Here is a 47542-nt window from a genome sequence, read left to right as displayed (position 1 = left end):
TTGCTGACGACAATAGCGCGATGGCCCCACCTGATCCCTTCCCGAACTCAGAAGTGAAACATCGTTGCGCCAATGGTAGTGTGGTTCGCCCATGTGAGAGTAGGTCATCGTCAGCTCTCTATTCTAAGTAAAAGCCCCCTTCGCTAATGCAGAGGGGGCTTTTCTTTGTCTATAGTTTTGTTTCTGCCCTAGTCAACCTCATTAGTTATCTCTATTAGTTACTTTCTCTATGCATATCCCATGTTATTGCATCTTTTTACTCTTATACTTGCTCTCTGCCTAATTTTCGCTATCTATCATTAAAACTCATCAGACCACACTCTACTTTTACATTTAGATTGTTGCTTACCCTTATTAGTGTTAAATTTACTCAACAATAAGTGATTATTTAACAGAGTAAAAAGATGAGTATTGACAAACTCCCTCCTAATATTGGTGTTTCAGACAAAGTCATTCTATTTGATGGTGTTTGTAAACTCTGCAATGCGTGGAGCAATTTCATTATCAAGCATGATCGACAGCGCGTTTTTAAGTTGTGCAGTGTGCAATCAAAAGAAGGCAAACAGATACTTCTTCATTTCGGTCTACCCTCTGAGTCTTATGAGACTATGCTCTATGTAGAGGGCAATCAGTCCTTTCAAAAAAGTGAAGCATTTTTTCAAATAATGACTCAGCTGGGCTATCCTTGGAAAATAGTTTGCATTTTTAAGGTTATTCCAAAGCCGTTACGTGATTGGATGTATGACCGGATTGCTTTAAATCGTTATAGTCTTTTCGGTAAATATGACTATTGTACTTTACCATCGCCAGACCATGAGGCGCGCTTCTTAGATGCAGAACGATAAGCTTTCTCATATCTCGTTTATTAGTAGATTACTATTAGGATTTTTGTTCATTTATCATGGCTTAGTACCCAAAATATTGTGGTTAAGTGCGGTTGAAGTGGATTTGGTTTCGCTGAGTGGTTTTAGTATCCCCGCTAGTATTGCCTCTCCATTAGCTGGTATTGGTGAAATAATTTTAGGTTGCCTAATCATATTCTTAAAAAAATCGAATCTTCCTGTGTATATAGCAGCGGTAACGCTATGCTTATTATTACTTTTCGTCGGTCTATCAAGCCCAAAATACTTGGTGGGCGCATTCAACCCCGTTACTACTAATATTTTAGGACTAGGTTTTTGTTATTTCATCCTGTTTGCAAGTGAACATGAAAAGTCATAAATGATGGCTTAAACCGATGAAGACTGACTTTGAAGCTTTGTGTAGACAAATAATATAAAGTCAATATTTCACGTTCTAAATGATAATAGAATCCGCTTAACACAGCATTATATAAAGGGAAAAGAATGAACATCGAGCAAGAATTCTCAGAGAAAGTCCAAGAATATCTAAACAGACTCACCGCGAGTATAAAGCCCGTTTTAAAAGAGTTAATCGAATATAACTATCCAAAAGAAGTGGTCAGTCTAGAGTTTGAGATATTTGCCGATGGGTTTACACAAGGGTTTCCAGTTAGGGCTTTTTTTATGGATTCAGATGATTCTGAGCACTTTGTTTATGTCAATGGTGAAGCCCAATACCCTTCGCCTGTTGATCCAGAGTTGTTAGAGATAGAGCATGTCTACCCTTATGAGCTTGAAGAGAAGTATATCAATGAGGATGAAGACTTTGACCTATGGAGTATCGCGATCGACGAGCTTATCCAATGGTTTTCAGTGTGCTGGAAAGAGATGGGTGGAGAGTCGTTTCAGTTAAAGGCAAACATTGCGCCTCATGATAATGATCAGGCGTATAACCTTGTAGAGAGTAAGTGGGAAGAAAGGTAGTCTTTCATAGCACCATATTAAATCCGACTTTGAAAGGATTCGCTCATCTTACTACAAATCAGTCTAAAATATGAGCGTTATGCGTCACTTCGAATTCATGCATAAAATGATAGATCAAGGATAGCGTTATGAGCACTCAAAAAGTGGCACTCATCACAGGTGGTGGTCGAGGCATTGGCGCTGACACAGCGAGGCTATTTGCTAAGCAAGGTTACGCGGTAGCGATCAACTATAAATCTAACTCAGAAGCAGCTAACAAACTGGCTGATACGATCACTGCTGATGGTGGAAAGTGCATTACGGTTCAGGCTGATGTGTCTTCTGAAGAAGACGTCAGCCGCATGTTCTCCACCGTTGATAAAGTACTAGGTACACTATCCGTACTAGTGAACAACGCTGGTATTTTAAAGAAACAATCCCGTTTAGAAGATATGACTGCCGATAGAATAAGCGCCATACTCACAAACAATGTTACCAGCTATTTTTTGTGTTGTAGAGAAGCGGTAAAACGCATGTCTACTCGGCACGGCGGCTTGGGAGGGGTGATTGTGAATGTATCTTCTGGAGCAGCGCGCTCAGGCTCACCGAATGAATACATCGACTATGCCGCATCGAAAGGCGCTATTGATACCTTAACGAAAGGCTTATCATTGGAAGTTGCGGCTGAAGGCATTCGGGTTAATTGTGTCCGTCCAGGACTGATTTACACTGATATGCATGCTGATGGCGGAGAGCCAGAAAGAGTAGCGCGATTACAGACGGTGATCCCACTACAAAGAGGTGGACAGCCTGAAGAGGTCGCCGAAGCAATTTATTGGCTGGCGTCAGATAAATCTTCCTTTTCGACTGGCAATTTCTTAGATATCACAGGTGGTTTGTAGGTGGGGTAAAGGGTTTGAGAGTGAATGCTAGATACATAAAATTTTTTGATTGGTTGATGTGAGATTAGATTGTCTTTAGCCTTTTATATCTGAAAAGTCACTTAACTTATTAGCCAAGTGACTTTTTTGTGCAAGAGTTTTAACTCTAAAAACTTATCTATAGGTTTGAAAAGTTTGTAATGCAGTTCTTATCGTTATATTGTTGATCTGTCACTTTAGCGCTAAACTCATAGGACTATATATTATCAAGCAACTTAGCGACCCACCCTATAATTTGGAATAATAGTTAAATGCTCACAGATATTTTTGCTTATAGATATTTAAATTTTCCCATTTGGCAGACGTTTTCCGAAATTGATCAACGCCTTCTTAATCAGTTATTTGGTGTCGTAAAAGAGGTAATTCCTTACTATGATTCGAATGGAAATCCTATTGAGCTTAACAAAGAAAAATGGAAGAATTTGCATAATACTTTATCTAGAGAGCTTGGAGTAGATGAGCTTTCTAGCAGGTACTATTCATTTACTAAGAAGAATCACCTTGGACAGTCTGTACCTGTAAATGGTTTCTTTGGTTGGGATTATGCCTGCGAAAAATTTATTAAATCTAACTTTTCTTCTGAATTAAATGATCCAGACAGATTCGTAAAGGAGCGCCTCAGTTTTATTGAACTAGCAATGCGTATACGATATGAAGAGTTAGGAGCTGCTAATGCAAGTCTACCTCAATCAATATCAGAAATGAAAATACGTGATGCAACTTCTAGAAGTAGTATGTGGAAGGTGGATAGTAGAGCTGACCGATTAATAGCATTGAATCAGACCTTGAATGATACATATGCAGCTCAAGTTGAGGAAGTTAACGAGCGATTTCGTCGTGCAAAAGCACCACTAACATTACATAATGGCTTTATTCAAATTTCTGCTGATGGAGTTATTGAAAAAAATATAGCTAAACCATTTTGGAGTATTGTATCTGATCCGCTTTGGAGGAATGTTGATATAGATATTAAAGAAGCTTTGGATCGTAGAGATTCAAATCACAAAGATCCAGCGCTATTTGCTGCTAAGGCGCTAGAAAGTGCAATAAAAATAGTGTCAGATCAAAAAGGGTGGACTTTAGGAAATGAAAAAGGAGCTGCAAACTATATAGATAACCTTGTAAGTAAACATAATGGGAGATATATAGATCCTTGGGAAGCTGAGATCCTTAAAGATTATTTTCGTAAGGTAAGAAACACTTTGGGTCATGGGCCTGGTAGTGAGCCAATGCCTATACTTTCTATTCCACAAACTGATTGGGCTATCGAGACAGCAATGTCTTGGATTAGAACATTGGTTAGAAGGTTATGAAAAAATTACGTAGTAAGTTATTTTAGCTTATACTTTATACTTTATACTTTATAGTATTTGTGTTGCCCCTGTTGTATAGAGCTCCTAATCAGAAAGCTTCACTCTTTAACATGTTAAGCCGTAGTACTCTTATTTTTACTAGTAAGCTGCTCGAACGTTCTAAAGAAAAGTAATTTAAAAATAACAACCATTAAAGAGAACACCCATGACCACATCAAAAGTAACCTACCAAGGCGATTTGCGTACCACCGCCATTCACTTGCAATCAAACAATGAAATCATCACCGATGCCCCAACGGACAATCAAGGCAAGGGCGAAGCGTTTTCACCAACTGATTTGCTAGCGACCAGTTTGGCCAGTTGTATGCTCACCATCATGGGCATCAAAGCCCGTGACATGGATATCGACCTTGCAGGCACCACGGCTGAAGTGACTAAAGTTATGGCCGCTGATCCAAGACGCGTGAGTGAGATCCATATCATCGTGACTTTTAATAAGGAACTTGATGATAGAACGCAAACCATCTTTTATAACACCGCATTGACTTGCCCAGTCGCCAACAGCATCCACCCTGATATCACGCAGAACTTAACGTTCCGTACCGCTCGTGGCCTTTAAAACCATGACAAAAACGTTATTGATTGTCGCTCATGCGCCGTCGCCCAACACTGAGAAGTTGGCGCAAGCGGCGTATGCTGGTGCCAATCATCCTGATATAGATATCAATGTCATTTTGAAGTCGCCGCAGGACACGCAGCCTGAAGACGTGTTGGCTGCTAATGCGCTACTGATCGGCACGACTGAAAATCTAGCGTATATGGCAGGGCTGACCAAAGACTTCTTTGATCGCTGTTATTATCCAGTGTTGGAAGAGAAGCAAGGCATGCCATTTGCGTTATATATACGTGCAGGACATGATGGTACGGGTACCAAGCTTGCGATGAAGACGATTACGACAGGGCTGCGGTGGTCATGGATTCAAGAGGCGCTGATCCTACAAGGCGATTGGCAAGACAGCTTTACCGAACAAGTAGAAGAGCTTGCCATGACGTTAGCCGCTGGCGTTGAGGCAGGTATTTATTAGTAGCATATTTTGCCAGTGATTCGCGAAATATACTGCAAACGTAACGGGCAGTCGAAGGAGCGTATCAATGCAAAACGATTATCTAAACAGTGAAGTGGATATCGACGCGTTGCCATTCTCTCAAGCGTGTGAGAACAATAAGCAGCCTATTCTAGAAGTATTGCAAAACGAGCTGCAAGGCTTTACGCACGTGCTAGAGATTGGCTCTGGAACGGGTCAGCACAGTGTTTACTTTGCTCCTCGTTTACCTGAGATACAGTGGCAAACCAGCGATGTCACGAGCAATCACCGTCATATAGCAGCTTGGTATCATGCTTATCCTGCGCCCAATCTATCTCTGCCATTAGCGTTTGATTTGGCTTATGATTCTGTACCTATCAATAGTCAGTTAGCAAATAGCAATATAGCCAAGCCCTATGATGCGATATTTACGGCCAATACGCTACATATCATCAGCTGGGCCTTAGTTGAACGGTTGTTTGTACTGGCTGGTGATGCGTTACCTGTGGACGGCAAGCTCATTGTCTATGGCCCATTTAACGAGCATGGTAACTATACCAGCGCGGGCAACCAGCGATTTGATGCGATGCTAAGGCAAGGTAATTCTGACAGTGGTATCCGTCATAAAGAAGACATTGTAAATTTAGCAAATATTCATCATCTAACGCTTAGCAAAACGTACGCGATGCCTGCCAATAATCAGCTATTGGTTTTTCAGAAGTAGTAAATGATTAAAAACGTAAAAAGACACTTCACTGATGATTCGTTGAGGTGTCTTTTTTTTGCATTGCTTATATGGTGACTGATATTTTTATACGATTAGATTATTTATACTCATCTGATAAGAAGTCTAAATAACGTTTCCAAGAGCGTTCATCGGCACGGGCATCATATCTGTCACTGCCAAATACGCTAAAGGCATGGGGTGCGCCGCTGTAAGTGACCATTTCATGAGGAACTTTTGCCGCTTCTAGCGTTTTGCCCAGAGTCGCAAAGCTCTCTAGAGAGACAGACTGGTCAGCTGATCCGTGGAATACCAATATCTCGCCAGTAGTCTTGTCATAACTTTGACCCGTTGGAATATCAAAGGCTCCATGGAAAGGGACAAAGGCTTTTTGCGGGAAGCCTGAACGTGCTAACTCTAATGTAACCGTACCACCGAAACAATATCCCATGGTCGTGCCGTTACGCACATCATTGCCCTCCAGTCGTCCAGCATTCAATGCACCTTGTAGTATGCGGCGCATTTTGTTGCGATCGTCATACAATTCGCCTGTTAAGCGTTTGTTTTCCTCGACAGAGGTCGGACGAATGCCTTGTCCAAACATGTCTGCGGCCAGTACGTTGTAACCTTCATCCGCTAGCATATCAGCACGTTTGCGCTCATAGTCGGTTAGACCATCCCAGTCATGAATCAATAAGATAAAAGGGGCATTGGGCTTATCTGCTTTGGCGTAATAGCCTTCGTACGCTTGGTCATCCACTGTATAAGTGATGTTCTTGGTCGTGATAGCGGCTGCTGTTTGGCTGACAGTCAATGCCATGAGACCCATTGATGCACCCATCAATAAGGAGTGGTAAGGTTTTTTGGACGAGAAATTCGAAGTTGGTAACATAGTCGATAGCCTTATAGTTATATAAAAAAGAGATAAATATATGGCTAAAAACCATGCCAATGTTATTTATCGATGATCTCTAGTACGCCATAAAAGCATACCTTAAAGAATAACTACATTACAAGACTGGATTGTTAACGTTTAGGCTCGCTAAAAAGTCGTCAAGCGGTTGAGTGACTGCGCACGTAAACTTTAACCAAACATCAACAAGGTTCACTATATACGCAACTATAAGCGACTTAGTTTTTGGGTAAGATAAGCCGTATGCCTTTTATTCCTTTATCTTTTTTAATAATTGGTCATGCAGCAGCACAGACAAATAATCGACAGATGAAGTCAGTATTATCCCAAAGGATACAACACCTGTGTAAGCACATTTTTAATGGTCTTAGAAGAGACTATTTTACTCATTAGCTAGGATGTTTTATGAATAATAATATCGATCATACCGACCCAGCCAAAGACATGAATGCTGAGCGTGGTAATGGTGGTGAAACCCACCAACGCGCAGGCGATGACACCAAAGTATTGACCACCCAACAAGGCGTGCCTATCTCTGACAATCAAAACTCACTAAAAGCAGGCGCACGTGGTCCTACGCTCTTAGAAGATTTTGTACTGCGTGAAAAGATCAATCATTTTGACCATGAGCGTATCCCTGAGCGTATTGTCCATGCTCGCGGTAGTGCAGCACATGGCTATTTTGAGTTGACCGAGTCATTAGAAGAGTATACGACGGCCAAAATTTTGACTGAAACTGGTAAGCAGACGCCACTCTTTACCCGTTTTTCTACGGTTGCTGGTAACAAAGGCTCAAAAGACACGCCACGTGATGTACGCGGGTTTTCTGTAAAAGTCTATACCGAAGAGGGTAACTGGGACATCGTTGGTAACAACATGCCCATCTTCTTTATCCAAGATGCCATCAAATTCCCAGATTTGATTCATGCAGTTAAGCCTGAGCCAGATCGCGGATTTCCGCAAGCCGCGTCTGCCCATGATACGTTCTGGGATTTCGTTTCGCTCAGTCCTGAAACCATGCATAACCTAATTTGGCTCATGAGTGATCGTGGCCTGCCACGTAGCTTGCGTATGATGGAAGGCTTTGGTATTCACAGCTATCGTTTGATTAACAAAGACGGTAAGAGCACCTTTGTACGTTTCCATTGGAAGCCAGTACTTGGCGTACAGTCAACCACATGGGACGAAGCGGTAAAAATCTCTGGCGCAGATCCTGATTATCATCGCCGTGACTTGTTCGAGTCAATCGACAACGAGATGTATCCTGAGTGGGAATTTGGTGTTCAGTTATTCACCGAAGAAGAAGCGGACAACTTCCCGTTTGACCACTTAGATGCCACCAAGCTTATTCCAGAAGAGACAGTACCAGTGAAAATCATTGGTAAAATGGTTTTGAATCGCAATGTAGATAATTTCTTTGCAGAGACAGAACAAGTCGCATTCTGTCCATCACACGTAATTCCTGGTATCGACTACAGTAACGATCCTTTACTTCAAGGTCGTCTATTTAGTTATCTAGATACGCAGTTGTCACGTTTGGGCTCACCAAACTTTGCGCAAATTCCAATCAATGCGCCAAAATGCCCGTTTGCCAACAACCAGCAAGATGGTCACATGCAAATGCAGGTGCCTAAGACGCGCGTGATGTACGAACCACAAAGCCTTGATCCAACACGCCCACGTGAAAGCGCCAAACGCGGGTATGCCTCATTCCAAGAGCAGATGGATGATGGCGTTAAAGGTCGCATCCGTGCCGAAAGCTTTGCCGATCATTACAGTCAGCCGCGCATGTTCTATCGCAGCCAGACAGAGGCAGGACAAGCACATATTGCCTCTGCTTACGCGTTTGAGCTTGGTAAAGTAGATACTGCACATGTACGTACTCGTATGCTCAGCCATCTGCCGCATATCGATGAAGACTTGGCTAATCGTGTGGCGAGTGCGCTTGGTATGGAATTACCAGAGCCTGCTGATGCCGCTGCACCTGTACAGGATCTAGGCACGTCAAAAGCGCTGCAAACTATCGGTATCTCACCGAAGAGCCTAAAAGGCCGCTTAGTCGGTATCTTAGTTGCTGAAGGTTCTAGCCATAGTGAAGTCAAGAAGTTTGAACAAGCCGCTATCGAAGCTGGTGCTAGCGTCAAGATCGTCGCGCCTAATAAAGAAGTGACGTTAGACGATGGCACGCACATTCAAGCGGACGAGCGTCTTGCTGGTGGCCCTTCTGTGCTCTTTGATGCTGTGGTCAGTATCATCATGCATCCACCAGCCAAAAAGCTGGCCATGGACAGCGCAGCACTAGATTGGTTCAATGATGCTTACGCACATTGCAAAGCGATTGCTTATTGCCCTGCGACTGAAGAACACATCTTGAGCAAATTGCCTATCGAAAAAGATGCGTTTGTGACGCCACTTGATGATGTTGCTGGTTTTATCGAAAATGCTAAGACCCGTCTATGGGAGCGCGAGCCAAAGGTACGTGACTTGGCGTAATTGATGGCATAATTAATAGCGTAATTGATGGCATAAGCTTTAAATCTATAAAGTAAATGCTCAATGTAGAAAACCCAGCCTAAGCGCTGGGTTTTTTTGTGAGAAAATCATACAAAACGGTGGTCACAAGCGTTCACTGAAAACGATTTGTTTTGTATTGATTACCGCTATACTAAAAATACAAAGACACTAGGATCAGATGATCAGGGATGACAAATGAGTTCGTGTGAGATTGTACGTTTAGAGGGGTATATTCAGAGCAGCTACCTTGCGGTGTATCCAGATAAAATTATGCTACTAGATGGCTGCTGCCGTGCTGATGTGCCGATGGTACTCGGTTATATCAAATCAACGCTAAAGCGACCCATTACCGACCTAAAAGTCGTGGTAGTCACACACATGCATCCAGATCATGCAGGCGGTGCGCGTAAGTTTCGACAAGAGACAGGTTGTCTCATTGTCTCTGCTGACAAGAAAGATCAGTGGTACGGCGGTATTGGTGGACGAGCGATGCATTTTGTCGATATAAATCTAGGGTATTATGTGGCTAGACGGCAAGGTCGCCCATTTAAAAATCTGTATTATTCGGCAAGCCTTAAGCCAGACATCACTGTCACAGACGGTGAGCTTGTCCCAGAGTTCGATGAGTGGCAAGTATTAGAGACGCCTGGACATACGGATCGTGATTTGTCTTTACTTCATCTACCCAGTCGCCAAGTATATACGGCTGATCTCATCATTAAATTGCGCCATAAGTTTGTTGCGCCGTTCCCTGTTTATGACCCCAAAGCCTATAAGCAATCGTTAAAAAAAATAAGAGATTTAAAACCATCAGTAGTAATGATGGCACATGGTCGAGAGCGTGCGATGAGTAGGGTAGAGTTTGATGAGTTCATTGCTCAAGCACCCAAATATCCGCGCACGATTAAAGATACGATCAGACATAAACTGCTATGGCGTAAGAAAGGCAACTTCCGACTTTTTAAACGGCGACATCATAAGTAGATATGAAAAAAAGAACAGAAAGTGCAGACGAAAAAAAGCCCAGTTACTATGATAGTAACTGGGCTTTTCAAATATGGTGGGCTGTCCGCGACTCGAACGCGGGACCAATTGATTAAAAGTCAACTGCTCTACCAACTGAGCTAACAGCCCTAAGCGAGGATTAAATGAAGTACTACTTCATCTGAGTGCAAGAGAATTTACATTTTCGTAAGTTCTAAAAACACTGTATCCAAACTAGGTTTGCATTTTACTGCAAGAAAAAATTCTAGTTAAAGAACTTTTTAAACTTAACTTCATTAAACAACTACCGGATAGGGCAGAACGATTAACAAAGATCAAACTAAAATATGGTGGGCTGTCCGCGACTCGAACGCGGGACCAATTGATTAAAAGTCAACTGCTCTACCAACTGAGCTAACAGCCCTAACGTTTAAAGTGTTTGTATCCCTAAACGTGAGAGCACATTATATATATAATTCTGACAATTACAACCCCACATCAGAAAAAAAGTGCAAATCTCTCGTAAAATCACATATTTTTTCAGTTTTTTATCATTAAACTATTATTTTGCCCTGAATATTTGCTCAAATAGTACTGGGCGTTGTTTGTTAGTCGCGAGAAAGTGCCTCGACGGGATCAAGTTTTGCTGCATTACGCGCAGGCAAGAAGCCGAAGATAACGCCAATCAGTGTCGAGCAAACAAACGCGGCAATAATAGAAGTCGGTGAGTAGATGACCTTGAAACTGTCACCGCCCACACGATTGATCAATTCACCAATGGCGAAGGCCAGCCCAATCCCAAGTAAACCTCCCAAGATACAAACTAAGACTGCCTCAATCAAGAACTGCTGCATGATATCGCTCTGGCGCGCACCAACGGCCATACGCACGCCAATCTCATTGGTACGCTCAGTGACGGATACTAGCATAATATTCATCACGCCAATACCGCCGACGACTAAGGAGATGATGGCAATGGATGAGATCAGTAAAGTCATGGCAGTCGTCGTTGACTCAATCGTCTGGCGAATAGAGTCTGAATTGCGTATGCGAAAGTCATCAGTACCGTGACGGCTTATCATCAATTGCGAGATAGCAGATTCAGCAGCGGAAGAAGAGATATTGTCATCAATCAGTGCCACAAAGCTTTCGATGTTCGAGCCGCCTTTGATCCGCGACATCATCGTGGTATAGGGCATATAGAGCGTCGGTGTGTCGACACTGGGGCCAAAACCACCATCATTAGGTGCAAGAACACCGATCACACGTCCAGGTACGCTACCGATGAGCAGCACTTCGCCGATGGGGTTGGCATTGTCTGGAAAAAAGGTTCGCTTGGCACTGTCATCAATAATGATGTCCTGCATACGGCGGTCGATACTTTGCGCATCAAAGCCTTGACCTTGTGTTAGCGTCTCACCACTGACGGTCAGGTAGTCTTTACCAACGCCGCTGACACTGGCTGCCTCCTGTATATTGCGGTAGCGCACATTCATGTTGCTATCGAGCTGTGGGCTGACGCTAATGACATAAGGCTGGTTTTCGACGGCCTCAGCGTCTTGCGGGGTTAGGTTATCATCATTGTACTGACGCCTTGGGTCACCGTAAGGATAACCGTCACTAATGGTAATGGTATTGGTGCCAAGCGCACTGATATTTTCTAAAATTTGCGCCTGTGAGCCTTTACCAAGCCCAACCACTGATACGACTGAAGCGATACCGATAATAATACCGAGCATTGTCAGCAGAGTACGCATCTTATGAGCGCGCATCGCGAGTAAGGACATTTTGAATGCTTCGAGCAGGCGATCAATAAAACTACTGAATACACTTTTGCGATTGTTGTCTAAAATAGGATCTGGTTCATTATGGGTCTGCTGATAATGCTCAGTTTTATAATCAGCGATCACGTAACCGTCTTTGAGCTCAATCACGCGCTCAGCTTGCGCCGCAAGTTTGGGGTCATGCGTGACCATGATGATGGTATGACCTTGATCATTAAGGTCATGTAGTATTTTCATCACATCTTCACCAGACTTGCTGTCCAGCGCACCTGTTGGCTCATCCGCAAGGATAATATCGCCACCGTTCATCAGCGCTCGCGCAATAGATACACGCTGCTGCTGCCCACCTGAGAGCTGGTTTGGACGGTTATTGACCTTTTCTGCCAATCCTAAGTCTGCTAGGAGTTTTTCGGCACGATCACTACGAGTTTGACCGTCCATTCCTGCATATACCGCAGGGACGGAGACGTTATCTCTGGCACTAATATCGCCGAGCAGATGATAGCGCTGAAAGATAAAACCAAAATGCTCGCGGCGCAGTTTTGCCAGTTCATCAGCGTCTAAGCGACTGACCGATTGACCATATATTTTATATTCACCAGCCGTTGCTTGATCCAAGCAGCCCAAGATATTCATCAAGGTTGACTTACCGGAGCCTGATTGGCCGATGATAGCGACCATCTCGCCTTGATTGATGGTCAAGTCGATATCATGGAGCACGCGAATGTTTTGTTCACCAGCTTTAAACTCTCTGATCAGCCCTTTGACCTGCATCAATGGAGTGTCTGCTGCGGCATTAGGGTTGGGGCTTTTGGTGTTCATCTACGATGCTGCCTATATCAGTACTGCTTATATAATGACTTATATAAAATTATAAAACGCTTATCTATCATGATTGGACACTGGTTTATCTACTTAGGTATTAAAACGGTCTTCCACCTTTACCGCCTTTTTGTGGTCCTTCTTCACTCAGTATCACCTCATCGCCTTTATTCAAGCCGCTTAAGATCTGTACATCGACGCGGTTGTTGATACCTGTCTTGACCACTTGTTCAGCCACACTGCCATCCGCTTTCAAGACACGAACTTTGGCTGTTTTTGCATTTGGATCATCGTTAGTGGTGACTGATTTTTCGGTTTTGCCGATAGGCTGTAGGGCAGCAGCAGGAATGAGCAAGACGTTTTTTGCTTGATTGATCACGACATAAACCTGTGCCGTCATGTCAATACGAAAGCGGCGATCGGTGTTGGGTACTTCGATATAGCCAACATAATAGATAGCAGAATCGGTTGAGCTGGTGTCACTGATTTGCTCAGGAGCAGGTTCGATGGCTTTGAGAACAGAGTCAAATTTTTGGTCAGGGTTACCGATGATATTGAAATATACGGGCATACCTGCGTTGACGTTGATAACGTCTGCTTCGGAGATTTGCGCATTGATACGCACGGTCGATAGGTCTGCTAATGTGACGATGGTTGGTGCGGTCTGATTTGCATTGACGGTGGTGCCTTGCTCCGTTGTGATCGATACGACTGTACCTGATATTGGGGCACGGATCGTGGTATAGCTCAGATCTTCTTCAGCTGTGCTGACGTTGGTCTGTGACTTACGTAGCGCCGCCTGTTGGCTATTGATATTGGCCTCTGTGGTCGCAATCGCGGCTTTGGCCGTGTCGATGGCAGCACGAGCATTGGCAACGGCTGCTTTTGCAGTCTCAACGCTAGTCGCTTGTGTGTCATATTCCTGCTGGGAGATGGCATCGATAGCGACTAAATCTTGCAAACGCGCAAAATCAGATTGCGCTTGCTTGAGCTCAGATTGACGACTGGCAAGATCGGCATACGCGCTTTTTAGGCTGGCTTGTTTGCTTAACGATTCTGCTTGTGCGCTTTGGATAGCGGCCACACTTTGTTCAAGGCTGGCTTGTTCGTTGCTCAGGTTGTTTTTTTGGGTCACTTGATCAATCTGTGCGATCAAATCACCTTGTTGTACCTCATCACCAACTTCAACGTACAAGCGTTTTACTTCGCCAGATACCTGCGCGCCGACATCAACGGTATTTAAAGCTTTGACCTTACCAGACGCCATGACATTGTTTTCAATATCACCAATCTCAGCTGTCGCGGTCAGATAGTTGGGGGTGGTCTCTTTTGGTTTTAAGAAAGTATAGGCTAAAGCCCCTAGCGCTACGACGACTAAGGCGATAACGCCCCATTTAATAGCAGACTTTTTGCTCATTTTGCGCATGACAACAATCCAATCACAATTAAATCAAGTGTAGATATAGTAGAGACTTCATGTGCAAAAGGGAATGATAATTAGTTTACGAAAGGTTAAGGCTTGTTTAGAACAAATAACACGACAGAAAATAAGTGGCTACTAATGGTTGGAAATAGGGGGAGGGTTTATATGATAAGAGGTAGGAAGGGAAAGGGCTTTAAAATACTGCTTAATAAAAAAAATCATAGGAAGTGATGGTGAATGACGATTGGCTATAACGAAGGACTATCGCATCGCAAACAAGCGCTTACCTGCTAACTCTAATGCTGCTTGCAATAACAGCTCCCATGCTGGCTGGCGGATTAGGCCTTTAATGGCTTGGTCACAGCGATAGAGCAGGGCAGGCCACTCGGCGGTTTGAGACTTGGACTGACGACGGCAAGCTTGCTGGTATAATCCTTGTTTACTACGCCAAATGCCTAATGCTTGTGGGTCTTGTCCATCCATCAGTTGTATAATTTGTCGCATGTCTTTACTGATTGCCCATAAAACTAAAGTCGTTGGCTCATCGGTCGACTTTAGCTGAAACATGATTTTGGCAACCTGCGTGCTATTACCCGCGAGCATCGCATCAGACAAATCAAACACACTAAATTGAGCGTCACTGACCAAAGCGGCTTGCAAGTCTTTGATGTCCAGTGCCACGTTGTTTACTGGCTGCGTAAAGTTAGTGGATTGGTCGTTATCTTCATCACTATGACTAGCGGCTAATTGCGGTGCAAACAGATAAGACAGTCGCCATAGCGTTTGATAAGCACTGAGTAGATGGTGCTCAGTGTGTGACATTAGTAGCTGCCACGCTTCTTGTGACAGTCGTAATCCAAACTTCTGAGCCTGTATCTGCAACAACTGCTGGCGCTGCTGCTCATTGTATAAATTGCAATCAATGACATTGCCATATTGAGCAAAAGGGGCAAACCATTTACTGCTCTGACTGCGTTTGTCTTGCTTGGGTGTTAGCCATAGGACACTATGACTGTGCGCACCTGTTTGTGCGTCGACCGCAAAGCGCTCAAGCTCAGCAATAACCGCTTTATCAGGTTTATGATTGCCAGTCACGATTACCGCACTGGCATCATCGAACAAAGACTGGCTACCAAGCTCTGACAATACTTCTTGCCAACTCTTCACTGATATTAGCTCTATGCGCTTGATGGCGTAGTTTTGCGCGCGCCAATGCGGACGCAGCGCATCAATCAGCCATTGACTGAGTAATGGCTCATCACCATGCGCCAGCCACAAGCCCGCTACCGAAACCGAAGGCTGCAGTAGTTTTGGATAAGCTTGTATAAAGGTATTTTGCATAGCGTGGTAAGACACAGGTTGGTAAGCAGGTGATAGTATTTGCAAAAATGTGACGAGCGCTGTCGAACTTGCTTAGCTAACTAAGTTAGTGCGTACACTCGTTGTTCTTCATACTTAAATAACTGCAAATGGTAGAGCTTCATAACAGTATTTGTTAAAAGTTACTTCTCGGGTACGACAACAACCGTTGGCGTTGCGCCTTTATTCATCAGTACAGACTGCTTGGCAGCAGGTGCAACTTTCGGTAGAGAAATCGCCACATATTGATCCGTGATACGGCGTGCTAAGCTGTCATAGAGCCAATCACGAATCTGGTCGCCTTGCTGATCGTCAGTACTGACGGAGGCTTCATTGTACTGATAGCTACGCTCGACTTGAATGGGATTGGTAAGCGTGACGGGCTTGCCATTCTCGATCGTTTGGTAGCTGACATCGGCGGAGAGTACCAAGCGAATCTCTGTCAATACGCCCACCAACTCATAACGTTTAAAGCGTACGTTACTGATATCGATTGCTGAGATATTTTGGGCGTCAGCTTGTTGGTTACTGCGAATTACATCATCTACTGTCATGTTATCAATGACATCGACACCTAACGTGGTTAGGCGACGTGTCAATGGTAGTTTCAGCGGAAATGAGGTGCGATTGTCTTCGATAATGACGGCTGTCTTGCTGTCATTGAGGAGCATAGGGGTGTCATAACCGCGCAGCTGAAAACCGCAGCCACTCAGGCCTGCGGTCGCCCCTATGATTGCAAACATGGGTAATGCTGCGAGCATTGCGGTTACAAGCTTACGCCCACCAGATTGCTTTGCACCAGCGTACCGCGTGCTTGGTATTTGTGACTGTCCAGCTCGATGCTTGTATGACATAAACGCTATCCTCATATGATAAAAAGGCTTAGAGCACTAAGCCTAGGCGACTAGCCTGCAACCACAATATTAACCAGTTTGTTAGGAACGACGATTTCTTTTTTGATCTCGCCAGTGATGAATTTTGCCACGCTCTCCATAGTACGAGCTTGCTCTTTTAGCTGCTCAGGATCGCTGTTTGGTGCGACATCCATCTTACCACGCATCTTACCATTGACCTGAACGACCATCGTGATCATGTCCTGTACCAGCGCACTTTCATCCACGGTTGGGTAGTCTAAGGTCAAGGTGTCAAGACCCAACTGCTCAAGCAGATGCTCGCCAACGTGCGGCGCGTATACAGATAGCATAATTAGCAGATTGGTCAACGCTTCGTGTTTAACGTGTAGCTCTTGCTCGCTACTGGCATTAAAGGCAGTCAACTCGTTGGCAAGTTCCATCAGGCTTGATACAGGTGTGTTCAATGCCAAACGATCACCCAAATCACTGTCAATCTTAGCAATCGTTTCGTGCGTTTTACGGCGTAAGTTTTTGGCTTCTTTGCTTAAACCGTCTGTGTTCAAGGTCGCACTGTTAAGCGTATCAATGCTGATATTGGCGGCCGTTAGCGCTTGCATATGGTCGGTAGCAATGCGCCATACTTTTTTCACAAAGTTATAAGGGCCTTTTAGCGCGTCATCTGACCATTCAAGTGTCTGATCGGCAGGTGCGGTAAATAGTGTATATAGACGAACCGTGTCCGCACCATATTTATCAATGGTTAGCTGTGGATCGACGCCATTGTTCTTTGATTTAGACATTTTTTCGATTTTGCCGATCGTGACTGGCTGGCCGTCAGATTTTAAGATAGCTTTGATTGGTTGACCACGTTCGTTAAAGTCAATATCGATGTCTTCTGCAAAGTAGTAGGTCGTACTGCCATCCGCATTGACACGGTAGAACGTACCAGCAAGCACCATGCCTTGGGTCATTAGATTGGCAAATGGCTCGTCGCCAGTGACCAAGTTTTCATCACGCATTAGCTTGTGGAAGAAACGCGCATACAATAGATGCATCACCGCATGCTCGACACCGCCCACGTATTGATCGACTGGCAACCATTTATTAGCAGCAGACTTGTTGACCATGTTTTGTGCATCATTTGGACTAGCAAAGCGTGCATAGTACCAGCTTGATTCTACGAATGTGTCAAAGGTATCCGTCTCACGCTCAGCAGGGTTACCGCATTTAGGACAAGTGGTATTGACAAACTCTGGTATATTTTTAAGTGGATTACCGCGACCATCAGGTACGACGTCGGTTGGCAATACAACTGGTAAGTCTTGCTCTTCAACAGGTACCGTACCACAATGCTCACAGTTGATCATTGGGATAGGGCAACCCCAATAACGCTGGCGAGAGACACCCCAATCCCGCAAGCGATATTGGATTTTTTTCTTAGCCAACTCTTGTGGCTCAAGCTTGACCAGCATCGCTTCAAACGCTTGCTCAAAATCTAACCCGTCAAATTCACCTGAATTGACCAGTGTATTGCGTTCGGTATAGGCAAGATTGACCTCAGTATTAACATCACTATCGTTTGCTTTAGCATCCGCTTTTAGCTCGTCAAAATAGCCATCAGGCGTATTGATAACTTGCTTAATCGGTAGGTTATACTTCACCGCAAACTCGTAATCGCGCTCATCATGAGCAGGTACCGCCATGACCGCACCTGAGCCGTAGCTCATCAGCACATAGTTAGCGACCCAAACAGGTACTTCTTCCCCAGTCAGCGGATGCGTGACGGTCAGGCCGGTATCCATACCGATTTTTTCGGCTTTGGCGAGATCGGCTTCAGCCACTGAGCCTTTTTTGCACAATGCGCAGAATTGAGCGATCATGTCATCATTTTCAGCAGCGTATTGGGCAAGTGGATGCTCTGCGGCAACAGCAACATAAGTCACACCCATCAAGGTATCAGGACGAGTCGTGAACACATCTAAGGTGTTTTCTTCGCCAGCAAGCTCATAAGGGAAATGTACTTCCATACCGGCACTACGACCAATCCAGTTGCGCTGCATGGTCAATACTTCAGATGGCCAATGACCTTCTAGCTGATCCAAATCATCCAATAGCTCATCAGCATAGTCAGTGATGTTGAAGTAGTACATAGGGATATCGCGTTTTTCGACGGCAGCTCCACTACGCCAGCCTTTGCCATCAATGACTTGCTCGTTTGCCAAGACAGTGTTGTCAACTGGATCCCAGTTAACTGTTGAGAGCTTTTTATAAACCAAGCCTTTTTTGTACAACTGTAAGAATAGCCACTGCTCCCACTGATAATACTCAGGGCTACAAGTGGCAAACTCGCGTGACCAGTCAATCGATAGACCAAGTAGTTTTAGCTGCGCGCGCATGTTGTCGATGTTGGCAAACGTCCATGCAGCAGGCGGGGTCTGATTGGCAATCGCCGCATTTTCAGCTGGCAGGCCAAAACCATCCCAGCCCATTGGCTGCATGACTTCATACCCTTTTAGGCGATAATAACGGCTTAATACGTCAGAAATCGTATAGTTACGTACGTGGCCCATGTGCAGCTTGCCGCTTGGATAAGGGAACATCGATAGCATGTAACGACTTGGCTTGTCGCTTGGCTCATTGCTGACTTCAAAGCGCTTGTCAGTATCCCATTTGGTCTGCTGCGCGGCTTCTATCGCCTGTGGGTTATAATAGTTGTTTTCTGCTTGGTCTGCTGTCACGGCATTGCTCATAGTCGGCTCGAAATTGGTTGATACTGATTTATTTAATACGGATCAAAATAGGTGGAATTTGACAATGCCATAGCATAGCGTAATTTGGCGAAAATTGCGACGATATGATGTAGTTGCTTATTAGGTTTGACGATTAAAAGTGAGGTATTTTCTATATCCAGTCAGCCTTAGGTATAATAGACAAATTAATGAATATTTATGAGGAGTCACCATGACCATCACCATTTATGGTATCAAGTCTTGTAGCACAATGAAAAAAGCGTTTACTAAGCTAGACGAGCTGGGCGTCAGCTATGAATTTCATGATTATAAAAAACAAGGTATCGATAAAGAAACAGTACAGCGCTGGGTAAATGAGCTAGGGATTGATAAAGTGCTCAATAAGCGTGGAACGACATGGCGCAAGTTAGAGGAGAGCCAAAAGCAAGCAGCCGATGACAGCGTAGACGCTGCGATAGCGTTACTAATAGAAAACACTAGTATGATTAAACGTCCGATTGTAGAAGGTCAGTTGGCAGATAAAGATCAGCCGATATTATTATGCGGGTTTGATGAAGCAGAGTTTGAGCGTGTGTTTGGTTAAAAACGGGCATAAAGAGCCCGAGCTAATAATTAAATCTTAGCTCGGGCTTAATAACGCCAACAATAAACCAAATCACACCAAAGCCCCAAATAATGAGCACATAGAGGCGGATTTGCTCCGCTGTCCAATCAAGGGCAAACCAGTCAATCATAAAAAAGGACTTCCAGCCTTCTACCTATTTTGCGCCGCCATAGCCAATGATCCACCAACAATAGACACTTTCTAATATAAATAGTAAAGACCATAGCGGAAGAGACATGACTGATTCCTGTTTTTAGGTCAATTAGGCCTCTATCTCACGGCTAATCAGTGTACCGACCCCTTCGTTGGTGAAAATCTCTAGCAACGTGGCATGAGGAACGCGGCCATCGACGATAACGGCACTTTTAACACCGCTACGTACCGCATCAAGCGCACACTGAATTTTGGGAATCATACCGCCTGATATCGTGCCATCTTCGATTAAAGCATCGACTTTCTTGGGTGTTAGCCCAGTCACTACCTCGCCGTCACGGCCCAGTACGCCTTTAATATTGGTCAATAGCATCAGTTTCTCTGCTTGCAAGAATTCAGCCACTTTACCAGCGACTAGATCTGCATTGATATTGTAAGTATTGCCTTCTTTATCGACACCAAGCGGTGCGATAACGGGAATAAAATCAGAGGCAATGAGCATATTGATGACGTCTTTATTGACACTTACTACGTCGCCGACGAACCCTAAATCGACAGGAACAGCGATACCATCTGCGCCGATTTTTTCCATCATTAGTTTTTTAGCTTGAATCAAGTTGGCGTCTTTACCCGTGAGGCCAATTGCGCGACCGCCGTGCTTGTTAATTAGGCTAACAATCGATTTGTTGACACTGCCGCCCAACACCATTTCTACGATATCCATCGTGCTTTTGTCAGTCACACGCATCCCATCGATACGGTCAGACTGACGACCCAGCTCTTTTAGTAAGTTATCAACTTGTGGACCACCACCATGTACAACGACTGGATGCATACCGACCGTTTTTAGCAAGACAATATCGCGAGCAAATGAGCTCTCAAGCTCAGGATCGGTCATAGCATTGCCGCCGTATTTCACTACGATGAGTTTATCAACAAAGCGCTGAATATAGGGCAGTGCGGTGGTTAATACCTCGGCGGTGTTTTTGGCGTCATCTAAATTAAGCGTCATTCCTAACTCCTAAAGGGCGGGTTTTAAAGGGGTTGTTCTTTTTAGCATATTTAATCGATACAGGTTTAATGCCGTTATTCAGCAGGCATGGCGACAATCTGTGTTGCCAGCTCTGCATTAAATGGGCGACACAGCGCGGCAAAGGTCGCTTGAATGTCTTTCAGGTCATCCATGCTGTCACCAGCAAAGCGTGCAGTCAGGCTATTACTGGTATTTGATTGACGCAATACGCCAAATCCGTGTGCAAAATCCAAGCGGACGCCATCAATGCAGCTCAGTTTGGTTCCGGCTGGCAATAAAGATTTGGCTTGTTCGACGGCTATATGTGATCTGACAGTGGAGCAAGTACAGACTGGTGACTCACATATAGCAGCTGGTAGATTAACGGCGTCTAGTCGGGAATCAGAAATGTCAAACAAATCAGCATGAGTAGTTACGCTCGCTAGGTCTTGCAAGTAGGTACAAACCCTCGTTAATTGCTCCATGATTGAGCAATCTGTCCTAGCAGTCTGCGGCATCGGCAAATAATGATCAGCCGTACTGACCATGGCTGGCAAGCGTTGAAGAATATCTGATAGCGCATTTTTATCATCTGAGATATTACGAGACTTAGCAAACCAATGCAGTAAGCGTAATGCGGCATATATGGCATCATCATAAGGGATAAAGCGGCCATCATTAAAAATAAAATGCCCTGATAGCTCACCTGCAAAGACAATTTGACTATCAGGATGCTGTACCTGTTGGCGCATAAAGCTGCTACCAGTCTTACTAATCACTGGCATCGCGCCAAGATCCGCCAGTAGCTTTGGCAGATGATGCGCGCATTTAATATCAAATAGCACCTCAGACGCTAAGGAGCTGGTCAAAGAATCAGGACGCTCTATGATGGCAATGCGTGCTAACAAGTAGAGTAGGTGATCAGGCATGACCACTTTGCCGTTATTATCAACGATCATCAAACGATCACCATCACCATCAAATGCCAAACCAATATCGGCATGATGAGAAACGACAGCTTGCTGCAACGCTGTTAGACGGTTGGGCTCGGCTGGATCAGGATTACCAAGAGGAAAACTGCCATCTGGCGTGTCATTGAGCACAATGACGCGCTGGCAAAAACGGTCAAATAAGCGCTGAGTGATGTTGCCAGTGGCACCATGCATACAGTCAATGACCACAACCAAATCAAGCTTAGATGCTGTTTTTTGGTTGTTTGTAGGTGCTGTCTGATTATCCTGAGGCAACTGACAAAAGACTTGCTCGATAGCCGCGATATAGACGTCTGCCACTTGCTTGGCAGGTAGTTCTTTAAGCAAGGTTCTAGATAATTCAGTATTGCTGCTAATATTTATATGGTGTAAGTCTGATTTTGAGAAGGTTGCTTGCTCGACCTGTTTTTTAGATGAGTAATGAGTATGAGAGATTAATTGTTGATACAGGGTTCGTATCTCTACATTACTGGGAGATTTATGATTGACCAACCACTTGATACCCAATATGTCTTTGGCAGAGTGGCTGGCGGTTACAATAATGCCATGACCTTGATACCGCTTTGCCCAAAATGCCATCATGGGTGTGGTAACAAGACCAAGCTGAATAACACATAAACCTTGCTGATTCAATACAGTAGCGAGTGTACGTGCAATCGATTCGCTGCCATGACGCATGTCATAGCCAATAACGACGATATTTTTAACACTAACATCGTCAACGCCAGTATTTTGCGTAGTGTCTATGGGCGTATCGGCATTGCTATCGATAGCGGTAATCACATTGGTATCAATACTGGTACTGGTATCGCTATTTCTTGTTAATTGGCTGCGTTGAGAGCCATAGAGCTGAGCAAAACGATGGCCGAGCGCTTGTACAAACTCATCGGTGAAATGCGTGTTTGTACCACGGATGTCATAAGCACGAAATAAGGATTGCTGCGCCGCAAAAGATGGCATGGCTTATTCTCCTTATTGACGTGATAAATAGGTGATTATGAATAGAAAATGGACAGCGCAATATTCTATTAATGTAAACAGATAAATCCTAGTCGCTATCTTGGTGACGATTTAGCTTAGTGACGATCTAAGTCGCTGTCTGAAACTTACTTGCCAATGAATGGTTACTGACGACCCGAATGCCCGAATCCGCCAGCACCGCGCACGCTTTCATCACTGAATTCTGCAACCACCTCGAACTCAGGACGAGCAACAGGCACCACGATATACTGTGCCATGCGATCGCTTGGATTGAGAATAAAATCATTCTCGCTACGGTTCCAGATGCTAACCATCAGCTCACCCTGATAATCGGCATCAATCAGCCCAATCAAGTTACCCAAGACGATGCCATGCTTATGGCCAAGTCCCGAGCGCGGCAGAATCATACCGGCATAATTAGGGTCTTGAATATAAACGGCGAGGCCCGTACCTATCAAGTGAGTTTCGCCGGCTTTGATCGTTAAGGGCTCATCAATACAAGCACGTAAGTCGATACCCGCACTGCCATCGGTGGCACGAGTTGGCAAAGAAAATGCTTCATCTTCAGTAATTTTAGGGTTGACCACTTTCACTTGTACAGCTTGCATAACACACTCACTTAACGATTTAGAAGTTTTATAAATTAAGACCATTCAACAAAATTGTATAAACAACAATGCTATATAAATAGCAATGCTATATTTCTATTGGATACTTTATCATCCAGCAATTCACTAGAGTATTAACACACTCGCCAAGCCTAAAAATGACATAAAACCGACAATATCTGTAACAGTGGTTAGAATCACTGAGGCTGATAACGCAGGATCGATATTCATACGTTTTAGCATCAGCGGTATACTAATTCCCGAGACATTAGCCGCAGTCATGTTGATCGCAATGGCAAAGCCAATGACAGCACTAATTTTGATGTCATGAAACCATAATTGGGCAATAAATGCCATTATTATCGCCCAAATGATACCGTTTATCGCTCCAACCCACAGCTCTTTATTAAGGAGCCAGACTCGGTTAGAACCACCGATTTGACCCATTGCCATACCGCGGATAACGACTGTCAAGGTTTGCGAGCCTGCAATACCGCCCATACTGGCGACCACTGGCATCAATATCGCTAGCGCCACCACTTCTGCCAACACTTCCTCGAACTGTCCAATCACTGCTGCTGCTAAAAGCGCGGTGCAGAGGTTAATGCCCAACCAGACACTACGGCTTTTAGCACTGGTTAGAATAGGCGCGAATAACTCTTCATCTTGGCTAACACCAGCAAGGTTTTTCATAGTGCTGTCGACATCATCTTGGATAATCTCCATGATGTCTTCGCCATTTAACTGCCCAACCAGCTCGCCATAGCTGTTCGTCACGGGGGCAAAGCGGATATCTTCTGAGCGAAAAATCGCCGCGGCATCTTGGATATCCAGGCGATCATTAATCGTGATAGCCGTATCAATCAGTTCTGACACTAACGTTTTTTGGTCATGTTTAATCAGATCCACCAGACTCAATAGCCCAAGTAATTGCTGGCTTTGATCGACCACGAGCAGCTCTTGGCTTTCGTCATCGAGTAGATCCTCGTTTTCGCGTAGCCAATCCTGTACGTCCGCCAGATAGATATCATCCCGTATTTGGATAATATCAGGATCCATGTAGCTCCCAACTTCCCAGTCATCATACGTATCAAGTTTATTGACTTGGACGCGTGTTTCTTCATCGAGCGTTGCCATGACTGAGGTACGTACGCTCTCAGTGACAGTATCCAAAATCTCAGAGATGTCTTGGGCATCAAGATCTTGAGTAAATAGTGAGATTTCTTGAGAAGAAATATTCTCTAATAATGGCTGGCGGGTATCGTACTCGAGCTCAGCAAGTACTTCACCTTTAATGCTCTCTGGCACTTGCTCCCAGATGAGTAGGCGGTTTTGAGTCGGGAAAGACTCTAGTAGGTTGGCAATCTCATATTCAGACTGCTTTTCTAAAAACTCTGTAATCGCCTCATATGCTTTATCAGCAACCAAATCCTGCAAATACAGCAGTTTATATTCGGCACTATACTCAGCCGGATTATAATCTCCTGGTAGCACTGATGGTCGTTCCTGATCGGGCATCGAGGTAGGCATAAGGATTCCAATATCTTTTATAAAGTGTTAATAATAGCAAATGGCAAAACGTCGGGTTAGCGTTTGCCGAGTCAGTTCTTTTTGGCGTTAGCACTGCCAATGTTGATGTTAGCGCTTACCCAATAAAGCGCGAATATTGGCCAAATACTCATCAGCGACCGCTTCTGGGTCTTTGGTCGCTTTTTTCTTTTTGGCCTTAGCGGGCCAGTCAACATGATCTTCAGGTAGCTCGTCCAAAAACCGTGACTCTGAGGTGACGCGCATCTGGCCACCAGCACGGCGCTGGGTCGCGAGTGTCAATGTCAGCTCACGCCGCGCACGGGTAATGCCCACGTACATCAGACGACGCTCTTCTTCCACTGTCTCACTCATGATAGAGTTGCGATGCGGTAGCATCTCTTCCTCAAGCCCCATGATATAAACAAAATCAAACTCCAAGCCTTTTGCCGCATGCAAGGTCATTAGATTGACTTTGTTGGTATTCTCTTCTTCTTGCTGTTGCTCGAGCATATCGAGCAAGACCAGCTTACGAATGATGGTATCAATCGTACGATCTTCGTCTTCTTCCGCGCGATTAATGAGTGACTGAATACTGGTATACAGCATATCGATATTATCAATACGGTTTTTTTCTTGCTGCGGTGTTTTGGCATCGCTACGGACAAAATCAATATAACCCGTCTCATCAATCATTTGGCGTACGATCGGCACAGGATCAGGGTGTTGGTCCAGCTCACGCGTATAGTGCTCGATGAACTCGCCAAACTCTTTTATTGTGCCGTAAGCTTTTGATGGCAACACATGAGCCAAGCCGGCATGAGTACAAGAAGCCAATAGCGAGATGCTGTGCTCTTGTGCAAACAAGCCAAGCTTCTCTAGCGTGGCAGGTCCCATACCGCGCTTGGGTGTATTGATAATACGCAAAAACGCGCTGTCATCTTCGGGATTTAATATCAGGCGCAGATAGCCCATGATATCTTTGATTTCACTACGGGCAAAGAACGACTGACCGCCCGATAACTTATAAGGCACTTGCAACTGGCGCAATTGTGCTTCTAGCATACGTGCCTGAAAATTACTACGGTAGAGCACCGCATACTGCTCCCACTCATTACCAAAACGTAGCTTATGGGTGACGATCTCTTTGGCAACGCGTTCGGACTCATCATCATCATTACGGCAGTTGATGATGCGGATTTTTTCGCCTTGACCTTTGTCGGACCACAGTTTTTTCTCGAATAAATGCTCGTTGTTCAGAATGACCGCATTGGCAGAGGTCAAAATACGGGTGGTTGAGCGATAATTTTGCTCAAGCATGACGATTTTTAGTTTTGGGAAATCTTCTTTTAGCAGCGCCATGTTTTCAGGCTTCGCCCCGCGCCACGCATAGATAGATTGGTCATCATCACCTACCACGGTAAAGCGCCCTTGGGGTCCAACCAAATGCTTAATCATTTCATACTGGGCGGTATTGGTATCTTGATACTCATCGACCAATAGATAACGAATACGGTTCTGCCATTTGTCTCGCAGTTCTCTATTTTCACGCAAGATTTTGGTTGGCAGTACAATCAAATCATCAAAATCGACCGCATTATACGCACGCAAGTTACGCTCATAAAGTGCGTACAAGGTCGCAAAAATCATCTCTTCTGGATCATCTAATGTCTCCATCGCCTTGTCAGGCTCGATCAAATCGTTTTTCCAATCAGAAATCATCTTGATCGCTTTACCAACCAGCTCACGACTTTCAGCACCACTTAAGTTGTCGCGCATCATCAGCTCCATCAAGAGGCGCTTACTATCATCGCTGTCCATGATAGAGAAGTTGCCTTTTAGTGGCGTATGCATCAGCTCATAGCGCAAAAACTGGAGACCAAATTGGTGAAAGGTCGATACAGTCAAACCGCGCGTTTTTTCGCTTGGGAGCAGTTTGCTGACACGGGCTTTCATTTCACGTGCCGCCTTATTAGTAAAGGTCACAGCAGTAATGCGCTCAGCTGGCATGTCGCACTCTTGAATCAGATACGCAATTTTACGCGTGATCACTGAGGTCTTGCCGGAGCCAGCACCTGCGAGCACAAGTAGTGGGCCGGATACGTAGAGCATGGCTTCTTGTTGTTTGGGATTGAGTTGACTCATAACGTGACCTGTAAGACAAAAGCAAAAAGAGGATAGCGCTGATATAGCACAAGTAGATGAACGCGGTGCGTATCACCAAAATTAATATCGTAGTGATATCTTAATAATGTTTGTTATAAGGATAATAGAATTTAAGGTTTGATGATGACATATCGTAAAATTAGGTGGGTCATTATAAAGCAAAAACGGTCACTTTGGGGGAGGAGTTGGGTGATGAAAATAGGGTATGAGCGCACTTGATTTTTGATGAATAGCGTGACAGCGTTTGCGTATCGAACAAAGCATGGATTTGGGGTTAATATAAGGTAACGTCTATATCATAATTTTTGGTAAAAAAAACACATTTTGTTTCATAGAAAATGACCGTCGAATACAGTTAAAAACTAGCTTTTAGGCACTGATATGCGTATAGTACGTAAATAATTTATGCCAGTTGTCACGTCATTATTAACCACGTGTAATGAGCTATTAAATCAATTAAGTACGCAGTCAGATATGATATTGATTTAATACGTTGATCTTACGTTGTTAGAAGATGCGTTGGGCGACCAGCCTTTATCCGCGTGCATACCGGAATCTCTACAGTTGGTCAGGTCTGACATCGTCGTTAATAAGCTTGATAATTGGTTATTACCAGCAAAATACCTAACATGTGACTCAATGACAGTTACTTAAACACAGTGTCAGTGAATGACAGTTGCTTTGTGTTTTCGTCTGCGTTATACCTGTCGTGAGGCGACCTTAATGGGTCAGTGCCTGCGCTGTGTCTAACACTCGATTGGGTGAGGAGCACGTATTATCATGTCTGCTTTTAATTGGTCAGCAGTTGCTTTTATCTTAGCCGCCATTGGGCTAGTTGTCTTTATGCTGGTGGTACCGCGTTTACTTGGCGGTCGCTCTCAAGGCTTACAAAAAGAAGAGATATTTGAAGCGGGTGTTGTCGGATCTGGCAACGCCCGTATTCGTTTGTCTGCTAAATTCTATTTGGTCGCGATTTTCTTTGTGATTTTCGATTTAGAGGCGCTGTATCTCTACGCGTATTCTGTGTCAGTACGAGAGGCTGGCTGGCTTGGTTTTGCCGCTGCTGCTACCTTTATCACTATTCTGATTATCGGTTTGATTTATGAGCTGAGCTTGGGTGCGATGAACTGGGCACCTGCTGACAAACTGCGTAAAAAGGCACGCTTATATGCCGCGCCTGCTGGCTTTAACTTAGCAGATATCACGAAGTTTGATGGTGCTCACGAGCTGATGGTCGATCCTACTGGTAAAGTACCTGCGCAATCATCCGGTCAAATCAATGTCTCAAACAATATTGAGACCAATCGCCGTCATCTACAAAACATTGATCATATTAATACTACAGGTAATGTGACGTCTGTGGACTTTGCGACGTCTAGTCAAAAAGATAAAGCTGCGCGTTAATGCCAGTTTATGGTTTTAACAGCTAGGTGTTTTTGTAAAGGACAGGCAGCAAGATATAAAGACACCAGCCTGTTTATATCGATGATCGCTGATGATTAGCCACTTATTATTAATAAAATTATGGCGACAGCGCGAGCAAGATGATTGCCACGCCAAGCCTAATATGAAGGTTGTATGTTATGAAATACACATTAACAAAAGCCAACCCTGATGCAGATACCTATCCTGCACAGACCCGCCAAACGGTCAGTGACCCTATCGAAGATGAAGTGAATAAAAACGTCTTTATGGGTCGTCTCGAAGACCTCGTTCATTCGACAGCAAACTGGGGGCGTAAGCACTCACTCTGGCCATTTAACTTTGGTACGTCTTGCTGTTATGTCGAATATGCCACTACCTTAACCGCCGTTCATGATTTGTCACGCTTTGGGGCAGAGGTTATTCGTGCCTCGCCTCGTCAGGCAGACGTGATGATCGTCGCCGGTACTTGCTTTGTTAAGATGGCCCCTGTTATTCAGCGTCTTTATGAGCAAATGCTTGAGCCAAAATGGGTCATCTCTATGGGTGCCTGTGCCAACTCAGGCGGTATGTATGATATCTACTCTGTTGTACAAGGCGTGGATAAAATCATCCCTGTCGATGTGTATGTACCAGGCTGTCCGCCGCGTCCAGAAGCGTTGATTCAAGGCTTGATGTTATTGCAAGAATCTATCACCAAAGAGCGTCGTCCGTTAGGTATCCATGTCAATGAGCAGGGTGTCTATCAGCCGCAAATGACGCCTGAGCGTGACCGTAAGCAAGCAGATCGTATCGCTGTCAAAAACTTACGTAGCCCAGACAGCATCTAAGTTTAGACAGTATCTAAGTTTAGATAGCATTTAGATTCACAGCAATAACTTTAATATTTTATGCGCTTATCATAGTTCGGTTATGATTAACATAGCTCAGTTATGGTTGACATAGTTTAGTTATGATTAATGAAGGAATACGTCATTCATGGTCACGGTAGTCGAAAACACAGATCCTAATATTAAGCCTATCCCAGCAGTCATCACAGAGCTTGAGCAGAAGTACGCTGGTAAATTTGTCGTGCAGCACACTGTGGATGAGATTCCAACGGTTTGGGTGGCGCGTGCTGATTTATTAGACGTTCTCTTATTTTTGCGCAAACTGCCTCAGCCATACGTTATGCTATTTGACTTATCAGCGATAGATGAGCGTTTACGCCAGCATCGTGCGGGTTTGCCTGACAGTGACTTTACGGTGTTTTACCACTTAATGTCGCTTGAGCGCAATAGTGATATACGTGTCAAGGTCGCGCTGAGCGAAGATGATCTCAATGTTCCAAGCGCTACCAATATTTGGCCAAATGCCAACTGGTATGAGCGCGAAGTGTGGGATATGTTTGGCATTGTCTTTACAGGTCATCCGCATTTGACCCGTATTTTATTACCAAAATACTGGGAAGGTCACCCACTGCGTAAAGAGTATCATGCGCGTGCGACTGAATTTACTCCGTACTTCTTGAATACCGCCAAGCAACAATACGAGCAAGAAAACCTACGTTTTGTCCCAGAAGAGTGGGGCATGAAGCGCTCAGGTCGTGATGAAGACTTTATGTTCTTGAACATCGGTCCTAACCATCCCTCTGCTCACGGCGCGTTTCGCTTGGTGCTACAGTTGGATGGTGAAGAAGTCGTCGATTGTATCCCAGATATCGGCTATCACCATCGCGGCGCAGAAAAGATGGCTGAGCGTCAAACATGGCATTCATTTATTCCTTATACCGACCGTATCGATTATCTTGGCGGTGTAATGAATGAGCTGCCATATATCATGTCGGTCGAAAAGCTTGCTGGAATCACCGTGCCGCCGCGCGCTGAGACCATTCGCGTGATGATGAGTGAGTTTTTCCGTATTACCAATAACTTACTATTCGTCGGTACGTTCATTCAGGATGCGGGCGGTATGACCCCTGTATTCTATATGTTTACCGATCGCCAAAAAGCCTATGACGTCATCGAAGCCGTGACTGGCTATCGTATGCATCCAGCTTGGTTCCGTATTGGCGGTACGGCTGCTGATCTGCCACGTGGCTGGCAGCGTTTGGTTCGTGAGTTCTTAGATTGGATGCCAAAACGCTTGGACGAATATGTCAAAGCGGCATTACAAAACAGCGTGCTCAAAGGCCGTACCCAAGGGGTTGCTCAATATAATGCCAAGCAAGCACTTGCTTGGGGCGTGACGGGCGCTGGTCTGCGTGCGACGGGCGTTGACTTTGATCTGCGTAAAGCGCGTCCATACATGGGCTATGAGAATTACGATTTTGAAGTGCCAGTTGGCTACAACGGCGATGCGTATGATCGCTGTATGGTCAAAGTCGAAGAGATGCGTCAGTCATTACGTATCATCCGTCAATGTATGGATAATATGCCGCAAGGCCCTTACAAAGCGGATCATCCACTGGCTGTACCACCGCCGAAAGACCGTACGCTAAATGATATCGAAACGCTGATTAACCACTTTATCTCGGTATCTTGGGGTCCTGTGATGCCAGCAGGCGAATGTACGACGATCGTCGAGGCGACTAAAGGTCTGAATAGTTATTACATCACCTCAGACAAGGCCACGATGAGCTATCGCACCCGTATTCGTACGCCGACATTTGCGCATTTGCAACAGATGCCGTCGGTCATTAATGGCTCGCTGGTTTCTGATGCCATTATGTATTTGGCATCGATTGATATTGTGATGGCGGATTGCGATCGTTAAGATCTTGATCTTTAAGGTTAAAACCGCTGCTTCAAAAGTATTTGTTCATCAATATATTATTGCCTGATGGCACACCAAAATGCTGTCACTTGTCGATATAACCACAGTTTCAATCAGACTGATATTGGCTTGTGATAGAGCAGGATGAGTGAGGAAAGACAGAAGATTATGAAAATTGTTTCCGACAAAATGCCAAAAGTAGATGTGGAAAGCATTCTCACTAGTGATGAAATTGCTGCCATTCATGAGTTTATGCACCATTACCCACAGGCGCGTGCTGCCTCATTAGATGCGCTAAAAATCGTGCAAAAGCGTAACGGCTGGGTCGATGATGCGCAAGCAAATGCCATTGCCAATATCCTAGATATCCCGATGTCAGACATGGACGGAGTTGCGACTTTCTTTAACCGTATTTATCGCCAGCCTGTCGGTCGCCATGTGATTCTCATATGTGACTCCGTGGCTTGTTATTTGACAGGTTATGAAGCGCTGTCAGCTGAGATTAGATCACAGCTGGGTATTGAGTATGGTCAGACAACTGCTGACGGACGTTTTACCCTATTGCCAATTTGCTGCTTGGGCAACTGTGATAAGGGACCAGCGGTACTGATTGATGAAGACACTTACGGCCCTGTCCAGCCATCTGAGGTCGCGCAATTATTGGAGCTATACGCATGAGTTTAACGATTTCAGAGCAGATTGCTCGTCGCGGTCAAGGCCAAGCGCCAAGCCAGCTGAATGCACAGCGTGTTCCAATTTACGGTGATAAAGCGACAGCCACTAGCGAAACCAAGCCTTTGACGTGGCGTTTGGCACATCATGATGCCGTGCTTGATTTAGCCACTTATGAGTCTCTAAAAGGCTTTACGGGTCTAAAAGAAGCGCTATCTAAATCGCCTAAAGATGTCGGCAATATGATCAAAGCGGCCAATGTTCGAGGTCGCGGTGGTGCAGGCTTTAACGCGGGTCTCAAATGGTCATTTATGTCGCCACCAGACGGTTTGCCGCGTTATCTCATCTGTAATGCGGATGAGATGGAGCCGGGTACGTTTAAAGATCGCCTATTAATGGAGCGCTTACCGTTTCAGCTTATCGAAGGTATGCTAATTACTGCTCATGCTATCGGTGCCACTGACGGTTATATCTTTATCCGCGGTGAGTATGTCTTAGCCGCTGAGCGCTTGGTCGCTGCTATCGAAGAATGCTTGGCCAATAATCTGATGGGCGACAATATTTTAGGCTCAGATTTTAGCTTCAATCTGCATGTACATACTGGCGCTGGACGTTATATCTGCGGTGAAGAAACAGCGCTGATTAACTGTCTAGAAGGCCGCCGTGCTAACCCACGTACCAAACCGCCATTCCCACAAATTTCTGGTGCATGGGGTCGTCCAACCGTTGTTAATAACGTTGAGACTTTATGTAATATGCCAGCGATTTTGAATCATGGGGTCGAGTGGTATCAGTCGTTATCTGAAATCAAAGGCAAAAGTAAAACGCCAGGCACCAAACTATTCGGCTGTTCAGGTTTAGTTAATGATCCAGGTCTTTGGGAATTACCATTTGGTTATACGGCACGCGAAATCATTGAAGATTTAGCGGGTGGTATGAAAGATGGTAAAACTCTCAAAGCGTGGCTCCCTGGTGGCGCCTCGACTGACTTTTTGACCGCAGAACATTTGGATGTGGTGGTAGATTTTGACACCATTCAAAATGCGGGTAGCCGTATGGGTACAGGTCTGATTATGGTCGTTGATGAATCACAAGACATGGTGCCACTACTTCGTAATCTTGAGATTTTCTTTCAGCGCGAGTCATGCGGTTGGTGTACGCCATGCCGTGATGGTCTACCGTGGGGCGTCAAGCTGCTTACCGCCATCAATGATGGTGAAGGGCAAGTGGGCGATGTAGAAAAACTAGAAGGCCTGACGCGTGACTTATGGATTGGTAAGACGTTCTGTGCGCATGCCCCAGGTGCGATGGAACCACTGATGAGTGCGATTAAATATTTCCGTCCAGAGTTTGATCAAAAAATCGCGCAGGCGGTTGGTGTCGATGTTATTGATGCTGCAGCCAACCAACAGCCAGTAGTGAAATAAGGAGAGCGGCATGGCAGTCATACATATTGATGGAACCACTGTCGAAGTAGATAGTGCAGACAACTTACTACAAGCCTGCTTATCACTTGGCATTGATGTGCCGTATTTTTGTTATCATCCAGCTCTTGGCTCAGTAGGCTCGTGCCGTCAGTGCGCGGTCAAGCAATTCCAGAATAAAGACGATATGGAAGCGGGTCGCGGTCGCCTAGTCATGTCATGTATGGTCGCTCCTGGCGATGATATGTACATCTCTGTGACTGACGATGAAGCCAAAGCATTCCGCAAGTCGATGGTTGAGCTACTTATGACCAACCATCCGCATGACTGTCCAACTTGTGAAGAAGGTGGACATTGTCACTTGCAAGACATGACCTATATGTCAGGTCATAGCCGTCGTCGCTATCGCTTTACCAAGCGCACGCACCACAACCAAGAGCTTGGTCCATTCATCGCGCATGAGATGAACCGTTGTATCGCTTGCTATCGTTGTGTACGTTTTTATAAAGACTACGCAGGCGGCGAAGATTTGGGTGTTTATGGCTCAAATAATCGCGTCTATTTTGGTCGTGATAAAGATGGTCAGTTTGAAAGCGAATTTTCAGGCAACTTAACCGAAGTCTGCCCAACCGGTGTGTTTACTGATAAAACTCATTCTGAGCGCTACAACCGTAAATGGGATATGCAGTATGCGCCAAGCATCTGTCATGGTTGCTCAGCTGGTTGTAATATCTCACCGGGCGAGCGTTATGGTGAATTGCGCCGTATCGAAAACCGTTATAACGGCGAAGTAAACCGCTATTTCTTATGTGACCGTGGCCGCTTTGGTTATGGCTATGTCAATCGTGATGATCGTCCAACCCAAGCGCTTGAACGTATCAATGATAAGCATGTCAAAATCAATATTGACTACGCACTTGATGAGACCATCAAACGACTCAAAGATAAAAAAGTTATCGGAATTGGCTCACCACGTGCCAGTTTAGAGACTAACTTTGCGCTAAAAAATCTGGTCGGCTTTGATAACTTTTCAACAGGTCTGAATCATCAGCAGCAAGCACTGGTCAATAAATGCATCGAAGTGCTGAGCACTGAAGGCATTTATAACCCTAGCATGACCGATATCGAAACGCATGATGCAGTGCTCGTATTAGGTGAAGATATCACTCAAACTTCATCACGTGTCGCGCTGTCAGTACGTCAAGCCGCAAAAAATGAAGGCTTGAAAATGGCAGCGGCATTGCAAACGCAGCCGTGGCTTGCTGAACCAGTCAAACGTATTGCCCAAGATGCGTTAAGCCCAGTCTATGTCATCGATGTAACGCAAACAAAGCTAGAAGACATCAGTAAAGTGAGCGTAGTTGCGACACCTGAAGACATCATTAAACTTGGCTTCAAAGTCGCTGATGAAATTGCTAATTTCGCTGATGATTTAGCAGACATAACAGACCCACAAGCAGCTGATGCTAGTGCTGAAACTGACGGTATGCAAGCGTTGGCACAGCAAATCGCTTATGACTTGATTCAAGCCGATAAGCCTTTAGTTGTCTCGGGTAGTAGCTTGTCTTCTACCGCATTGATAGAAGCAGCAGCACAGATTACCCAAGCGTTGACCCAAAAACGCGCGGCAATCAAAGCGACTGAGCAGCAGCAGGTCGAGGCACATAATGCCAAAGTACAAGCAGCGCAAGCGAAAGCGGCTAATGACCAGCCTGAAGAAGACCAAGATTTATCTGCTAAGCCAAACAAACCTGAAACGGGCGTAAATACAGAAGCGCAGGATGATGTCGAGCGTGAGCCTGCTGAAAACCTTGAATTAAAAGAAGTAAATAACAAGTATCAGGCACAAGCAGGTATCTACCTAACGGTTCCTGATGCCAATAGCATGGGCGTTTGTATGCTTGGCGGTCAGTCAGTTGAAGAGCTGCTAGCCACTGATTACGATGTGGTTGTGGTTGCAGAAAACCAGCTAACAGATGCGATTGACGCCAATAAATTGACGCAGCTACTGACTGATAAAACGGTCATCGCGTTAGATCATCAGCTCCTTGATTGGCATAAAGACGTCGATATCGTATTGCCAGCGGCAAGCTTTGCAGAAGCGGATGGTACATTGATATCAGCTGAAGGCCGTGCGCAGCGCTTCTTCCAAGTTTATGATAACGAATACTACCATCCGATGAGCAGTATTAAAGAAGGTTGGCGTTGGATACATGCTGTGCATAGCAGCATTGAAGGTCGTGATGTCGACTGGACGCAGCTAGATGATGTTATCAATGCATTGATTGCCACCCATCCTAAACTTGCAGGTATCAAAGGTGCTGCGCCTGATGCTGACTACCGTATAACGGGTCTGAAAATCGCGCGTCAACCGCGTCGTTATTCAGGTCGTACTGCTATGCGCGCGCCAATCTCAGTGCACGAGCCAATGCAGCCAAAAGATTTGGACACTGGTCTAACTTTCTCAATGGAAGGTTATAGCGGTAAAGAAACGCCCAGCTCGATGATTCCTTTTGCCAATGCAGCAGGTTGGAACTCACCACAAGCATGGAACAAATACCAAGACAAAGTCGGCGGTCATCTGAAAAATGGTGATCCAGGGGTGCGTTTGTTCGATCAGCTAGAGCGTCTAGCCACTCGTCAATATGTTGCGCCAGAAGCCATGTCTGCAAACACTACTGACTTACAGCAAGGCCAAGCGAAACTGGTACCGGTTCATAATATTTATGCCAGCTCAATGATGGCATCACGTAGCCCAATCGTCGCAGAGCAGCTGCCAGTTGCAACATGGCGTATCGGTATAGATGATGCCAAAGACTGGAGTATTGCTGATGGTGATTACTTGGCGATTGAAATTGACAAGCAACAAATCACTTTGCCAGTACAGCTGGTTGGTTATCTAGCAGAAGGCTGTATCGGTTATCCAGTTGGACAGGTGAGTATTATTCACCCATCAATGCCAGCGTCGGTACGTAGAGTAGATGCACCAGTAACGATGATGGGTAGCATGGCTAACGACATGATGAACAATAACGATACAGCGCAAATGAACGCAGCGCCGACCACCACACAGGAGGTGTAATATGCAAGTTACCCGTATTATCCCTGATGTGCCAAGCTTTTTGGCCAATAGCATGAGCTTTGATACTTGGTCTATTTTGTTTTTGGTGGGTCAATCGCTAGTCATCTTTTTAGTCGTGGTATTGGTTGCCGCGATGATGATTGTTTATGAACGCCGTATGCTGGCATTATGGCAAGACCGTTATGGTCCAAACCGCGTTGGACCTTTTGGTTCGTTGCAGTTGGTCGCCGATATGCTAAAAATCTTCTTTAAAGAGGATTGGACACCAAACTTTACCGATAAGTTTATGTTCACGTTGGCACCTGCGGTTGCAATGTTTACTGCCTTGGCTTCATTTGCCATTATTCCTATCTCACCAACACTTGGCGTGGTTGATTGGGATATTGGTATTTTGTTTTTCTTTGCTATGGCGGGTATTGCTGTCTATGCGGTGATGTTCGGTGGTTGGGCCTCTGCCAACAAATTCTCGCTACTCGGTGGTTTGCGCTCAGCTGCACAGACGATCAGTTACGAAGTGTTTTTAGGTTTGTCGTTGATGGGCGTTGTTGCACTAACAGGTTCATTTAACTTGCGTGCCATTGTCGAAGCACAAGTCGACGGCTGGTATATTATTCCGCAGTTCTTTGGCTTTTTGACCTTTGTCGTGGCTGGCGTGGCCGTTACGCATAGACATCCATTTGACCAACCAGAAGCAGAGCAAGAACTGGCTGAAGGTTATCATGTCGAATATTCGGGTATGAAGTTTGGTATGTTCTTCATTGGTGAGTATGTCAACGTTGTCTTGATTTCTGCCTTGATGACTTGCTTGTTCTTTGGCGGTTGGCTTGCGCCCTTTAATTTAGATATCCCATTTATTCCACCAGCTTTTTGGTTCATGATTAAAACGCTGTTCTTTATGACCATGTTTATTTTGGCTCGAGGCTCACTCATGCGTCCGCGTTATGATCAGGTGATGAACTTTGGCTGGAAAGTATGTCTGCCAGTAACGCTGATTAATCTATTAATCACTGCTGCGGTCATTTTGATCTTTTCCCCAACGTTATAGTCATTACTAGCCATCACTGATGAACTAGGGTAAAGCTGATAAGGATAATAATCCCATGTTTACTACCATAAAAAAGACCGTCATTGGTATATTTACCATTGTCCGCAGCATGTGGATGGTCAATAGTCATGCGCTCAGACCGCGTGACACCATCCTTTATCCTGAAGAGCCGGTACCTGTACCGCCGCGTTTTCGTGGACGTATTGTCCTCACGCGTGATCCTGATGGAGACGAGCGCTGTGTTGCTTGTAACTTGTGTGCGGTAGCATGTCCGGTAGGGTGTATCTCATTACAAAAAGCCGAGCGTGAAGATGGACGCTGGTATCCAGAGTTTTTCCGTATTAACTTCTCACGCTGTATTTTTTGTGGATTGTGTGAAGAAGCCTGTCCAACGACAGCGATTCAAATGACCCCAGATTTTGAATTGGGTGAATATAAGCGCCAAGATTTGGTCTATGAAAAAGAGCATTTGCTTATTTCAGGACCAGGTAAATACCCTGATTATAACTATTATCGTGTGACAGGTATGGCGGTAGCGGACAAACCAAAAGGCGCAGCACAAAATGAGTCTGCACCGATTGATCTAAGGAGCTTGCTACCATGATGAATATTTTGAACCATCCTGAACTGGCTGGGTTTTATTCGCTTGCAGCAGTGGCAATATTTGCCAGTCTGCGCGTCGTGACTCAGGCCAATCCAGTGCATGCTATCTTATCGATGATTGTATCGTTACTGGCAATCGCTGGGATATTTTTTGTATTAGGTGCGCCGTTTGCGGGTGCGTTAGAGATTGTCGTTTATGCTGGTGCCATTATGGTGCTATTTGTCTTTGTCATTATGATGCTGAACTTGGGCATGAGTAATGACGAGCGCGAAGAGCGTTGGCTCGATGCGGGCACTTGGGGGATACCGACAGGATTGACGATAATCATTGCCGTTGTGCTCTATGCAATGATTGGTCTTAATCATGATGAAGCAGTCATGATGGGTGGCACGACTATCTCTGCCAAAGCAGTGGGTACGGTACTGTTTACTAAATATATCATGCTGGTTGAAATTGCAGCTTTATTACTACTAGCGGCTTTGGTGGCGGCATATCACTTAGGTAAAGAGTCAATTGATGAAGAGATCGTCGGTCATGCGAGTCAAGACTTTCAGCCAAGTGTAGGCAGTATCAAACAATACGACAATGACAGTACGCTTACACAGCATGATGGCGTAGAAATGGCTAAGCCTTATGAATATAAAGATGTTGACCCGCATGACTATGTTGGTATGAAGGTAGGCATGAAAACAGGTGCGAACAAAGTTACGCGCAAGGAGTCAGACTAATGGTACTAGCAGCAAGCGTGGCACAAGATGTGTCAAACGTGCCGTTTGCCCACGAGGTGGCAGGCTTAGTACAGCCAGTTGCTGAGGCGCAAAATGTACTGGGTATGATACCCATGAGTCATGGACTGATTTTGGCAGGTATTTTATTTGCCATCGGTCTGTGCGGCGTCATGGTACGACGTAACTTCCTATTTATGCTCATGAGTCTTGAGATCATGATGAATGCGGCGGCATTGGCATTTGTAGTGGCAGGTAGTCGCTGGGTCGATCCAGACGGACAGATTATGTTTATCTTTATTTTAACCTTGGCCGCGGCTGAAGCGTCAATTGGTCTGGCAATATTATTGCGTTTTTATCATCAGCGTGGGCATCTCGATGTCGATAGCGCCAATGAGATGAAAGGATGATGTCATGAGTTTATTACCATTAACCTTTATATTCCCGCTCATTGGCTTTTTGATTTTAGCCTTTATGCGCGACAAATTATCAGAGACGGTCGCAGCGATTGTTGGCGTGGGTAGCATGCTGTTATCAGCACTATGCACGCTAGTGGTTAGTTATACCTTTTTGACCACCAATCCAGCTGGAACGGTAATTGAAGTTCCGCTGTGGACATGGTTCCAAGTTGGCGATTTTGCCCCACATTTCGGTTTGAGCTTTGATGGTCTTGCATTGACCATGACAGGGGTCATTACTGGGATTGGCTTTTTGATTCACCTATTTGCCTCTTGGTATATGAAAGGCGACACTGGCTTTGCCCGTTTCTTTAGCTATATGAACTTGTTTGTGGCCAGTATGTTGTTACTGGTACTCGCAGATGATTTGTTCTTGCTATATCTCGGTTGGGAAGGCGTGGGTATCTGTTCGTACCTATTGATTGGTTATTATTACCATGACAGAGCCAACGGCCGTGCCGCGATGAAAGCCTTTACCGTCACGCGTGTCGGTGATGTGTTCTTAGCCTTTGGTTTATTTTTATTATTTCGCGAATTCGGTACGCTTAATATTCAAGAAATTATTACGCGCGCGCCAGAAGTGTTCGATGTGAATAACCCAACGATGATGCTAACCACGATGATGTTGGTCGGTGGCGCGATGGGTAAATCAGCGCAGTTACCACTACACACGTGGCTTGCTGATGCGATGGCAGGCCCGACACCAGTATCGGCATTGATTCACGCGGCAACAATGGTCACGGCAGGGGTTTATTTGATCGCCCGTCTACATCCATTGTTTGAGCTAACGCCAGGTATCTTATTGTATTGGGTTGGCGGCGTCGGGGCGTTGACGCTGGTCGTTGCTGGATTCTGTGCGCTCGCGCAAACAGACATTAAACGTATCCTTGCTTACTCAACGATGAGTCAAATTGGCTATATGTTTTTGGCGCTTGGCGTGGGTGCATGGCAAGGCGCGATTTTCCACTTGATGACCCATGCTTTCTTTAAAGCCTTGCTATTCTTATCATCAGGGGCGGTCATCCTTGCAGTACATCATGAGCAAGACATCTTTAAGATGGGTGGTCTGCGCAAAAAGATACCATTGGTATTTTGGTGCTATATCGTCGGTGGCGGTGCACTGGCTGCGATACCTTGGGTGACCGTTGGCTTTTATTCTAAAGAAGCGATTCTTTGGGAGACCTATGCCACAGGTCACTTAGTACTATTCTATATGGGTGTATTTGGTGCGTTCCTAACGGCAATCTATACATTCCGTATGATTTGGATCATATTCTTCGGTGAAGAAAAAACCCATGCGCATAAGCTATCAGGGGTATCGTATTGGTTACCGTTGACGGTATTACTCGTCCTATCTACTGCTGTTGGTGCATGGATTACACCGCCACTACAAGGCGTCTTACCGGAGAGTGTGGGTCATCTGCTAGAAGTCGCGGGTCAAGATCACGCCAAGCACACCGCAGAGTATATCGCGATGGGTGCAATGGCAGCAGGTTTGATATTGGCGGCATTACTATATGTGGTCAATAAAGGACGTATGCTCACGAGCTTTAAGCGCTCACGTATTGGTGGGGCGCTATATCACTGGTGCTACCATGGCCTAGGTTTTGATGCGCTATACGATATAATTTTTGTAAAACCCTTTTTGTTCATCGGCCGCTTATTAAAAGCCGACCCTATCGATAAAACGTGGTATATCTTGCCTAAGCTGGCTTCAGCAGGTAATAAAGTATTGTCTGCGACGCAAACAGGGTCTCTTCGAGGTTATGCCACAAGCTTTGGCTTGGGTATGGCTGTATTGCTGGTGCTGGTAATGATGACGGTGGTGTAAAGATGATTGAGTTACAACAAACGTGGATGCTACCAGCATTAATCGCAATTCCTTTTATTGCAGGATTGCTGTGCTGGGTGGTAGAGCGATTTAATAAACGTCTGCCGCGCTGGATTGCCTTGATCGGTATGACGTTGACCTTTGCTTTGTCATTAGTGCTTTGGCAGCAGGGTGATTTTAGCGGTATGAGTAAGCAGGTTATCGCGCCAGATGCTACCGTACCTTGGGTCGCTGAATTTAGTGTGCCATGGATACCGAGTTTTGGTATTAGCTTTCACTTGGCGCTAGATGGTTTATCACTGATGATGGTAGCCTTAACAGGCTTGCTTGGTGTGGCTGCCGTTGCTTGTTCGTGGAATGAGATTCAGCGCCGTGTTGGTTTCTTCCACCTGAACTTGCTATGGAGTTTGGGCGGCGTCATCGGGGTTTTCTTAGCGATTGATCTGTTCTTATTCTTCTTCTTTTGGGAGATGATGCTGGTTCCTATCTATTTCTTGATCGCCATTTGGGGTCATGATGTGGTTGGCAAAACCAAAGAATACGCCGCAACTAAGTTCTTTATTTATACCCAAGCGTCTGGGCTTATCATGCTCATCGGTATTTTGGTATTGGTCATTATCAGCTACGCCCAAACAGGGGTAGTGAGCTTTAACTATAATGAATTGCTCGGTACGTCACTTGGCGGCTGGGAATATCCCATCATGCTGTGCTTCTTTATTGGCTTTGCGGTGAAGTTGCCAATTATCCCGTTCCACGGCTGGTTGCCAGATGCGCATGCGCAAGCACCAACGGCAGGTTCGGTGGATTTGGCAGGTGTACTAATTAAGACTGCTGCCTATGGTTTGATTCGTTTTGTATTGCCGCTATTTCCAGCAGCGTCACAAGAGTTTGCGCCGATAGCGATTACCCTAGGTACGATTGGTATCTTCTACGGTGCTTGGCTCGCGTTTATGCAGACTGACATGAAGCGTTTGCTCGCGTATACCAGTATCTCGCATATGGGTTTTGTGGTATTGGCAATCTATGCTGGAACATTGCTCAGCTTACAAGGTCTGATGATTCAGATGCTTGCTCATGGCTTGAGCTCAGCCGCATTATTCATCATGGCAGGGCAGCTATATGAGCGTCTGCATACACGTGATTTGACCTTGATGGGTGGTATGTGGGGACAGTTCCGTTACTACGCACCGATACTGATGTTCTTCTGTGCGGCATTACTTGGTATTCCAGGTACGGGTAACTTCATTGGCGAGTTCATGATTTTGTTTGGCTCCTTTGCTCAGTATCCTGTGTTTGTGGTATTTGCGACATTCAGCTTGGTACTCGCAGGGCTATACTCGCTCATTTTGATTCATCGCGCACTATTTGGTGAAAATAATATTGCAGAATTAGCAGAGCGAGAGACTAAGTCACATGGTTTGCCGACACGTAAATTAAAAGATTTGGGCAAGCGCGAGCTATCGTTACTATTGATGTTAGCTGCTGGTTTGGTATGGCTTGGACTGTATCCACAGCCGTTCCTTGATACCTCAAGTCATGCGATGCAGTGGATCAATAACGCATATATATACAGTCAAGTGACACAGGTAGATGCGTCGCAACTGCTTGATGTAATGGAGGCACGTTAAGTCATGAATGAGATTACGATGAATGATTTGATAGGGCTTGTGCCTTACGCGCCGATTATCGCCGTAGTGATTACGGTACTCGTGGTGATGATTGCCATCACTATCAAGCGCTCGCATATGGTCACTGGTACAATTACCGTGGTCGGTTTGAATATTGCGCTGGTTACGTTACTTGGGCAAATGACAGGCTTTATCGAAAGCGGTGCTATCGCGCCAAATGCTGAGCAGTTATTTGTGATTGATAACTTTGCTCAGTTCAATATGGTGGTGATCCTGATCTGCGCATTGGCTTGTTGTACGCTATCGTATGCGTATTTGGCCAACCTTAAAGACAATAAAGAAGAGCTGTACTTGCTCATGCTGCTATCGACCATTGGTGCACTACTGATGGTAAGCGCGCAGCACATGGCATCATTCTTTATGAGTCTAGAGATGTTGTCAGTGCCTTTATACGGTTTGCTCGCTTATACTTATATGCGTAACCGCTCGCTTGAGTCGGGGCTGAAGTATCTAGTGTTGTCAGCGACAGCGTCAGCGACTTTACTTATGGGTATGGCCTTTATCTATGCAGAAGTGGGCTCGTTAGCATTTAAGCCAATCAGTATGGTGCTAGGCAATTTGTTTGAATCGCCACTACTGATATTGGGTGCGGCGATGATGATGTTTGGTATTGCCTTTAAACTCTCGGCTGCTCCTTTTCATATGTGGACGCCAGATGTTTATGAAGGCGCGCCTGTTCCTATCGCGACCTTTTTGGCATCCGTCTCAAAAGTTGCCATGATGGCGCTGGCGGTTCGATTCTTAATCGATACCTCTTTATTGGCATTGCCATCGGTGCAGATGTTATTAATGGTGATGGCAACCTTGTCTATCTTGGTAGGTAACTTGTTGGCTGTGCGTCAGACCAGTCTAAAGCGTCTATTGGGTTATTCATCTATTGCCCATATGGGTTATGTGATGATCGTCATTGTCAGTATTGGCGCTGCTGCTGATAGCATCTCTAGTATGTATATGGCGGTGTATGCCTTTACGTCTATCGGTGCTTTTGGTGTGGTGACATTAATGTCGAGTCCATATCGCCTGTCTGGCGAGGCCGATGAGCTGACTCATTATCAAGGGCTATTCTGGCGTCGTCCAGTATTGACTGCGGTGATGACTATCATGATGTTGTCACTGGCTGGTATTCCATTGACCGCCGGCTTTATCACCAAGCTATTTGCAATATTAGCTGCTGTACAAGGAACCAACTGGTTCTTAGCGGCGATGATTATCCTAGGTAGTGCGATTGGTCTATTCTACTACTTGCGCGTGTTACTCACACTGTTCAAGCGTCCTAAGCAATTCATTGAGTTTGATGTATCAAAGCAATGGGGTATTCGTACCGGTGGTATTATGGTTATTGCTGTGACGGCGATTATTCTATTCTTTGGTATCTTGCCAAACAGTATGATCGAATGGGCGAGCTTGGCTCGTATTTGGTAGATTCAATGATTTATGCGATAAGATAAATCGTCGCAGCTTATCTGTTGTTACGGTTAAAAAACCAAGATGCGCCCGCTTTATGATAAGCTTGGCGCATCTTTTTTTGCTTAATTTTTGTCTTTGGCAAACTTATCTTATAAAAATACCATTTAATAAAATATGAGTGATGAACAGTTATGAGTGACAATATTCAAACGGTAACGGTACTCAGCAAAACCACATGGACGCCAAATTTATTTAGTTTTACCGTCAGCCGTCCCGATAGTTTTAAGTTTACCGCCGGACAGTTTGTGCGTTTGGGCGTCAATCCTAGCCAGTTGAAATATTACCAGCAGGTTGAGGCAAGTGATGAAGTCTCTAATGAAGTCTCTAATGAAGCATTGAATGAAGATATCTTTCGAGCGTATTCGATTGTGTCTTCGCCATTCGATGAGGTGCTAGAGTTTTTCTCTATTGTGATTCCTGATGGTGCCTTTACCTCACAGCTGCAACATCTACAAGTGGGCGATGAGCTATTACTTAATACCATGCCATTTGGATTCTTAACGTTAGCGCGTTATCAAAAACCATTGCCAAAGGATTTGTGGCTGCTCGCGACAGGGACTGGTCTTGCACCATTTTTATCGATGCTACAAGACCTAAAGACATGGGAAGACTACGAGCACATTGTACTGGCCTATAGCGCACGCTCGACGGATGAGCTTGCTTACGTCGAGCAAATCGAGCGCTTGCAAGAAGACTTTGGCACTTTGGTGGATAATCCAGCAAAGCTGATTTTCATTCCCATCGTCACCCGAGAGTCTGTCGACGGGGCCTTGTCAGAGCGTCTGCCGAAGCTATTATTAGAAGGGACGTTGCAAGCGCGCGCGGGTATCGATTTGGATGTCGATACGACGCATGTCATGCTATGTGGTAACCCAGATATGGTGGATGACACCAAAGAAGCATTGAAGACATTGGGTCTGGTGATGAATCGACGCGGTGAGGGTAATATCGCTGTTGAGAACTATTGGTAGAGGTAGCTGACGATTATCTTGGTTAACAAAAAACGCTGCATCTTACAGGTTATTAGCCTTACAGATGCAGCGTTTTTTATAGAGAATTGATGTATCTTTGATAGTTATTCTTGGCTTGGTTCGGTGGCATCGTCTATCGGGTTGATAGGGCCTTGCATCAATTGCGGCTCATCATCGTCGCTAATGATATCTTCGTTATTGCTTGAGGCCAATAAGTCACGATAGTTAATCTGCGCCTTCAAAACCATTTGCTCTTCTTCAAGCTTTCCGTAGTTGACCTGTACTTTATACAACGCACTCATGATCTTTTTGTTGTTCTTTAGCCAGCGGTTAATATCGAGGTAAATCACTTCATCTTTTGGGCGAGCAATATTGACGTAGGAGAGAATAAAACCTAATGGGTCTTTTTTTAGGACGCTATGATAAAACCAAATAGCCAGCTTGACACCTTGGCGCTTAACAAAAGACTCGCAGCGTAGATTTAGTATGTCGGTATACGTCTGCTGACCAAACACAAAACGTTGAACATTACGATCTAGCTGCACATGCACCAAACTAAAGTTACTGGCCACTTCAGCGTAAATACCGCCAGCATCAACCGTACAGTATAAGCGAAACCAATCATCATGCATTTCAACGCGCAGCTCTAGTATGGCTTTTACATTATCCGTCACAAAGCTTTGTAGCGCCTCGTTGACGTATTTTTGTGCGACTGGTAGGGATATCTCATCTTCGAGTTTGTCTGTCGTTTTATGATAGATGTCTTTAACCGATTGAGCGATACGCTCCCAACCACTACCAAGTGACTCGTCAAAACGATAGCCGATGTTCTCAAAGAACTCGTCAAAATTGTCTGAATTGTTCACGTTATCAAAGTCACTCAAACTTATTATCCTTACAATTATAGGGCTTATCACTCAATCGGTGGCACCAGGCGTTGTTAATTAAAAAATATAGGCGAAAACTTCATCAAGCCACCAGCGCATAATGATCCTACACTTAATAGTACTATGCTTAGTATTAAGTGCTAAAACAGTATATAACAAATACAGTGGCTTCAAAATGAACACATGCGTTTTATGACAATCCATTTGATATCATGAGTGTTATACCTGTTTTATAATGTTTTTGTCGATATAGTTTTTCTTAAGGCGATAAATGTTTTATTAAATGAATCAAAGGTCATAAACACTGAAGGATTAGGTCAAAACTATGCCATTGATGGTTAGGCTAGCGACATAGTTTTATCAAAAAAGCGAAAGAGGACTCCACCCGACATTAGGGTGGAGGTGAATTTCGCATCACTGGCTAGCCTTGCTGGTTCTGAATATATTGTTTAATAATATCTAATGGCGCACCGCCACAAGAGCTTGCAAAATAGGAGCGTGACCAAAGCACAGGTTTAGAATAAGCTGCTCTTAAATCAATAAAATCACCTCTCATTCGTCTACTTGTGACTGACTTCAAGTTATTAACCAATTTACTTAATTGCACTGTTGGTGGATACTGGATAAGCATGTGAATATGATCTGCCTCACCGTTACATTCTTTTAACTCAGCATCAAAACTCTTGCATACCTCAGTGACACACTCACTGAAATGCTCATGATGCAGCTCCCCTAAAACCTTTTTTCGGTACTTAGTAATAAAAACCAAATGAACGTGAAGATTAAAGGCAGCATGACGGTTTTTATATATCTCACTCATTGTAATAAAAACTCTTAAATGCTAGTATCATAAGCATAATATCAAATACACACTCATTAATAAAGAACGCATTTATGAAAATCAACAAAGCGTATAAATTTAGGCTTGAGCCTAATACGGAGCAGGAGGTTATTTTAAATAATCTTGTCGGCTCTGCACGTTTTGTCTGGAATCAAATGCTAGCAATCTCATTTGAGATGTTTGCTAAAGATGAGTTTATCAATGCCACGAACCTTGTTAATAAAATCATTGATCTAAAGAGCAATCCTGATTTCGAGTTCTTAAAAACCAGCTCAAACGCTGTATCCTTACAACAAAAAGTACGTGATCTGGCATCAAGCTGGTCGCGTTTCTTTGATCCTAAAGCACATGCCAAGC

At 44.8% G+C, this 47542-nt stretch carries 40 protein-coding genes, 2 tRNA genes and 1 rRNA gene; 27 read left to right on the top strand and 16 right to left on the bottom strand.

The annotated features are described in order from the left end of the window. Nucleotides 1-2: 2 nt before the first annotated feature. The 9 genes from rrf (at nt 3) to JMX83_RS12260 (ending at nt 5868) form a co-directional block, all read left to right on the top strand. Nucleotides 3-116 (top strand): 5S ribosomal RNA (rrf, locus tag JMX83_RS12300). Nucleotides 117-404: 288 nt separating this feature from the next. Beyond that, a complete protein-coding gene (locus JMX83_RS12295) occupies nt 405-845 on the top strand; it encodes a thiol-disulfide oxidoreductase DCC family protein (RefSeq protein ID WP_201602207.1) in 441 nt (146 codons plus the stop codon). Next, on the top strand, nt 832-1221 hold the full coding sequence (locus tag JMX83_RS12290; protein WP_201602205.1) for a DoxX-like family protein: 390 nt from the start codon (nt 832-834) through the stop codon (nt 1219-1221). Before JMX83_RS12295 ends, JMX83_RS12290 begins: the two co-directional genes overlap by 14 nt. A 125-nt stretch (nt 1222-1346) precedes the next feature. Next, the gene (locus JMX83_RS12285; protein WP_201602203.1) at nt 1347-1826 is read left to right on the top strand and encodes a hypothetical protein; all 480 of its coding nucleotides are present in this window, start codon (nt 1347-1349) and stop codon (nt 1824-1826) included. Nucleotides 1827-1954: 128 nt separating this feature from the next. Then, nucleotides 1955-2707: an SDR family oxidoreductase gene (locus JMX83_RS12280; protein ID WP_201602201.1), complete on the top strand. Its 753-nt coding sequence runs from the start codon at nt 1955-1957 to the stop codon at nt 2705-2707. Nucleotides 2708-2997: 290 nt separating this feature from the next. After that, a complete protein-coding gene (locus tag JMX83_RS12275) occupies nt 2998-4059 on the top strand; it encodes an AbiJ-NTD4 domain-containing protein (RefSeq protein ID WP_201602198.1) in 1062 nt (353 codons plus the stop codon). Nucleotides 4060-4264: 205 nt separating this feature from the next. Next, nucleotides 4265-4678, top strand: coding sequence for an OsmC family protein (locus JMX83_RS12270; RefSeq protein ID WP_201602195.1), 414 nt, complete (start codon nt 4265-4267; stop codon nt 4676-4678). A 4-nt stretch (nt 4679-4682) separates the two neighbouring features. After that, nucleotides 4683-5144 carry a flavodoxin family protein gene (locus JMX83_RS12265; protein WP_201602193.1) on the top strand — a complete coding sequence of 154 codons (462 nt, stop codon included), beginning with the start codon at nt 4683-4685 and terminating at the stop codon, nt 5142-5144. A 67-nt stretch (nt 5145-5211) separates the two neighbouring features. Then, nucleotides 5212-5868, top strand: a complete 657-nt coding sequence (locus JMX83_RS12260) for a DUF938 domain-containing protein (RefSeq protein ID WP_201602191.1) — start codon at nt 5212-5214, stop codon at nt 5866-5868. A gap of 100 nt (nt 5869-5968) precedes the next feature. Here the strand turns inward: JMX83_RS12260 and JMX83_RS12255 are convergent, their stop codons facing one another. Further along, nucleotides 5969-6760: a dienelactone hydrolase family protein gene (locus JMX83_RS12255; protein ID WP_201602189.1), complete on the bottom strand. Its 792-nt coding sequence runs from the start codon at nt 6758-6760 to the stop codon at nt 5969-5971. 426 nt (nt 6761-7186) lie between these two features. On the opposite strand from JMX83_RS12255, the gene JMX83_RS12250 reads away from it, so the two are divergent. Together JMX83_RS12250 and JMX83_RS12245 are read left to right on the top strand one after the other, a co-directional pair. Further along, nucleotides 7187-9274, top strand: coding sequence for a catalase (locus tag JMX83_RS12250; protein WP_201602187.1), 2088 nt, complete (start codon nt 7187-7189; stop codon nt 9272-9274). Nucleotides 9275-9490: 216 nt separating this feature from the next. Continuing rightward, entirely contained in the window at nt 9491-10279 is a 789-nt protein-coding gene (locus JMX83_RS12245) for an MBL fold metallo-hydrolase (RefSeq protein WP_201602185.1), read from the top strand. A 74-nt stretch (nt 10280-10353) separates the two neighbouring features. On the opposite strand, the gene JMX83_RS12240 is transcribed toward JMX83_RS12245, so the two are convergent. From JMX83_RS12240 to leuS, 7 genes are all read right to left on the bottom strand, one after another. Beyond that, nucleotides 10354-10429 (bottom strand) — tRNA-Lys (locus tag JMX83_RS12240). Nucleotides 10430-10627: 198 nt separating this feature from the next. After that, nucleotides 10628-10703, bottom strand: a tRNA-Lys gene (locus JMX83_RS12235). Between the two features lie 184 nt (nt 10704-10887). Then, a complete protein-coding gene (locus tag JMX83_RS12230) occupies nt 10888-12885 on the bottom strand; it encodes a MacB family efflux pump subunit (protein ID WP_201602183.1) in 1998 nt (665 codons plus the stop codon). Nucleotides 12886-12985: 100 nt separating this feature from the next. Beyond that, a complete protein-coding gene (locus JMX83_RS12225; RefSeq protein ID WP_201602181.1) occupies nt 12986-14311 on the bottom strand; it encodes an efflux RND transporter periplasmic adaptor subunit in 1326 nt (441 codons plus the stop codon). Nucleotides 14312-14569: 258 nt separating this feature from the next. Then, a complete protein-coding gene (locus JMX83_RS12220; RefSeq protein WP_201602178.1) occupies nt 14570-15649 on the bottom strand; it encodes a DNA polymerase III subunit delta in 1080 nt (359 codons plus the stop codon). Between the two features lie 161 nt (nt 15650-15810). Continuing rightward, a complete protein-coding gene (locus JMX83_RS12215) occupies nt 15811-16521 on the bottom strand; it encodes an LPS-assembly lipoprotein LptE (RefSeq protein ID WP_227675853.1) in 711 nt (236 codons plus the stop codon). Between the two features lie 50 nt (nt 16522-16571). Further along, on the bottom strand, nt 16572-19271 hold the full coding sequence (gene leuS / locus JMX83_RS12210) for a leucine--tRNA ligase (protein WP_201602176.1): 2700 nt from the start codon (nt 19269-19271) through the stop codon (nt 16572-16574). A gap of 211 nt (nt 19272-19482) precedes the next feature. Here leuS and JMX83_RS12205 point away from each other — a divergent pair, with 211 nt between their 5' ends. Next, complete coding sequence (locus tag JMX83_RS12205; RefSeq protein ID WP_201602174.1) at nt 19483-19854, top strand: arsenate reductase; 372 nt, start codon at nt 19483-19485, stop codon at nt 19852-19854. Between the two features lie 22 nt (nt 19855-19876). Here the strand turns inward: JMX83_RS12205 and JMX83_RS15385 are convergent, their stop codons facing one another. The 6 genes from JMX83_RS15385 to JMX83_RS12175 form a co-directional block, all read right to left on the bottom strand. Beyond that, nucleotides 19877-20005, bottom strand: a complete 129-nt coding sequence (locus JMX83_RS15385) for a hypothetical protein (protein ID WP_265089548.1) — start codon at nt 20003-20005, stop codon at nt 19877-19879. Between the two features lie 132 nt (nt 20006-20137). Next, complete coding sequence (gene argB, locus JMX83_RS12195) at nt 20138-21040, bottom strand: acetylglutamate kinase (protein ID WP_201602172.1); 903 nt, start codon at nt 21038-21040, stop codon at nt 20138-20140. A gap of 74 nt (nt 21041-21114) precedes the next feature. After that, a complete protein-coding gene (locus JMX83_RS12190; protein ID WP_201602170.1) occupies nt 21115-22992 on the bottom strand; it encodes a phosphohexomutase domain-containing protein in 1878 nt (625 codons plus the stop codon). 164 nt (nt 22993-23156) lie between these two features. Further along, nucleotides 23157-23621: a dUTP diphosphatase gene (dut, locus tag JMX83_RS12185; protein ID WP_201602168.1), complete on the bottom strand. Its 465-nt coding sequence runs from the start codon at nt 23619-23621 to the stop codon at nt 23157-23159. A gap of 126 nt (nt 23622-23747) precedes the next feature. After that, nucleotides 23748-25139, bottom strand: a complete 1392-nt coding sequence (gene mgtE, locus JMX83_RS12180; RefSeq protein WP_201602213.1) for a magnesium transporter — start codon at nt 25137-25139, stop codon at nt 23748-23750. Between the two features lie 120 nt (nt 25140-25259). Next, nucleotides 25260-27293 (bottom strand): UvrD-helicase domain-containing protein, encoded by a 2034-nt coding sequence (locus tag JMX83_RS12175; RefSeq protein WP_201602166.1) that lies wholly within the window; start codon nt 27291-27293, stop codon nt 25260-25262. Nucleotides 27294-28094: 801 nt separating this feature from the next. On the opposite strand from JMX83_RS12175, the gene ndhC reads away from it, so the two are divergent. The 14 genes from ndhC to JMX83_RS12105 all read left to right on the top strand — a co-directional run bounded on the left by ndhC (nt 28095) and on the right by JMX83_RS12105 (nt 45457). Beyond that, entirely contained in the window at nt 28095-28718 is a 624-nt protein-coding gene (ndhC, locus tag JMX83_RS12170) for an NADH-quinone oxidoreductase subunit A (protein ID WP_201602164.1), read from the top strand. 179 nt (nt 28719-28897) lie between these two features. Continuing rightward, a complete protein-coding gene (locus tag JMX83_RS12165; protein ID WP_201602162.1) occupies nt 28898-29566 on the top strand; it encodes a NuoB/complex I 20 kDa subunit family protein in 669 nt (222 codons plus the stop codon). Nucleotides 29567-29714: 148 nt separating this feature from the next. Beyond that, nucleotides 29715-31490, top strand: a complete 1776-nt coding sequence (nuoC, locus tag JMX83_RS12160) for an NADH-quinone oxidoreductase subunit C/D (protein WP_201602159.1) — start codon at nt 29715-29717, stop codon at nt 31488-31490. Between the two features lie 168 nt (nt 31491-31658). Then, on the top strand, nt 31659-32168 hold the full coding sequence (nuoE, locus tag JMX83_RS12155; protein WP_057758927.1) for an NADH-quinone oxidoreductase subunit NuoE: 510 nt from the start codon (nt 31659-31661) through the stop codon (nt 32166-32168). Between the two features lie 56 nt (nt 32169-32224). After that, nucleotides 32225-33589 carry an NADH-quinone oxidoreductase subunit NuoF gene (nuoF, locus tag JMX83_RS12150; RefSeq protein WP_455431201.1) on the top strand — a complete coding sequence of 455 codons (1365 nt, stop codon included), beginning with the start codon at nt 32225-32227 and terminating at the stop codon, nt 33587-33589. A gap of 10 nt (nt 33590-33599) precedes the next feature. Then, nucleotides 33600-36668 carry an NADH-quinone oxidoreductase subunit NuoG gene (gene nuoG / locus JMX83_RS12145; protein WP_201602154.1) on the top strand — a complete coding sequence of 1023 codons (3069 nt, stop codon included), beginning with the start codon at nt 33600-33602 and terminating at the stop codon, nt 36666-36668. A 52-nt stretch (nt 36669-36720) separates the two neighbouring features. Next, nucleotides 36721-37713, top strand: coding sequence for an NADH-quinone oxidoreductase subunit NuoH (nuoH, locus tag JMX83_RS12140; RefSeq protein ID WP_201602211.1), 993 nt, complete (start codon nt 36721-36723; stop codon nt 37711-37713). 55 nt (nt 37714-37768) lie between these two features. Beyond that, nucleotides 37769-38317 (top strand): NADH-quinone oxidoreductase subunit NuoI, encoded by a 549-nt coding sequence (gene nuoI / locus JMX83_RS12135; RefSeq protein WP_010198902.1) that lies wholly within the window; start codon nt 37769-37771, stop codon nt 38315-38317. Continuing rightward, nucleotides 38314-39045 carry an NADH-quinone oxidoreductase subunit J gene (nuoJ, locus tag JMX83_RS12130; RefSeq protein ID WP_201602152.1) on the top strand — a complete coding sequence of 244 codons (732 nt, stop codon included), beginning with the start codon at nt 38314-38316 and terminating at the stop codon, nt 39043-39045. Before nuoI ends, nuoJ begins: the two co-directional genes overlap by 4 nt. Before the next feature lie 98 nt (nt 39046-39143). After that, nucleotides 39144-39452, top strand: a complete 309-nt coding sequence (gene nuoK / locus JMX83_RS12125) for an NADH-quinone oxidoreductase subunit NuoK (RefSeq protein ID WP_025653102.1) — start codon at nt 39144-39146, stop codon at nt 39450-39452. 4 nt (nt 39453-39456) lie between these two features. Further along, a complete protein-coding gene (gene nuoL, locus JMX83_RS12120) occupies nt 39457-41331 on the top strand; it encodes an NADH-quinone oxidoreductase subunit L (protein ID WP_201602150.1) in 1875 nt (624 codons plus the stop codon). Nucleotides 41332-41333: 2 nt separating this feature from the next. Beyond that, on the top strand, nt 41334-42959 hold the full coding sequence (gene nuoM / locus JMX83_RS12115) for an NADH-quinone oxidoreductase subunit M (RefSeq protein ID WP_201602148.1): 1626 nt from the start codon (nt 41334-41336) through the stop codon (nt 42957-42959). A 3-nt stretch (nt 42960-42962) separates the two neighbouring features. Then, nucleotides 42963-44441: an NADH-quinone oxidoreductase subunit NuoN gene (nuoN, locus tag JMX83_RS12110; RefSeq protein ID WP_201602146.1), complete on the top strand. Its 1479-nt coding sequence runs from the start codon at nt 42963-42965 to the stop codon at nt 44439-44441. A gap of 176 nt (nt 44442-44617) precedes the next feature. Continuing rightward, nucleotides 44618-45457 (top strand): ferredoxin--NADP reductase, encoded by an 840-nt coding sequence (locus JMX83_RS12105; RefSeq protein WP_201602144.1) that lies wholly within the window; start codon nt 44618-44620, stop codon nt 45455-45457. A gap of 104 nt (nt 45458-45561) precedes the next feature. On the opposite strand, the gene JMX83_RS12100 is transcribed toward JMX83_RS12105, so the two are convergent. Beyond that, entirely contained in the window at nt 45562-46341 is a 780-nt protein-coding gene (locus JMX83_RS12100) for a hypothetical protein (protein WP_227675852.1), read from the bottom strand. 424 nt (nt 46342-46765) lie between these two features. After that, on the bottom strand, nt 46766-47164 hold the full coding sequence (gene tnpA / locus JMX83_RS12095; protein WP_201602141.1) for an IS200/IS605 family transposase: 399 nt from the start codon (nt 47162-47164) through the stop codon (nt 46766-46768). A gap of 74 nt (nt 47165-47238) precedes the next feature. Between tnpA and JMX83_RS12090 the strand changes: the two genes are divergently transcribed. Continuing rightward, nucleotides 47239-47542, top strand: a 304-nt coding sequence (locus JMX83_RS12090) for a helix-turn-helix domain-containing protein (protein ID WP_201602138.1), incomplete at its 3' end; no start/stop codon positions are given.

The organism is Psychrobacter piscatorii (assembly GCF_904846415.1).
GTDB lineage: Bacteria > Pseudomonadota > Gammaproteobacteria > Pseudomonadales > Moraxellaceae > Psychrobacter > Psychrobacter piscatorii.
Note: the sequence above shows the minus strand (reverse complement) of the source record. Positions and strands in the feature narration are given on the sequence as shown.

Excerpts from the sequence above, each read along its gene's own strand:
- JMX83_RS12295 (WP_201602207.1), top strand. The coding sequence starts at position 405 with ATGAGTATTGACAAACTCCCTCCTAATATTGGTGTTTCAGACAAAGTC.
- JMX83_RS12290 (WP_201602205.1), top strand. The coding sequence starts at position 832 with ATGCAGAACGATAAGCTTTCTCATATCTCGTTTATTAGTAGATTACTA.
- JMX83_RS12285 (WP_201602203.1), top strand. The coding sequence starts at position 1,347 with ATGAACATCGAGCAAGAATTCTCAGAGAAAGTCCAAGAATATCTAAAC.
- JMX83_RS12280 (WP_201602201.1), top strand. The coding sequence starts at position 1,955 with ATGAGCACTCAAAAAGTGGCACTCATCACAGGTGGTGGTCGAGGCATT.
- JMX83_RS12275 (WP_201602198.1), top strand. The coding sequence starts at position 2,998 with ATGCTCACAGATATTTTTGCTTATAGATATTTAAATTTTCCCATTTGG.
- JMX83_RS12270 (WP_201602195.1), top strand. The coding sequence starts at position 4,265 with ATGACCACATCAAAAGTAACCTACCAAGGCGATTTGCGTACCACCGCC.
- JMX83_RS12265 (WP_201602193.1), top strand. The coding sequence starts at position 4,683 with ATGACAAAAACGTTATTGATTGTCGCTCATGCGCCGTCGCCCAACACT.
- JMX83_RS12260 (WP_201602191.1), top strand. The coding sequence starts at position 5,212 with ATGCAAAACGATTATCTAAACAGTGAAGTGGATATCGACGCGTTGCCA.
- JMX83_RS12255 (WP_201602189.1), bottom strand. The coding sequence starts at position 6,760 with ATGTTACCAACTTCGAATTTCTCGTCCAAAAAACCTTACCACTCCTTA.
- JMX83_RS12250 (WP_201602187.1), top strand. The coding sequence starts at position 7,187 with ATGAATAATAATATCGATCATACCGACCCAGCCAAAGACATGAATGCT.
- JMX83_RS12245 (WP_201602185.1), top strand. The coding sequence starts at position 9,491 with ATGAGTTCGTGTGAGATTGTACGTTTAGAGGGGTATATTCAGAGCAGC.
- JMX83_RS12230 (WP_201602183.1), bottom strand. The coding sequence starts at position 12,885 with ATGAACACCAAAAGCCCCAACCCTAATGCCGCAGCAGACACTCCATTG.
- JMX83_RS12225 (WP_201602181.1), bottom strand. The coding sequence starts at position 14,311 with ATGCGCAAAATGAGCAAAAAGTCTGCTATTAAATGGGGCGTTATCGCC.
- JMX83_RS12220 (WP_201602178.1), bottom strand. The coding sequence starts at position 15,649 with ATGCAAAATACCTTTATACAAGCTTATCCAAAACTACTGCAGCCTTCG.
- JMX83_RS12215 (WP_227675853.1), bottom strand. The coding sequence starts at position 16,521 with ATGTCATACAAGCATCGAGCTGGACAGTCACAAATACCAAGCACGCGG.
- leuS (WP_201602176.1), bottom strand. The coding sequence starts at position 19,271 with ATGAGCAATGCCGTGACAGCAGACCAAGCAGAAAACAACTATTATAAC.
- JMX83_RS12205 (WP_201602174.1), top strand. The coding sequence starts at position 19,483 with ATGACCATCACCATTTATGGTATCAAGTCTTGTAGCACAATGAAAAAA.
- JMX83_RS15385 (WP_265089548.1), bottom strand. The coding sequence starts at position 20,005 with ATGATTGACTGGTTTGCCCTTGATTGGACAGCGGAGCAAATCCGCCTC.
- argB (WP_201602172.1), bottom strand. The coding sequence starts at position 21,040 with ATGACGCTTAATTTAGATGACGCCAAAAACACCGCCGAGGTATTAACC.
- JMX83_RS12190 (WP_201602170.1), bottom strand. The coding sequence starts at position 22,992 with ATGCCATCTTTTGCGGCGCAGCAATCCTTATTTCGTGCTTATGACATC.
- dut (WP_201602168.1), bottom strand. The coding sequence starts at position 23,621 with ATGCAAGCTGTACAAGTGAAAGTGGTCAACCCTAAAATTACTGAAGAT.
- mgtE (WP_201602213.1), bottom strand. The coding sequence starts at position 25,139 with ATGCCCGATCAGGAACGACCATCAGTGCTACCAGGAGATTATAATCCG.
- JMX83_RS12175 (WP_201602166.1), bottom strand. The coding sequence starts at position 27,293 with ATGAGTCAACTCAATCCCAAACAACAAGAAGCCATGCTCTACGTATCC.
- ndhC (WP_201602164.1), top strand. The coding sequence starts at position 28,095 with ATGTCTGCTTTTAATTGGTCAGCAGTTGCTTTTATCTTAGCCGCCATT.
- JMX83_RS12165 (WP_201602162.1), top strand. The coding sequence starts at position 28,898 with ATGAAATACACATTAACAAAAGCCAACCCTGATGCAGATACCTATCCT.
- nuoC (WP_201602159.1), top strand. The coding sequence starts at position 29,715 with ATGGTCACGGTAGTCGAAAACACAGATCCTAATATTAAGCCTATCCCA.
- nuoE (WP_057758927.1), top strand. The coding sequence starts at position 31,659 with ATGAAAATTGTTTCCGACAAAATGCCAAAAGTAGATGTGGAAAGCATT.
- nuoG (WP_201602154.1), top strand. The coding sequence starts at position 33,600 with ATGGCAGTCATACATATTGATGGAACCACTGTCGAAGTAGATAGTGCA.
- nuoH (WP_201602211.1), top strand. The coding sequence starts at position 36,721 with ATGAGCTTTGATACTTGGTCTATTTTGTTTTTGGTGGGTCAATCGCTA.
- nuoI (WP_010198902.1), top strand. The coding sequence starts at position 37,769 with ATGTTTACTACCATAAAAAAGACCGTCATTGGTATATTTACCATTGTC.
- nuoJ (WP_201602152.1), top strand. The coding sequence starts at position 38,314 with ATGATGAATATTTTGAACCATCCTGAACTGGCTGGGTTTTATTCGCTT.
- nuoL (WP_201602150.1), top strand. The coding sequence starts at position 39,457 with ATGAGTTTATTACCATTAACCTTTATATTCCCGCTCATTGGCTTTTTG.
- nuoM (WP_201602148.1), top strand. The coding sequence starts at position 41,334 with ATGATTGAGTTACAACAAACGTGGATGCTACCAGCATTAATCGCAATT.
- nuoN (WP_201602146.1), top strand. The coding sequence starts at position 42,963 with ATGAATGAGATTACGATGAATGATTTGATAGGGCTTGTGCCTTACGCG.
- JMX83_RS12105 (WP_201602144.1), top strand. The coding sequence starts at position 44,618 with ATGAGTGACAATATTCAAACGGTAACGGTACTCAGCAAAACCACATGG.
- tnpA (WP_201602141.1), bottom strand. The coding sequence starts at position 47,164 with ATGAGTGAGATATATAAAAACCGTCATGCTGCCTTTAATCTTCACGTT.